General features: G+C 64.1%; 50 protein-coding genes and 1 pseudogene. 22 read left to right on the forward strand and 29 right to left on the reverse strand.

Annotated elements, in window-relative coordinates; genetic code table 11:
* The 6 genes from DXT59_RS02330 to DXT59_RS02355 all read right to left on the reverse strand — a co-directional run.
* On the reverse strand, positions 1-360 hold a 360-nt coding region (locus tag DXT59_RS02330; RefSeq protein WP_116135408.1), incomplete at its 3' end, for a two-partner secretion domain-containing protein.
* Positions 361-741: 381 nt separating this feature from the next.
* Positions 742-1,779, reverse strand: a complete 1,038-nt coding sequence (locus tag DXT59_RS02335; RefSeq protein ID WP_240324367.1) for an extracellular solute-binding protein — start codon at positions 1,777-1,779, stop codon at positions 742-744.
* A 7-nt stretch (positions 1,780-1,786) separates the two neighbouring features.
* Complete coding sequence (locus DXT59_RS02340) at positions 1,787-2,593, reverse strand: ABC transporter permease (protein WP_116135329.1); 807 nt, start codon at positions 2,591-2,593, stop codon at positions 1,787-1,789.
* Entirely contained in the window at positions 2,580-3,479 is a 900-nt protein-coding gene (locus DXT59_RS02345; protein ID WP_116135330.1) for an ABC transporter permease, read from the reverse strand. Before DXT59_RS02345 ends, DXT59_RS02340 begins: the two co-directional genes overlap by 14 nt.
* A 185-nt stretch (positions 3,480-3,664) precedes the next feature.
* Positions 3,665-4,654, reverse strand: a complete 990-nt coding sequence (locus DXT59_RS02350; RefSeq protein ID WP_116135331.1) for an AraC family transcriptional regulator — start codon at positions 4,652-4,654, stop codon at positions 3,665-3,667.
* An 18-nt stretch (positions 4,655-4,672) separates the two neighbouring features.
* Positions 4,673-5,095 carry a GNAT family N-acetyltransferase gene (locus DXT59_RS02355; protein WP_116135410.1) on the reverse strand — a complete coding sequence of 141 codons (423 nt, stop codon included), beginning with the start codon at positions 5,093-5,095 and terminating at the stop codon, positions 4,673-4,675.
* 374 nt (positions 5,096-5,469) lie between these two features.
* Between DXT59_RS02355 and DXT59_RS02360 the strand changes: the two genes are divergently transcribed.
* Both DXT59_RS02360 and DXT59_RS02365 read left to right on the forward strand, forming a co-directional pair.
* Entirely contained in the window at positions 5,470-6,399 is a 930-nt protein-coding gene (locus DXT59_RS02360; RefSeq protein WP_116135332.1) for a LysR family transcriptional regulator, read from the forward strand.
* 444 nt (positions 6,400-6,843) lie between these two features.
* Positions 6,844-7,038: pseudogene (locus DXT59_RS02365) on the forward strand (response regulator transcription factor); the annotation flags it as partial.
* Positions 7,039-7,085: 47 nt separating this feature from the next.
* Here DXT59_RS02365 and DXT59_RS02370 read toward each other — a convergent pair.
* Positions 7,086-7,511, reverse strand: a complete 426-nt coding sequence (locus DXT59_RS02370) for an acyl-CoA thioesterase (protein WP_116135333.1) — start codon at positions 7,509-7,511, stop codon at positions 7,086-7,088.
* Positions 7,512-7,714: 203 nt separating this feature from the next.
* Between DXT59_RS02370 and DXT59_RS02375 the strand changes: the two genes are divergently transcribed.
* Genes DXT59_RS02375 through DXT59_RS02400 form a run of 6 tightly spaced genes read left to right on the forward strand, consistent with a single transcriptional unit; the run spans position 7,715 to position 11,636 of the window.
* Positions 7,715-8,824, forward strand: coding sequence for a 3-deoxy-7-phosphoheptulonate synthase (locus tag DXT59_RS02375; RefSeq protein WP_116135334.1), 1,110 nt, complete (start codon positions 7,715-7,717; stop codon positions 8,822-8,824).
* A 12-nt stretch (positions 8,825-8,836) separates the two neighbouring features.
* Positions 8,837-10,096, forward strand: a complete 1,260-nt coding sequence (locus tag DXT59_RS02380) for an SRPBCC family protein (RefSeq protein ID WP_116135335.1) — start codon at positions 8,837-8,839, stop codon at positions 10,094-10,096.
* Positions 10,097-10,624 carry an aromatic-ring-hydroxylating dioxygenase subunit beta gene (locus tag DXT59_RS02385; RefSeq protein ID WP_116135336.1) on the forward strand — a complete coding sequence of 176 codons (528 nt, stop codon included), beginning with the start codon at positions 10,097-10,099 and terminating at the stop codon, positions 10,622-10,624.
* Between the two features lie 11 nt (positions 10,625-10,635).
* Positions 10,636-10,986, forward strand: coding sequence for a non-heme iron oxygenase ferredoxin subunit (locus DXT59_RS02390; protein ID WP_116135337.1), 351 nt, complete (start codon positions 10,636-10,638; stop codon positions 10,984-10,986).
* Positions 10,983-11,270, forward strand: a complete 288-nt coding sequence (locus DXT59_RS02395) for a DUF1330 domain-containing protein (RefSeq protein ID WP_116135338.1) — start codon at positions 10,983-10,985, stop codon at positions 11,268-11,270. Before DXT59_RS02390 ends, DXT59_RS02395 begins: the two co-directional genes overlap by 4 nt.
* A 36-nt stretch (positions 11,271-11,306) precedes the next feature.
* The gene (locus DXT59_RS02400) at positions 11,307-11,636 is read left to right on the forward strand and encodes a DUF1330 domain-containing protein (protein ID WP_116135339.1); all 330 of its coding nucleotides are present in this window, start codon (positions 11,307-11,309) and stop codon (positions 11,634-11,636) included.
* Positions 11,637-11,760: 124 nt separating this feature from the next.
* On the opposite strand, the gene DXT59_RS02405 is transcribed toward DXT59_RS02400, so the two are convergent.
* The 9 genes from DXT59_RS02405 to DXT59_RS02445 form a co-directional block, all read right to left on the reverse strand.
* Positions 11,761-13,296 (reverse strand): DHA2 family efflux MFS transporter permease subunit, encoded by a 1,536-nt coding sequence (locus tag DXT59_RS02405; protein WP_116135340.1) that lies wholly within the window; start codon positions 13,294-13,296, stop codon positions 11,761-11,763.
* 1 nt (position 13,297) lies between these two features.
* Positions 13,298-14,515: an HlyD/EmrA/EmrK family protein gene (locus tag DXT59_RS02410; RefSeq protein ID WP_116135341.1), complete on the reverse strand. Its 1,218-nt coding sequence runs from the start codon at positions 14,513-14,515 to the stop codon at positions 13,298-13,300.
* On the reverse strand, positions 14,512-15,960 hold the full coding sequence (locus DXT59_RS02415; RefSeq protein WP_162877916.1) for an efflux transporter outer membrane subunit: 1,449 nt from the start codon (positions 15,958-15,960) through the stop codon (positions 14,512-14,514). Before DXT59_RS02415 ends, DXT59_RS02410 begins: the two co-directional genes overlap by 4 nt.
* A gap of 166 nt (positions 15,961-16,126) precedes the next feature.
* The gene (locus tag DXT59_RS02420; protein WP_116135343.1) at positions 16,127-16,858 is read right to left on the reverse strand and encodes a hypothetical protein; all 732 of its coding nucleotides are present in this window, start codon (positions 16,856-16,858) and stop codon (positions 16,127-16,129) included.
* 2 nt (positions 16,859-16,860) lie between these two features.
* A complete protein-coding gene (locus tag DXT59_RS02425) occupies positions 16,861-18,000 on the reverse strand; it encodes a bifunctional chorismate mutase/prephenate dehydratase (protein ID WP_116135344.1) in 1,140 nt (379 codons plus the stop codon).
* A gap of 59 nt (positions 18,001-18,059) precedes the next feature.
* Entirely contained in the window at positions 18,060-19,049 is a 990-nt protein-coding gene (locus DXT59_RS02430) for an NAD(P)H-dependent flavin oxidoreductase (protein WP_116135345.1), read from the reverse strand.
* A gap of 17 nt (positions 19,050-19,066) precedes the next feature.
* Positions 19,067-19,471: a thioesterase family protein gene (locus DXT59_RS02435; protein WP_116135346.1), complete on the reverse strand. Its 405-nt coding sequence runs from the start codon at positions 19,469-19,471 to the stop codon at positions 19,067-19,069.
* A 33-nt stretch (positions 19,472-19,504) separates the two neighbouring features.
* Positions 19,505-20,653, reverse strand: coding sequence for an acyl-CoA dehydrogenase family protein (locus tag DXT59_RS02440; RefSeq protein WP_116135347.1), 1,149 nt, complete (start codon positions 20,651-20,653; stop codon positions 19,505-19,507).
* Between the two features lie 96 nt (positions 20,654-20,749).
* Positions 20,750-21,730 carry an NAD-dependent epimerase/dehydratase family protein gene (locus DXT59_RS02445; protein ID WP_116135348.1) on the reverse strand — a complete coding sequence of 327 codons (981 nt, stop codon included), beginning with the start codon at positions 21,728-21,730 and terminating at the stop codon, positions 20,750-20,752.
* A 100-nt stretch (positions 21,731-21,830) separates the two neighbouring features.
* Here DXT59_RS02445 and DXT59_RS02450 point away from each other — a divergent pair, with 100 nt between their 5' ends.
* Positions 21,831-22,793, forward strand: a complete 963-nt coding sequence (locus DXT59_RS02450) for a LysR family transcriptional regulator (RefSeq protein ID WP_116135349.1) — start codon at positions 21,831-21,833, stop codon at positions 22,791-22,793.
* Here the strand turns inward: DXT59_RS02450 and DXT59_RS02455 are convergent.
* Positions 22,718-23,620 (reverse strand): LysR family transcriptional regulator, encoded by a 903-nt coding sequence (locus DXT59_RS02455; RefSeq protein WP_116135350.1) that lies wholly within the window; start codon positions 23,618-23,620, stop codon positions 22,718-22,720. The genes DXT59_RS02450 and DXT59_RS02455 overlap by 76 nt on opposite strands.
* Positions 23,621-23,791: 171 nt before the next feature.
* Between DXT59_RS02455 and DXT59_RS02460 the strand changes: the two genes are divergently transcribed.
* Positions 23,792-25,360 carry an MFS transporter gene (locus tag DXT59_RS02460; RefSeq protein WP_116135351.1) on the forward strand — a complete coding sequence of 523 codons (1,569 nt, stop codon included), beginning with the start codon at positions 23,792-23,794 and terminating at the stop codon, positions 25,358-25,360.
* Positions 25,361-25,418: 58 nt separating this feature from the next.
* On the opposite strand, the gene flhC is transcribed toward DXT59_RS02460, so the two are convergent.
* Positions 25,419-25,943: a flagellar transcriptional regulator FlhC gene (flhC, locus tag DXT59_RS02465; protein ID WP_116135352.1), complete on the reverse strand. Its 525-nt coding sequence runs from the start codon at positions 25,941-25,943 to the stop codon at positions 25,419-25,421.
* A gap of 13 nt (positions 25,944-25,956) precedes the next feature.
* Positions 25,957-26,274, reverse strand: coding sequence for a flagellar transcriptional regulator FlhD (flhD, locus tag DXT59_RS02470; protein ID WP_116135353.1), 318 nt, complete (start codon positions 26,272-26,274; stop codon positions 25,957-25,959).
* Between the two features lie 397 nt (positions 26,275-26,671).
* Here flhD and DXT59_RS02475 point away from each other — a divergent pair, with 397 nt between their 5' ends.
* The 3 genes from DXT59_RS02475 (at position 26,672) to DXT59_RS02485 (ending at position 31,119) form a co-directional block, all read left to right on the forward strand.
* A complete protein-coding gene (locus tag DXT59_RS02475) occupies positions 26,672-27,076 on the forward strand; it encodes a heme-binding protein (protein WP_116135354.1) in 405 nt (134 codons plus the stop codon).
* 44 nt (positions 27,077-27,120) lie between these two features.
* A complete protein-coding gene (locus tag DXT59_RS02480; RefSeq protein WP_116135412.1) occupies positions 27,121-29,295 on the forward strand; it encodes a malate synthase G in 2,175 nt (724 codons plus the stop codon).
* A 171-nt stretch (positions 29,296-29,466) separates the two neighbouring features.
* Positions 29,467-31,119 (forward strand): L-lactate permease, encoded by a 1,653-nt coding sequence (locus DXT59_RS02485; RefSeq protein WP_116135355.1) that lies wholly within the window; start codon positions 29,467-29,469, stop codon positions 31,117-31,119.
* An 80-nt stretch (positions 31,120-31,199) separates the two neighbouring features.
* Here the strand turns inward: DXT59_RS02485 and DXT59_RS02490 are convergent, their stop codons facing one another.
* From DXT59_RS02490 to DXT59_RS02500, 3 genes are all read right to left on the reverse strand, one after another.
* Entirely contained in the window at positions 31,200-31,757 is a 558-nt protein-coding gene (locus DXT59_RS02490) for an Lcl C-terminal domain-containing protein (protein ID WP_116135356.1), read from the reverse strand.
* Between the two features lie 79 nt (positions 31,758-31,836).
* The gene (locus DXT59_RS02495; RefSeq protein ID WP_116135357.1) at positions 31,837-32,373 is read right to left on the reverse strand and encodes an Lcl C-terminal domain-containing protein; all 537 of its coding nucleotides are present in this window, start codon (positions 32,371-32,373) and stop codon (positions 31,837-31,839) included.
* 87 nt (positions 32,374-32,460) lie between these two features.
* On the reverse strand, positions 32,461-32,967 hold the full coding sequence (locus DXT59_RS02500; RefSeq protein ID WP_116135358.1) for an Lcl C-terminal domain-containing protein: 507 nt from the start codon (positions 32,965-32,967) through the stop codon (positions 32,461-32,463).
* A 363-nt stretch (positions 32,968-33,330) separates the two neighbouring features.
* On the opposite strand from DXT59_RS02500, the gene DXT59_RS02505 reads away from it, so the two are divergent.
* From DXT59_RS02505 to DXT59_RS02515, 3 genes are all read left to right on the forward strand, one after another.
* A complete protein-coding gene (locus tag DXT59_RS02505; protein WP_116135359.1) occupies positions 33,331-35,241 on the forward strand; it encodes a putative bifunctional diguanylate cyclase/phosphodiesterase in 1,911 nt (636 codons plus the stop codon).
* Positions 35,242-35,502: 261 nt separating this feature from the next.
* A complete protein-coding gene (locus tag DXT59_RS02510) occupies positions 35,503-37,416 on the forward strand; it encodes a methyl-accepting chemotaxis protein (protein ID WP_116135360.1) in 1,914 nt (637 codons plus the stop codon).
* A 152-nt stretch (positions 37,417-37,568) separates the two neighbouring features.
* A complete protein-coding gene (locus tag DXT59_RS02515) occupies positions 37,569-38,738 on the forward strand; it encodes a methyltransferase (RefSeq protein ID WP_420823353.1) in 1,170 nt (389 codons plus the stop codon).
* On the opposite strand, the gene DXT59_RS02520 is transcribed toward DXT59_RS02515, so the two are convergent.
* Positions 38,735-39,058, reverse strand: coding sequence for a DNA-binding protein (locus DXT59_RS02520; RefSeq protein ID WP_116135361.1), 324 nt, complete (start codon positions 39,056-39,058; stop codon positions 38,735-38,737). The genes DXT59_RS02515 and DXT59_RS02520 overlap by 4 nt on opposite strands.
* A gap of 336 nt (positions 39,059-39,394) precedes the next feature.
* Between DXT59_RS02520 and DXT59_RS02530 the strand changes: the two genes are divergently transcribed.
* Complete coding sequence (locus DXT59_RS02530) at positions 39,395-40,231, forward strand: class I SAM-dependent methyltransferase (RefSeq protein WP_116135363.1); 837 nt, start codon at positions 39,395-39,397, stop codon at positions 40,229-40,231.
* Here DXT59_RS02530 and DXT59_RS02535 read toward each other — a convergent pair.
* Entirely contained in the window at positions 40,228-40,815 is a 588-nt protein-coding gene (locus tag DXT59_RS02535) for a DUF1415 domain-containing protein (protein WP_116135414.1), read from the reverse strand. The two genes, DXT59_RS02530 and DXT59_RS02535, sit on opposite strands and share 4 nt — an antisense overlap.
* A 41-nt stretch (positions 40,816-40,856) precedes the next feature.
* Positions 40,857-41,519, reverse strand: coding sequence for a TetR/AcrR family transcriptional regulator (locus DXT59_RS02540; protein WP_116135364.1), 663 nt, complete (start codon positions 41,517-41,519; stop codon positions 40,857-40,859).
* Positions 41,520-41,766: 247 nt separating this feature from the next.
* Here DXT59_RS02540 and DXT59_RS02545 point away from each other — a divergent pair, with 247 nt between their 5' ends.
* Entirely contained in the window at positions 41,767-43,062 is a 1,296-nt protein-coding gene (locus DXT59_RS02545) for an MFS transporter (RefSeq protein ID WP_116135365.1), read from the forward strand.
* Between the two features lie 30 nt (positions 43,063-43,092).
* Here the strand turns inward: DXT59_RS02545 and DXT59_RS02550 are convergent, their stop codons facing one another.
* Positions 43,093-44,565: an MFS transporter gene (locus DXT59_RS02550; protein ID WP_116135366.1), complete on the reverse strand. Its 1,473-nt coding sequence runs from the start codon at positions 44,563-44,565 to the stop codon at positions 43,093-43,095.
* A 189-nt stretch (positions 44,566-44,754) separates the two neighbouring features.
* On the opposite strand from DXT59_RS02550, the gene DXT59_RS02555 reads away from it, so the two are divergent.
* Entirely contained in the window at positions 44,755-46,005 is a 1,251-nt protein-coding gene (locus DXT59_RS02555; protein ID WP_116135415.1) for an Hsp70 family protein, read from the forward strand.
* A gap of 129 nt (positions 46,006-46,134) precedes the next feature.
* Here the strand turns inward: DXT59_RS02555 and DXT59_RS02560 are convergent, their stop codons facing one another.
* Complete coding sequence (locus DXT59_RS02560; RefSeq protein ID WP_102645243.1) at positions 46,135-46,338, reverse strand: cold-shock protein; 204 nt, start codon at positions 46,336-46,338, stop codon at positions 46,135-46,137.
* Between the two features lie 447 nt (positions 46,339-46,785).
* On the opposite strand from DXT59_RS02560, the gene DXT59_RS02565 reads away from it, so the two are divergent.
* The 3 genes from DXT59_RS02565 (at position 46,786) to DXT59_RS02575 (ending at position 55,017) form a co-directional block, all read left to right on the forward strand.
* Positions 46,786-48,378, forward strand: a complete 1,593-nt coding sequence (locus DXT59_RS02565; protein WP_116135367.1) for an APC family permease — start codon at positions 46,786-46,788, stop codon at positions 48,376-48,378.
* Between the two features lie 387 nt (positions 48,379-48,765).
* The gene (locus DXT59_RS02570) at positions 48,766-50,010 is read left to right on the forward strand and encodes an autotransporter strand-loop-strand O-heptosyltransferase (RefSeq protein WP_116135416.1); all 1,245 of its coding nucleotides are present in this window, start codon (positions 48,766-48,768) and stop codon (positions 50,008-50,010) included.
* 96 nt (positions 50,011-50,106) lie between these two features.
* On the forward strand, positions 50,107-55,017 hold the full coding sequence (locus tag DXT59_RS02575) for an AIDA repeat-containing protein (protein ID WP_116135368.1): 4,911 nt from the start codon (positions 50,107-50,109) through the stop codon (positions 55,015-55,017).
* Between the two features lie 96 nt (positions 55,018-55,113).
* On the opposite strand, the gene DXT59_RS02580 is transcribed toward DXT59_RS02575, so the two are convergent.
* Positions 55,114-55,800 (reverse strand): hypothetical protein, encoded by a 687-nt coding sequence (locus DXT59_RS02580; protein ID WP_162877918.1) that lies wholly within the window; start codon positions 55,798-55,800, stop codon positions 55,114-55,116.
* Between the two features lie 793 nt (positions 55,801-56,593).
* Entirely contained in the window at positions 56,594-56,782 is a 189-nt protein-coding gene (locus tag DXT59_RS30430; RefSeq protein WP_162877919.1) for a hypothetical protein, read from the reverse strand.
* Positions 56,783-56,869: the final 87 nt, after the last annotated feature.

Here is a 56,869-nt window from a genome sequence, read left to right on the forward strand (position 1 = left end):
GCCAGTCGAGACCACGCCGCTTCGACCGATAACGACGCCTTGCGGATTGATCAAATAGACGCTGCCGGTGGCGGAAAGCGTGCCGAGGATCGAGGACGGCGTAGCACCGGTCACGCGGTTCAGCGTTGCACCGCTCCCGTTGTTGATATTGACGACGTTGCCGCCGCCGATCGAAAAACTATTCCAATCGATGATGCCGCGCGTCGATGCTTGGTTGACCATCAGCGACGTGCCATTGCTGTTGATCGAACCCGACCCCGCGACAAACTGCCCACCGCTCGGCAGCGCTCCGGCCGCGGCGGCCATCCCCGGGATCGAGAGCGAGAGGGCCGCGACGAGTGGTATCGGCGTGGGCAGCATGGCGCGCGGAAAAGGGCGCGCGGGTGTCTTCCTTGTTTTTAGGCGCATGGCGGTAACCCTGATTTTTTGCGCGTGCGAAAACCCCGAGGCGTAAGCCTCGCCCGCCACTCGACGAGTAGCTGGCCTGTAGTCTATTTGTCGTATGAAATTCTTCTACAGCCGCCGCCGCCAAAACCGCAGTCGTTCCCGCCAATTTACGTGTTGCGATGGGAAAGCCAAACGCGATTCCATTGGCGTGCCGGTCGATTAAAAAAAGCCGCACCGTCCAACGAGGGAGGACGGTGCGGCGAAGCCGCCCGCGCGTGGCGTCGAGGGGGCCGGCCGCAGGCGGGGCATGGTCGCGAGGAACCTTGCCGCGAGAGAAGATGCATGCTGGTCAAGCTATCCCTTCAGCTTGACCCATACTTTGTTGCGCAGGTCGAGGGCTTTGGCGGAGCAAGCACGGTAGGGGCGCAAGCGAGTTTTTTGGTCCGCGGGGATATTGACGGCCGGATCGCGGATCAGCGCGGCGTTCATGAACCGCTCGGATCCGGCGATCTCGTTGTTGTAGCGGTAAGCATTCGATACTTGCGCGATGATCTCGGGCCGCATCATCCAATTAACGAACTGATAGGCGGCCGGCAAGTTCTTCGCCTTGGCGGGGATCACGAGATTGTCCTGAAGCATCCGGGCGCCTTCCTTCGGGATCACGAATTTCACCGAGGGCAGTTGCTCGGTGGCGCGCACCGACGCCCCGTTCCAGTTGTGCTGAACGATGACTTGCTTCGAGACGATGCGGTCGATCGGGCCGTCGTCGCTGTACGTCTTCACGAACGGTTTTTGCTGCTCGAGCACGGCCAACACGCGCTTGGCGTCCGCGGGGTTTTCGCTGCACTCGTCTTGGCCGAGATACCAGCTCGCCGCCATATAGAGTTCTTCCTCCGCATCGAGATCGGCGATCTGGCCTCGCACGGCCGCGGCGGGTTCGAAGAACGGTTTCCAGCTATCGTCGATGCGACCGCCCGGCACGCGCGCGCTGTCGTAGCTGTAGCCCGTGATCACGATCATGTAGGGCATCGCATAAGTGCGTTGCGGGTCGAACGACGGATGGCGGTATTCGGGTTTGATGTTCGCCTCGTTCGGAAGCTTGGATTTGTCGAGCTTCGTCAGCAATCCCGCGCGCGCGAGTATCGGCACGTAGTAGTCGCCCGTGACGGCAACGTCGTATCCGCCCGAGCCCGCTTGCAGCTTTTGCATGAGCGCGGCGTCGCTGTCATAGACGTCGAGCACGGTTTTGATACCGGTCTCTTTTTGGAATTGCGCGAGCAGCGCGGGCGGCATGTAGTCGGGCCAGTTGCCGACGTGCAGCTCGCCCGCGGCCGATGCACTCGTGGCAACGATCAAGCCCAGCATGGAGCACAGGGTTTTTTTCTTGGTCATGAAAGCGTTAGGTGTCGAAGGAGGGATGTGGATGTCGATCGGAACGCACGAGCCATACGCCGGCGAGTTGCAGCAGCGCTACGCCGACGATGGCCGTGGATATCGCATTGATCTTCGGCGTCAATCCGAGTTTGAGCGCGCTGAAGATGTACATCGGCAGCGTCGTGAGCCCGGCGCCGGCGAGGAAATAGCTCGTGAGGTAATCGTTCATCGAGGCGACGAAGGCCAGCATCGCACCAGCCACGATGCCCGGCGTCGCGAGCGGCAACGTGATCTGCCGGAAGGCCGACCATGGGGTGGCCGAAAGGTCCGCCGCGGCTTCCAAGAGCTGCCGATCGATGCGCGCCAGCCGCGCGCTGATCGGCAGATAAGCGAACGGCAGACAAAACACCACGTGTGCGAACAGCACCGTCACGAATCCGGGTTCGATCGAGAGTGCCGAAAAAAGCAGCAGCGTGCCCAGTGCAAGCACGATCTCGGGAACGACGAGCGGCACGGCGATCCACGCCGTCAACGCGAATCGCTTGCGCGCCGTGGCATGCCAACTCGCGACGGCCGCCGCTAAGGCCAGCGACGTCGAGAGGATCGTCGATGCGGTGGCCAGCAACAGCGAGGCCACGCTCGCCCGTCGTAGCGTCATGTCACGCGCCGCGTCGATGTAGCCGTGCATGCCCCATCCTTGCCAGGCCAACGCGGAAGGACCGGCGTTGAAACTCATCCAGACGAGCGCGGCGAGCGGCAAGTACAGAAAGAGAAGGACCGCCCAGGCGAGCGGGCCCGCGGGCACGAGCCGCTGACGCTCACGCGAACGCATAGCGTGCTCCCGCGCGGCCACGCACGCTCGCCCGGATACGCCGCGCGAGCAAGCCGAGCAGCACCGCGCCGAGCAGCACGAACGCCATGGCCGCGCCAAGCGGCCAGTTGCGTCCGTCGGCGAACTGAAATGCGACCAGATTGCCGAGCATCATCGCGTGGTTGCCGCCGAGCAAGTCCGACACGACGCAGGTCCCCAGCGCGGGGACGAACACGAGCCCGATGCCCGCGGCGATGCCGGCTCGGCAGCATGGCAGGACGACGTCGCGCAAAGCGACGAAGCCCGTCGCGCCCAGGTCCAAGGCGGCCTCTACAATGCGCCAATCGAGATCCTCGAGTGCGGCATAGACGGGCAAGACCATGAACGGTAAAAAGGTGTAGACGAGACCGAGCAGCGTGGCGCCGTCGGTATAGAGCACGCCCAGCGGGCCGTGCGTCGCCCCCCATTTGTCGAGCAGCCGGTTCAATAACCCATTGTCGGCGAGCAGCGTGATCCAGCCGTACATTTGCACCACCACGCAGGTCCAGAAAGGCACCGTGACGAGCAAGAGCAAGATCGCCTTGCGGCGAGGCGGGCTGCCCATGATATGGAGCGCGGTCGGTAACGCAAGCAGCAGGCAGATCACCGTTGCCGCTCCCGCGAGCGCGACGGAGCGCACGAGCACGCGTAAATAGTCCCATTGCACGAGCGGCGTGCCGTCGAAATCGTGCGTAAAAACAAGTGCCCGATAAGCATCGAGGGAGAAGCTGCCCCATGCGACGCCGCCGAATGGCAGCCGGGCGGAGCACGAGACGACGGCAAGGATGGCGAGCGGCGCCGCAACGCCGGCGAAAAGCACCACCGCGACGGGCAAGACACCGCACTGAAGTTTGGTCAATGCGCTCATTGTTCGTTGGGCGATCGGTGGAATCTCGGGAAAGTTTAATGGCGCATGCCGGTCTCGACGATTGAGATGCGCGTCAATTTATCCGGTTTTCGCGTCAACGATGCTTAATGAATTAGTTTTCTTGGTGGTGCAAATCGGACCGACGCAACTCGCGCAACAATCGGTATCGATTTTTTAAAAGACTGTCAGGAATCGTTGGACAACAATCGATTTAACGATTCCGTGCGCCGGAAGCCGACTTTAGAGGCGAGCTTTTTGGCGCTGTACGTTTTATCGTTGCTGTAACGCACGGCGAGGTCGCGGCGGACGATGGCGCGCATTTCGCTTAGCGAAGTGCCCACCGAGCGCAGCCGTCGTTGCAACGTACTCAACGACAGCCCGAGCTGATCGTAGTCTTGCCGGCCGGGGTTTTCATAGAGCCATGCGAGCAACCGTCCGACGATGTCGCCGGGCATCCAGTGCGCGAGTTCGGCTTCCTTGCGCTCGCATTGCTGGCGGGCGATTTCGAACGCATGCGGATGCGCGAGCGGCAGCGGGCTGCCGAGTTCCGCCGCGGCGAAATAGAGGGCGGTCTCGGCCGCGTCGAATTGAATAGGGCAACCGAATAGCTTCTCGTACCGGGCCGCGTGGGCCGGGGCGGGAAACGCTAACGTCACGCGCCTCAGCGTAATTTCCCTGCCGAGCGCGCCGAAGATCTCGCGCCGGATCGCGGCGAGGCAGACATCGCTGTTCAGCACGAGCAGATCCGGCCGGTAGACGTAGTTGCCGATGACCACCCGCGCTTCGTCTCGGCAGGCGTGCAGCGCAACGTCGAAATAACAAATCGCCAGCAAAGGGCAGGAAAACGCGAGCCGCAACGCCACTTCGAGCGTGGGACTCGTCAGCATGGCGATGCCTCGATAGCCATAAGCCGTGACGGGAATCGCGTCGCCGATCGCCAGGCCGATGCCCGAATCGCCGGACGCCGACAATGCGTTGGCGAATACGATGATTTCTTGCGCTTGGCTGATGACCGTATCGGGCTGCGCCAAATCCGCCGGTACGATGCCGGTTCCGCGCAATAGCGCCTCGAGCGGCACGCCGTGCCGCGTAACGATTTGCACCGCGACGATGACCGTATGAAGCGTCGCGGGCCGCCGCGTGCTGAGCCGGTCGGGGGCCGGATGGCTCGACATGGGCAACGCTCCCGTGGCTTAGCCGCGCGTAAGGTCCAGCGTGAAGATCACCTGGCATCCGTATTCGTCGAGACCGTGCCGCTGCCAGCCGAGATGCTGATAAAAGCCGTCGGCGCGCGAACCCGGATCGGTGATCAATTGCACCGAGCGGGCGCCTTGTTCGCGTAGCCAGCGTATCGAGCGGGCCAGCAATTCGCGGCCGATACCTTGGGCATGACACGTCGGCCGGACGAAGAGCGCGGAGATAAACGGCTTTTCCGTGAGCACCGGCAAGCAGATTCCCACCGCTTCCGCGCCGCGTTCGCAGATCCATCCGCCGCCTTGGCGGATCTGCTCGACCAGCTTGTCGCGATCGAGCAAGTTGACTTGATGCGGATGGATCCGATTTTCTTTGACCGAAAAGCGCACGTCGTAAAACGCACCCGTATCGTTCGTGGTCATCGGTCTATATGCAAAATTGATGGCGTCCGCGGTCAACTTCATTCTCCCTCGCTTTATTAGATCGATCGTATCCTATCACCGTATCGGAGGATTATTGGAAGGTGCGGATCGACAATAAGGATGTTCTGCCTTATCTAAAAAAATGGACAAAACAGTCTATCCATTGATGATGGCGGTGGCCTCGGTTTTCTTGTTTTAAAGAGCCTAATAAGCAACGCTTGCGCAATCAACCGCCGAAAGTTAGTGTTTCGAAAGACTGCCGCTGTCCCGCGGCAAACCGTGCGGATCAATGCACCGAGCGCGTTCCGATGCAAAGCGCAACGCGAGCCGGCTCGAGATGAGATGCATGGCCATTCGAAACCAATGGCACAACGATGGTGAGCCCCGATTTCAATCTGTTAGTCGTCCTCGACGCGTTATTGTCCGAAAACAGCGTGCTGCGCGCCGCTGACACGTTGGGACTGAGCCCGTCGGCGTTGAGCCGCTCGTTGGCGCGGCTGCGTCTCATGACCGGCGATCTCCTACTGGTTCGGGCAGGGCGCGATCTCGTGCCCACGCCGCGCGCGATCGAGTTGCGCGCCAGAGTGAGAGCCGTCGTCGAGGAAGCGCAAGCCGTCTTGTGTCCCGGCGAGCACGTTGATTTGCGCACGCTCAAGCGAACGTTCTCGATTCGCGCGAACGACGGCTTCGTCGAAACGTTCGCCGCACCGTTGCTCGCGCAACTATCTTCCACGGCACCGCAGGTACGGTTGCGATTCGCACCGAAGCACGACAAGCATGTCGATGCCTTGAGAAGCGGCGAGCTCGATCTGGAGGTGGGCGTGATCGGTCACTCCGGACCCGAGCTGCGCGTGCAAGCGCTGTTTCGCGATCGATTCATTTGCGTCGTGCGCGCGGGCCATCCGTTGTGCCACGGTGAGATCACAGCAGAGCGCTACGCTTCATTCGGCCATATCAGCGTCTCGCGGCGCGGCCTTGCGAACGGCGCGATCGACGAACAACTCGCCGTGCTCGGGCTCGAGCGTGCCGTCATGACCGTCGTTTCCAGTTTTCCCGCGGCGCTCTCGCTCGCGCGCGATTCCGATCTGATCGCCAACGTCCCCGAACGGCAGACCGAAAAGTCGCGCGGCGGCATGTTCAGTTTTCCGCTACCGGTGATGACCGATTGCTTGACCGTCTCGCAGATCTGGCATCCGCGCTTCGATCGGGATCCCGCGCATCGATGGCTGCGCGATTGTATGCGCGGGGTCTGCGCGCCGCGCGAGGGACACGCGATGGAGCCTGAGGTTTGCGACGCATCTTGATGATGAACGCCTATGAACGCGCCCCGCTCGCGACTGGGTGCGGCGGCGCGATTCGGCTGAAATTGCGTCGTAGTCAAGGATAAATTGCGTTTCACGCTCTTCCGAAGGAAATACCGGTTCTGTATGCTGGACGCGTGAGGTTGCAGTGCGGCATGGTAATCGGTGGATAACGCCGGGCAACGCCTCGGTTATCTCCGAGGTTCGCGCAATACTCACATTCCTGCTTGTCTATCCAATCGTTGAACGACCGCTCCCATTCGCATGGGCTGCGTTCTCTTCTAGTTGCCGTTAAAAATAATCTTTATTATTAGCATTCGAGGGCCTCATGAAACCATGGTTTGCGATCCGATGCCTATATATTTTGGTAGTTTCTCTGAGCGAAAGTGATGGGAGGCGGGGATGATGTCGAATGCGCTAGAAGTGGCTTTCGTGCAAAAGGCGGTATTGAGCAATCGCGAATGCGAGGTTCTGCGCTGGGCGGCGGAAGGAAAGACGTCGTACGAGATCGGTTTGATTCTGGGATTGACGGAGCGCACGATTAATTTTCATATTGCCCGTTCCATCGTGAAGCTCGGCGCGTCGAACAAGACCAACGCCGTGGTCAAGGCGATGCAAAGGGGATTGATCGAGTTCGCCTAGCGGGTGCTCGGAGGCGGGGCGCTGGCCGGCACCCCGCCGAGGCTCGCTCAAATCGCGCCTTGAAAGGACAGCACACGCGACTTGAATTCCTCGGGAACGGCTTGCGTCGAGTGGTTTTCGTAGTCGTACATGACGTGAGTCGAGTAGGCCCGCGCGACGATTGCGTCATCGTCTTGCCGCGCACCGTCGCGAACCATCAAATGCTCCAACTCGAAGCTTTTGGAGCCGAAACGGGTCACGCTGCTACGCACCGTAATCGTGTCGCCGTATTGCGCGGGCTTCAAATACTCGCATGACGTCTTAACCATGATATGCGGCAGCTTCGCCGAATATGGCAACTCCAGCAGATCGTGCATGAAAGTCAAGTAGGCGTGCTGTAGATAATCGTAATAAACGGGGCTGCTGACATGGCCCGTCGCATCCGTCTCCCGATACTTCACCGCGATATTCGTCTCGTAACATTTTTTCGTCATGGTTCGCTCCCGTGGTAGTCAGGTCAAGTCGACCCTCGGTGCATGGGAATTTAATATCAATTTTTCAACCGCGAAACTGTTGGAAATGGCAGATGCCGAGCGAATGTCAGGTGTCTGATATAAATGACAGTATCAAATTGACGTTTATCAAGTTCTAATTGCCGCCGTAAATCGGATATGCGAAACGAGAGCGGAGCGTCAACATGGATAGATCGGTGCAAGCATCCTCGGCAGCCGGATCGGCTGTGGTCAGCGCAGGTCGGTTACGGAGCGAACTGTCGCGCGATGCGCTGTCGGCGCGGCTCGTCGACGATACGCGGCATGCGCTCGCGCGCATTCTGGCGGGCGAGGACGATCGGTTGGCCTTGATCGTCGGGCCTTGCTCGATTCACGATCCCGAGGCCGCGTTCGAGTTCGCGCGGCGGCTCGCCCCGCTGCGCGCCCGGCATGCCGATACCCTCGAGATCGTCATGCGCGTCTATTTTGAAAAGCCGCGCACGAGGGGGGGATGGAAGGGTTTGATCAACGATCCGTGCCTCGACGACAGCTTTCGGATCGAACAAGGGCTGCGCATGGCGCGCGGCATTTTGCTCGGCGTCAACGCGCGCGGCGTGCCGGCGGCGACCGAATTTCTCGATCCGATCGTCACGCCCTACCTCGAGGATCTCGTGTCGTGGGGCGCTATCGGCGCACGGACGACCGAGTCGCAAATCCATCGGCAAACGGCCTCGGGCGTGGGGGCGCCGATCGGCTTCAAAAACGGCTCGGACGGCAACATCAAGGTCGCGATCGACGGCGCGCTTGCCTCGCGCGCGGGACACCGCTATTTGCGGCCGGCCGAGCGCGGCGGCATCGAGGTCGTCGCGACGACGGGCAATCCTCATACGCACGTCGTATTGCGCGGCGGCAAGAGCCCGAACTACGACGCGCAAAGCGTCGCGAGCGCTTGCTCGGCCCTCAGCGAGGCGCGTCTGCCGCCTTTCGTCGTCGTGGACGCCAGTCACGGCAATAGCGGCAAACAAACGCGGGCGCAACTCGATGTCTGCGACAACCTGGCGATGCAACTCGAACAAGGTCAACGAGCGATCGCGGGCGTGATGCTCGAATCGTTCCTCGTGGAAGGGCGGCAAGACATCGCGGCGGGCCGCCCGCTCGTGTTCGGCCAAAGCGTGACCGATGCCTGTCTCGGCTGGAGCGATACGGCGCAAGTCATCGAGCAGCTTTCCAACGCGATCGCGGCACGCCGGCGGTATCACACCGGCTTTGTCGCGCGGCGTATCCCCGGCATCGAAATCGACGCTGTGTCTTACTAAAAAGGAGTCCTCTTGAACGCACCGAACGATATCGCGCACACCCTGGACTGGAAGGGGGAAGGCGCCAGCAGAACGCCGTATGCGGCCTATACGAGCGAGGAGCTTTATCAACGAGAGCTGGAGCGGCTGTTTTACGGCAAGCACTGGTGCTATATCGGCCTCGAAGCCGAAGTGCCGACGCCCGGCGATTTCCAACGCACGGAAGTGGGCGAGCGTTCGGTCATCATGACGCGAACCGAGGACGGCGAAGTCGTCGTTTTCGAAAACGCCTGCGCGCATCGCGGCATGCAGTTTTGCCGGGAGCGAGCCGGCAAGGCGAAGGATTTCCACTGTCCGTATCACCAGTGGAACTACGATTTGAAGGGCAATCTGATCGGGGTGCCGTTCCGGCGCGGCGTGCGGCAAGCGGGCAAGATCAACGGCGGCATGCCGCCCGAGTTCGATCCGAGTCAGCACTCGCTGCGCCGCCTGCGCGTATCGACGCGCGGAGGGGCGGTATTCGCATCGTTCGACCAAGACGTCGAATCGTTCGAGGATTTCCTCGGTCCGAAGATCCTGCATTACTACGACCGCCTGTTCCACGGTCCGAAGCTCACGTTGCTCGGTTACACGCGCCAGCGCGTACCGAGCAACTGGAAGCTGATGGTCGAGAACATCAAGGATCCGTATCACGCGGGCTTGCTGCATACGTGGTTCGTCAACTTCGGCCTATGGCGCGCGGATAACCCGGCCGAGCTCGTGACCGATGCGCATCATCGGCACGGCGCGATGATTTCGATTCGCAGCGGCGGCGGTGGCGGCGAGGTAACGCACAACGTGACGAGCTTCAAGGAGCGCATGACGCTGCACGACGACCGCTTCCTCGACGTGGTTCACGAGCCGTGGTGGGGCGATCCGACCGTCGTCATGCTGACGCTGATGCCGAGCGTGATCATCCAGCAGCAGGTCAACGCGCTCTCGACGCGGCGCATCCGTCCGGTGAGTCCGGGCGTCTTCGACTACGTCTGGACGCACTTCGGATTCGAGACCGACGACGAGGAAATGACGCGCCGGCGTTTGCGTCAAGCGAATCTGTTCGGCCCGGCCGGCTTCGTCTCGGCCGACGACGGCGAAGTGATCGAATGCGTGCAGCAAAACTTCGACACGATCCCCGAGGGCAACGTCTACAACGAGCTCGGCGGCCGCGGGGTCGACGATCACACCGATCACATGGTCAGCGAGACCCTCGTGCGCGGCATGTATGAATACTGGCGCAAAGTGATGGAGGCCTGAATGACGACGATCGCCACCTTGACTCAGGCTCAGGCTCAGGCGCCGCGGGCAATGGACGTGACCTTCGCCGACTATTACGCGCTCGTCGAGATGAACGCGCGCTATGCGTCGGCGCTCGATTCCGGCGATTGGGACGCTTGGCCCGAGTTTTTCGAGGACGTGTGCCGCTACGAACTCGTGCCGCGCGAGAACCATGAGCGCCGCCTGCCGCTTGCGCTGCTCGCGTTCGAAAGCAAGGGCATGCTGAAGGACCGCGTCTACGGAATCAAGGAAACGCTTTTCTACGATCCGTACTATCAGCGGCACATCATCGGCACGCCGCTCATTACCTATATCGACGGATCGGTCATCGAGGCGCGCACGAACTATGCGGTGCTGCGCACCAAGTCGGAACAAGCGACGGACGTCTACAACGCAGGCTTTTATATCGACCGCATTCGCCGCACCGGCGAGGGGCTGCGGTTCGAATCGCGGATTTGCGTCTACGACAGCGAAATGGTTCCGAACTCGATCATCTATCCGATCTGAAGGAGCGTGCTATGAGCAACGAGTGGATCGATACCGTCGATCCCGACGTCGTGCGTGCCGATGGCCTGGCAGGCGTGTACGTCGCAGGGCGGGACATTGCGTTGTTTGCGGTCGGCGACGAAATTTTCGCCACCGACAATCAGTGCACCCACGGCGAGGCACGTTTGTCCGATGGCTTCTTGCTCGACGACGAGATCGAGTGTCCGCTGCACCAGGGACGCTTCAGCGTGCGGACGGGCCAGGCGATGTGCGCACCGGTCACGGGCTGCATCCGCACCTATCCGGTCAAGATCGAGAACGGCAGGATTTTTCTGCAGCTCGAGACCGACGACGTGTCCGCTCAGCCGGGAGAACAAGCATGAGTGCGTATGTCTTGGTAGACGTCGACGTGCTCGATCCGGACGGTCTTGCCGCCTATCGCAAAGCGGGCGTGCCGACGATTGCCGCGCACGGCGGCCGCGTGCTCGCACGCAGCGACGACGTCGTGGTGCTGGAGGGCGAGTGGAGGCCGCGGCGCATGGTCGTCCTCGAGTTCGCCGATATCGAGGCGGCGCAGCGCTGGCACGCCTCGCCCGAGTATCAGCAGGCGCGGCAGTTGCGGCTGGAGGCGGCGCGGACTCAGTCGATCGCGGTGTCGGGCGTCTGACGCCTTGCCTGTGCATCCCACTTCATAGGAGAGAACATGTCCGCATTCGTGATTTTCGACATCGACGTGCACGATCCGCAGGCCTATGAGGCTTACCGCCGGATCGGCGCCCCGACCGTCGCGGCATTCGGCGGGCGCTTCTTGGTGCGCGGCGGCGAGACCGAAACGCTCGAAGGCGATTGGTCGCCTAAGCGTGTCGTCGTGCTCGAGTTCGAATCGGCCGAGCGCGCCCGCGCTTGGTATCACTCGACGTCGTATCAAGAGGCCAAGCGTCTGCGCGAGGGCGCCGCGCAGACGATCGGTATCCTGGCCGACGGCTATGCGCCGGCGCCCGCCCCGGTCGATGCGCCGGCGGCAGCGTCGTAACGATCGGAGCGCAATGGGCTGAGCGCGCCCGTACGAGGGTCCTTGCCTGAGTAGCGGTTCTTGCGGCGGCGTCGCGATATGCGGCGCCGCCGTTTTCGTTTCGGCGGCGGAAGGGCAACGACGCTCAAGCGCGGCGATAGCGGATCGACCACACGAGCGCCAGCGTCGCGGCGAACAGCAGGACCGAACCGAACGAAAAGTCGATCAAGGCCAGCATGTGCGCTTGGAGCTCGATCGAGTGAGCGACCGACGCCAATGCGCCGGCCGGCGACATGCCGCTGTGTTCGAGTTTCGCGAGCCAGTCGCTCGTGCCCGGGTCGAACGGCGTGATGCGATCGACGAGATAAGTGCGATGCACGCGGGCCCGCCGTTCAAAGTAAGTGGGTGCGATCGACGTTGCCATACTCGTGCCGAGCCGGCGCAGGGCATTTTGCAAGCCGGAGGCCGCCGCTAGCCGCTCGCGGGGCAGACTCGCGAGTGACAGCGACACGAGCGGCGTGATGAAGAAGGCGGTGGCCGCGCCCATCAGCAGGGAGTTGGCCGCGATGTCGCCGATCGTCACATCGGTGTTGAATCGCATTCGCCAAAACGAGGCGGCGCCCCAGCCGATCAGCGCGATCGTCGCCAGGCGCCGCGGATCCGAGTGCCCTTGAAAGCGGCCGATGAGCGGCGCGATGACGATGCCTGCGATCCCGAGCGGCGCCGTGGCGACGCCCGCCCACGTGGCGGTGTAATTCTGCTGCGTCTGCAGCCACAGCGGCACGAGGACCAGCGCACCGTAATAGACGGCGAACCCCACCATGACCGATAGCGTCCCCGCAGTGAACTCGCGATTGGCGAACAGGCGCAGATCGACGATCGGATGGGTCTCCGTCAATTCCCACAGAATGAGCGCGCAAAAGGAGACGACGCATACGACGGCGAGCGCGCGGATTTCGATCGACGCGAACCAGTCGAGGTTTTCGCCGCGATCGAGCAGCAACTGCAGCGACCCGAAGCTCGCCGCAAGTAGCGCGAGGCCGACGAGATCGACGGGCAAGCGGCGCGTGGGATTGTCGCGCCCTTTCAAGAAGCGCATCAGCACGAGCAGGACGGCCGCGCCGGTCGGGACGTTGACGTAGAAGATGTATGGCCACGTGATGTTGTCGGTGATCCAGCCGCCGATGATTGGGCCGAGCACGGGGGCCACGAATGTGGTCGTTTGCCAGAGCGCCAGCGCGATACCGCGGCGCGCCGCAGGAAACACGGCCATCATGAGCGCTTGCGACAATGCCGTGATGGGTCCGGACGCCGCGCCTTGCAACGCGCGAAAAATCAGCAGCGATTCGAAGTTCGGGGCGAGACCGCAGAGAATCGACGTTGCCACGAATAGGATCAGCGAGACGCGAAAGAGCAGCACCTGCCCGAACCGCTGGGCGAGCCATCCCGTGAGCGGCAGCGTGATCGCCAGCGGCGTGGCGAACGAGGTCAGCATCCACGTGCCCATATCGGGGGCGACGCCGAGGTCCCCGGCAATCGTCGGCACGGCGACGTTCGCGATCGTCAGATCGAGCGTTTGCATGAAGTTGGCCACGCTGATGGCGAGGGCGACGAAGACGAGCGTGGTGCCCGTCATCGGTTCGAGCGGCTGTTTGGGGACCGCGGTCGATCGGGTCGTCATCTCATGCCCCCGGCTTATGTGCGCCGGCGCTACCGCTATTGGCGCGGATCGTTTCGGCCACGAGCGCCTCGCCCGCGTCTTCGTCGCGGCGATAGACGTTGGTTTCGTCGATTGCGGCGGACGCACCGGCAAGCGCCGGCAGCGTCGCTGCCGATGCCGTGCCCGCCGGATACCCAAGCGGCACCGAGGCGGTCATCGATAAGCCGATGCGCAAGGGGTGCGCGCGCAACTCGCTCGGGTCGAGTGCGATGCGCACGGGCACGCGCTGCACGACCTTGATCCAGTTGCCCGTTGCGTTCTGCGCGGGCACCGACGCGAACGCCGCGCCGGTGCCGGCTTCGATCCCGTCGATGCGGCCGTGAAAGACGACATCGGGGCCGTATAGATCGGAGCGCAACTCGACGGTCTCCCCCGGATGCATCTCGCGCAGTTGCGATTCCTTGAAGTTCGCCTCGACCCATACGCGATCGAGTGGTACCAGCGCCATGGCGATCGTTCCGGGCGCGACGTGCTGGCCGACCTGGACGACGCGGTGGGTGACGAGTCCGCCGATCGGCGCCCGCGTTTCGCCGCGACGCAGCGCCAGCGCGGCGCTGCGCACCCGCGCGGCCGCCGCGCGTACGAGCGGGTTCGATTCGATCGAGGTGCTGTCGGTTTTCGCGAGCGCCGCCTCATAGGCCGCTTGCTGGGCGCTCAGCGATGCCGCTGCGCTGGTCATCGCATCGTGCGCGTGGCGAATGTCTTCGCTAGACACCCCTCCGTCCTGCGCGAGGCTTTCGCGTCGCCGCAGATCGTCGCTGGCCTTCGCGAGCGCGGATCGCTGCAACAGGACCTGGGCATCCTCGCGCGATACGTCGGCACGCGCCGTCCGGTAGGCGCGCACGGCATGCGCGAGTTCCGCGACGGCGGCATCGAGCGCGAGGCGCGCGTCGGCGCTGTCGATTCGAAAGAGCGGTTCGCCCGCATGCACCCATTGTGCGTTTTCGACCATGACGGCATCGACGGTGCCGTTCACCAGCGAGGAGACCTGCACGACGTCGCCGGCCACGTAGGCGTCGTCGGTCGTTTCGGTGCCGCGCGAGGCCGACCAATAGGCGAGGGCTGCGCCGGCCGTCACGGTCAGCGCGATAAAAAATAAACCGAAGCGGCGGACGCGGGCGGCGCGCATCCGCGCGGCCAGCAGGTCTTGCTCGGCCGCGGAGGTTTCGGCAACAGTCATGGCTGGGCTCCAACGGGAGTGGCGGCGCCGCCGAGCGCGGCGATCAGCCGGACGTGCTCGATGGCGAAAGAGGCGTCCGCTTGCGCAACGGACGAACGGTCTTCGAGCAAGCGGCTTTGCGCGAGCAAGACGTCGAGATAGCCCGTCATGCCTTTGGCGTACCGGCGCGTCTCGACGTCGTAGGTTTGCTGCGCCCGCTCGAGTGCTTGCCGCTGCGAGTCGCGCTCGCGCGCGAGGGCGTCGATTTGCGTGAGCGCATCGCTGACTTCGGCGAGCGCGCCCACGACCGTATCGTCGTAAGCCGCGACGGCCGCGTTGTAGGCCGCGGTCTGCGCGCGTAACGCCGCTTGCAAGCGCCCGCCCTCGAAGATCGGCAGGGTTAGCGCGGGACCGGCGCCGAGCGTGCCGCTGCCGCCGTGCAGGAGTGCGCGAAAGCCGAGGCTCTGCACGCCGGCGAAGGCGAGCAGATCGATGTCGGGATAGAACGCCGCGCGCGCCGCATCGATGCCGGCCGACTGCGCTTGCACGTCGTAGCGCGCCGCGAGGACATCGGGGCGGCGGCCGACCAGCGAAGCGGGCAAGACCGGCGGGAGCGCCATGCGCGTGGTGAGGACGGCGGCCGGTGCGATGAGCGCATCGGTGTAGCCGGGGCCGCGGCCGGCAAGCGCCGCGAGCCGATGCCTCAATTGGGCGACGGCGGCCTCATGCCGAGCGATACCGGCCCGCGCGAGCGGCACCGGCTCGCCCGCGCGCAGGGCGGCTGCCTGCATATCGATACCGGCATCCACGCGTGCCGTCGTGAGCCGCAATAAATGCTCGTGCTGCGCGAGCGTATCTTGCGCGATAGCGAGCAACTGCTGCTCGAGTGCCAGTTGCAAATAGGTTTCGACGATGGCGGCCGCGAGCGACACCGTAGCGGCGCTTTCTAGCGCTTGCCGTTGATCGGCGCGCGCGCGAGCCGCGCGGCTCGTTGCGCGTAGCCGTCCCGCCAAGTCGAGATCGAACGACGCCGCGAGCAGTGCCTGCGCATCGACTTGCCAATGGCCGGCCGCGGGCGGCGGCGTGCGATAGCTCCGCGGCAAGCGTTGCGGAACGGCGCCGGCTTTGGCATCGACCATCGGCAACGTCGCCGCGCGTTCGACGTCCGCTTCGGCGAGCGCTTGTTCGACGCGTTCGCGCTGGATACGCAGCGACGGCGCCTGAGCCAAGGCATCGTCCATGATCCGATCGAGCTGCGCATCGCCGAATACGCGCCACCATCGCGGGGCGATGGACTCGCCCCTCTGAGCCGCGTCGATCGCGGCGCCGGCCTCGAACCGTTCGACGGGTGTCATCGCGGCCATGGGCGGCTGCTGCCCGAAGGGCGCGCAGCCGCCCAGCGCCCAGCCCGATAAGGCGGCAAGCAGCGCGCTTCGCCGTCGCGCTTTCAATGTTGTTTTGATCATGATTCGTTCAGGCCGCATCCCCATTGGGTGATTGTCTTAAAATATATCTTTAGACAATCTCGGCGTCGCGGCAACTGCTAGAAATGTCAGTCGCGTCCGCTGCCGGTGGGGCAAGGGTGTGCGCCGCCTAAGGGGCCCGGCGCCGCGCGGTCGCGCGAGGCTGCGCCTAGAGCCTCGTGCGTAGCGATGGCGCTCGGCGCGTGAACGACGCGATGCGCCGCGCACGCACGCCGTTGGCCAACCGGTCGAGCGCATTGGCGAGGTCGGTGTGCGACGGGGCCGCCGCACCGCCGAGCATCGCATCGAACGCGATGCCGGCGATGTCGATCTCGCCGCCGACGAACGCTTCGGCAAGGGGGGCGATCGACGCCCCGACATGCGCATAGGGACCGCTCACTTCGAGCACGGTCTCGCGGTCCAGGCAATCGGAGCCGGCCGGAACGACGCCGGCGGCGGGCCAGCGCATGAGCAGGCCGCTTGCGTTGGGCCGCAGCGCGTCGGGCGCGCTGTGTTCGCTGTCGTGCTCGCACAGCGTCCAGCGATCCATGGCGAGCGGGGCCAACTGCGCGCGCCAACGCCCATAGGCGGTGGCCGACGATTCGACGATGACCGCCGGCGGCATCCTGAGCCGCACCAAGCGACGCAGCATCGCATCGATCGCGGTGTCGGCGGGCAGTGGGCCGGTGCCGTTCTCGCCGCGCGTGCCGTGCAAGAACGGCACCAACTCCAGTTCGTCTTCGTATTCGCTGCGAAGCGCGCGCAGCCACGTGCCCGCCGCGAGCGGCAAAGCCCACGGCGCCGCGATGCCGCACAGCACGAGCAGCCGATCGTCGCGCCCTTCGCGGATCGCGCACACGCGCCGCGCGACCATCGAGACATCGGAGATGAGCGTGCGCATGATCAATGTCCCGGCGGCGACGTGCGCGCGGCGCCGTTCAGCCGCCCGCGCGGATAGGCGCCCAACACGCGCAGACCCGAGAGGCCCGCGCCGAGATCGTCGAGCGCCTCGCGCACGCGTGCATCGCGGGCGTGCCCGCTCAAATCGGCGAAATAGCGATACGGTAGGCCCGGTGTTCGGCCCGGGCGTACCGCGAGCCAGAGCATATCGATTCCTCGCCGGGCCAGCACCGCGAAAAGGCGGGCAAGCTCGTCGGTGCCGTCGCTCGGCGCGAAGGAAAGGCTCGTCCGATCGTCTCCGGTCGGGTCGGGCGACGGCCCGCCGAGCACGAGGAATCGGGTGCGATTGTTCGGGTCGTCTTGTATCGCGCGGGCGAGCACGCGCAATCCGTAGCGCCGCGCGGCGGGTTCGCCCGCAATGGCCGCGCAATGCGCATGTTCGGCCGCTTCGCGCGCCGCCGCTCCGTTGCTCGACACGGCGATGCGCCGCAACCGAGGCGCGTGGGTGTCGAGCCAAGCGCGGCATTGCGCCAGTGCCTGCTCATGGCCCAGGACACACTCGACGCCTTCGAGCGAGGCGTTCGCGCCGAGCAGGCAATGGACCACCGCCTGCTCGATCTCGCCCGTGATCGGCGGCGTGTATTGCGCGAGCAAATCGACGGTGCGGGTGATGGTGCCTTCCGTCGAATTTTCGATCGGCACCACGGCGAATTCGGTGTCGCCTTCGCTGAGCGCGGCGAAGACGTCCTCGAGCGTTTCCTGCGCGTCGATTCTGACCGCATCGCCGAAGTGCTGCCGTGCCGCGGCTTCCGTATAGGTGCCCGCGGGACCGAGAAAGGCGACCGAAGGCGCGCCTTGCACTTCGCGGCTGGCGCTGAACAGGGCGCCCCAAATGGAGGCCACGTGATCGTCGCGCAGCGCCCCGTGCGAGCGCGCGCATAGATTCGCGACGATCGCGCTTTCGCGCCCGGGATGGTAGACCGGCAAGCCGCCGCGCCGCTTCAGGCGGCCGATCTCGGCCGCGCATTCGACGCGTTGCACGATCAGGGCGAGCAGATCGGCGTCGATCGAGTCGATGCGGGTGCGGCAAGCGGCGATGGCATCGTCGACCGTGGGCGGCGGCGCGAGTTCGAGAGGCGTCATGGCAATGCGATCCCTACTGAGCAGTGCGGAAAGTGCGATCGGTGCTGCGGCGAGTACGCTCAATGCGGCGCTGCGCTCGGCGCGAAATGGCTTAATGGACCGATTCGAGCAAGCGCCGCGCGGTACTCCGCATCGAGGTGTTCGACGATGTCGGCCACGCTCATCACGGCATCCATCGAGCCGACGCCTTGCCCCGCTCCCCAGATATCGCGCCATTGTTTGGCACCCGATTCGGGCGAGAAGTCCAAGCGCGCTCCCTCGACGCGGGTCAGCGTGCGCAAGTCGATACCGGCCGCCTCGATGCTTTGACGCAGATAGTTGCCGTGGACGCCGGTGAATGCATCGGTATAGACGATGTCGGCGGCGGTCGCCTCGACGATGGTGTTTTTGTAGCTGGGTACGACGTTCGCTTCGCGCGATGCGATGAAGCGCGTACCGATATAGGCGCAATCGGCGCCGAGCGCGCGCGCGGCGGCGATGGCATCGCCCGTCGCGATCGAGCCCGCGAGCGCCACGAAGCCCGAGTAAAAGCGCCGCACCTCGGGCACGAGCGCGAACGGCGAGAGCGTGCCGGCATGACCGCCGGCGCCGGCCGCGACGAGGATCAATCCGTCGACGCCGGCCTCGAGCGCTTTCTCGGCGTGGCGGATTGTCGTGACATCGTGCAGCAAGATGCCGCCGTACGCGTGCACTTCATCGACGACCTCGCGCGCGGGCGCACGCAAGCTCGTGATCATGACAGGCACGCGCCGATCGATGGCGATGCGCAGATCGGCTTCGAGACGCGTGTTCGACGGGTGGCAGATATGGTTCAGCGCATACGGTCCCACGCCGGCTTCCGGGAAGGCCGTGCGATGCGCTCGCAGTTCGGCATCGATCATGCCGAGCCAATCGTCGAGTTGCGCGCTCGAGCGCGCGTTCAGCGCGGGGAACGAGCCGACGATGCCGCTCTTGCATTGAGCCAGCACCATCTCGGGATAACTCGCGATCAGCATCGGCGACGCGATCACCGGTAGCCGCAGCGATTGAAGAAGAGCGGGCGTCGCCATCGATGCCTCCGGTCTTGTCAGTTTGCAAGCGCGGCACTGTCGCGCCGCTCGTCGAGCCGTTTATGAAAGCCGCCGCGGCTGACCGCGCAACGCGTATGGATTCCTTCGCCGACCACGCCGACGGCATCGCGCACCGAGACGCGATAGGTCATCATCCGGCCGTCGACTTCGATCAGTTCGGCATCCACGGTGACTTCCCACTCGGGCGGCGTCGGCGCGAGATGCTTGATTTCGAAGTTGTAGCCGACCGTCATTTGATCCTCGGGCAGCAGATGATCGGTGGCTTTCATGCACGTCTGCTCGATGAAAATGATCATGATCGGGCTGGCAAGCGCATGCGCTTCTCCCCCCCATTGATCGGCAAGGGAAATCGTATCGACGCGATGCGTCGCTTGGGCGCGCAGCCCTGGCTGGATAGTCAACTTGGACTCCTTGATCGGATGGAAAAACGAGGGTCAACGCATGCCGGCGGCGGTCGTGGCGGCACGCTGCATCTGGCTGAAGATGTTCCGGCTGTGCATTTCTTCCGTTCCGCCCGCCGATCCCATGGCGAGCGCGTCGGCGACGAACGTGGCGAGCGCCCCTCGGCGATAGCCGTCGCTGCCGTGGATCGCGAGCAGATGCAGCGCCGCCTGGGCGAGATCTCGGGCGCCGCCGAGCTTCGCGATCGAACAGTTGGCCAATGCGGCGGGATGTTGCGACAGCAATTGATCGAGCGCCGCGAGCGCCATCGAACGCGTGCGCTGCACGCCGATTTCGATTTCGACGAGCCGGCGCTGCACATGCTGGTGTTGGTCGAGCGTCGTGCCGAGCGTCGCACGCGAGGCCGCGTAGGCGAGCGCATCGGTGAGAAACGGCTTTACCACGTCGGCGCATAGCAGACCGAAGAGCGCGCGGTTCATCGATGCGATGTCCATGAGCAAGCGCAAGCCCGCGGCCGGCTCGCCGAGCAATTCGTGCTTGCCGATCGCGACGTTCTTGAACGTCATGTCGCCGATCGGCAGATCCGCGACTCCGAAGGTCTCCTGCGGCGGCGTGCGGCTGACGCCTTCACGCGCCGGATCGAGGAGCACGAGTGCTGTCGCGCGCTTATCGCCGTTCGTGTAGGAAGCGACGACCAGCACCCACTGCGCGTCGGGCGCATGACTGATGTTGTACTTGTGCCCGTCGAGCCGGTACCCGTCAGCGTCCGCAGTCAGGCGCGTTTCGAGCGCGCGCACCTCCGTGCCCGTGCCCTTCTCGGATATGGCCGTTGCACCGGCGGCGCCGCTCATGAGCCGCGGTAGAAGGCGGTCGCATTGCGCGGGGGATCCGTGCGTGAGAAGGGCGCGGATCAACGTCGCTTGATTGGCGAGCGCCATGGCGAAGCCGACCGAGCGCAACGTCGAGACGATGGCCTCGAAGGCCTCGACGAACTGCGTCCACGTACCGCCGGCACCGCCTTGTTTTTCAGGTACGGGCAGCCGCCATAAACCCGCATCGGACAATGCCCGCCACGCGTCCCACGCGAAACCGCCGGTAGGCGTTCGATGACGAAACGATTCGGCGATGCCGCGAAATCGAGCCGCGGCATCCGCGGAGGAAACGTTGGCTGCTAAGTTCATGGTCGTCGCGCGTCACGTTTGGATGTGGCGCTAATCTAAACAAATCAGCGTATTGGAGAAACTGTCATTTCTCTCATACGCGCGACGCCGGACGTGCTACGACGGCAGACATCCGATGCCGCGAAGCGTGGCTTCGACGGCGACTTCCAACGGCGTATGCGGCTCTTGGCCCAAGATCGCGCTAAGCCGGTCATTGGTCATTTTGACGGGCATTTCCCAGAGGTATCGCATCTCGAGCAATTCGCGCAGCGTCGTGACGAACGGCGCGGCGATAGTAACGAGCCACCATGCAAAGCTCCGCACTTGCGGACGCATGCCGTGACGCCGCGCCACGGTACCGATGGCTTGCGCCATCCGCGTTCCGTCCTCGTCCCAATGGCCGGCCATGTGAAACGTGGCGAACGCGTCGAGCGTGCTTCTGCGTTCGATGAGCAAGCGCATCGTGCGCGCGACGTCGGGCACGTACGACCATAAGTGACCCACGCCCGGGCGCCCCGGCAGACGTACGACGCGAATGGGACTCGCCGCCTTGACGAGCCCTTGCGAAAACCAACTGTTGCCGACCTGCGGGCCGAAGAAGTCGCCGGCTCGAACGACGATCGTGCGCACGCCGTGCTCGGTGGCCGCGCGCAACCTGCGCTCCAGTTCGACGCGAATCGCGCCTTTGCGCGTCGCCGGGTGCTGCGGCGAATCCTCGTTCAACAGCGGCAATGCGTCGGGGCCGTAGTTGTAGACGGTGCCGGGCAGCACGATGGTCGCGCCCGCGGCACGGGCCGCTGCGATCGTGTTATCGATCATCGGCAAGACGAGTTCCGACCAGCGGCGATATCCCGGCGGGTTGACGGCATGCACGACGACACCGCAGCCTTGCGCCGCCGCTATCACGGCTTGGCGATCCATCGCGTCGCCCGCGACCCAATCGACTCCGTCGCGCTCGCCCTTCATATCGAGCCGCCGCGTGAGCGCTTTCACCTCCCAGCCGGCATCGCGCAATTGGCGTGCGAGTTCGCCGCCGATTCCACCGGTGGCGCCAAGCACCAGTACGCGTCGATTCTGCGTCGGCTCAATCGTTTCCATCGCTGTTCTCCCTGATATGACCGTTTCGATGACCGCATTTTCGCGGGCGGGGCGATATAAAGGAATTGGCGAAAGCGATCCATCCGCTATACATTTATGTATGGCAGAAAATCTTAGCTGGGAACTGTATCGAACCTTTCTCGCGGTCTTGACCGAGGGCTCGCTATCGGGCGCCGCGCGTGCGCTCGGTATCACCCAACCGACGGCCGGGCGCCATATCATGGCGCTCGAGGCCGCGTTCGGATTGACGTTGTTCACGCGGTCCCAATCGGGGCTGTTGCCGACGCAGGAGGCATTGGCACTACGCGGCTACGCCGCCGCGCTGCGCAGCACGGCCGCCGCGCTGGAGCGGGCTGCGGCGAGCCATGGGCCCGGGGTGACAGGCGTGGTGCGCGTTTCGGCGAGCGACGTCATCGGCGTCGAGGTGCTGCCGCCCATCATTGCCGGCTTGCGGCGGGCTCACCCGGGGCTCGTCGTCGAATTGGTGACGACCAATCGCGTTCAGGACGTTCTGCAGCGCGAGGTCGATATCGCCGTTCGGATGGCGCAGCCGTCTCAGGATGCGCTCGTGGCGCGCCGGATCGGCGACGTGGAGCTGGGACTCTACGCGCAAGCCGGCTATGTCGAGCGCCACGGCGTGCCCGCGACGCTGCCCGAGCTTGCGCGGCACACGCTGATCGGCTTCGATCAATTGACGCCGTTCTTGCGCGAAGCGGGCAAGGCGCTACCCGTATGGAAGCGCGAAGCGTTTGCGTTGAGAGCCGACAGCGATCTCGCGCAACTGGCGTTGCTGCGCGCCGGCTGCGGGATCGGCTTTTGCCAAACGGCGATCGCGCGGCGCGATGCGCTCGTGCGCATCTTGCCGAAGGCCGTTTCGGTCAAGTTTGCAACGTGGGTCGTCATGCATGAGGATCTTCGCGGCAGCTTGCGCTGCACGGCGACGTTCGACGCGCTGGCCCAAGGTCTTCGATCCTATATCGCAGACGCTCAAGCGGTGCGCGCCTCGCCGCCCAAGCGCTCGGCCAGGAAGTCGACGAACACGCGCAGCCGCGGCAGCATGTGACGATTCGTCGGCCACAGCGCGCGAAGCACTCCTTCCAAGGTGACCGCGCGCTCGAGCACGATCTTCAGCCGTCCCGCGGCAATCGCTTCGCGCGCCAGGAAATCGGGCAGATAGGCGAGACCGAGCCCTTCGATTGCGGCGCCCAAAATCGCTTCGGCGTTATTGAATACGAGCGGTGCGCCCGCCGCCGTAGCGGGCAGCGCCGATACGCCGTCGATCAGCCACGCTTGCAACTTCCCGCTCGATGCGTACTTGAAACGCAGACAAGTGTGATCGGCCAACTCGCTCGCCGCGTGCGGTGCGCCATGGCGCGCGAGATAGGCGGGCGATGCGCAGATCACGAACCGGTAAGGCGCGACGGGCCGCGCCTTCAGCGTCGAATCGACAGGCTCGCCGCCGCGTATGACCACGTCGAAGCTCTCTTCGACCACGTCGACATGCCGGTCGCTGAAATCGAGATCGAGTTCGATCTCCGGATAGCGCGCGCGGAACTCGGCGATGACGGGCAGCACGAGGCGATAACCGATCGTCGGCATGCTAATGCGTAAGCGTCCGCGCGGTGCGTCGGCGACCTGCGATAGCTGCGTTTGGGCATCCCGAATCTCTTGAAGGGCATGGCGGCAGCGCTCGAAGAAAATGGCCCCTTCGTCGGTGAGCGTGATGCGCCGAGTGGTGCGGTGAAAAAGCCGCACGCCGAGGCTTTCCTCGAGCTTCGCCACGCTTTTTCCGACCGCCGACGCGGAAAGGCCGAGCGCACGGCCCGCCATGACGAAGCTGCCCGTTTCCGCGGCGCGGACAAAGACGGCGAGGCCGCTAAGCGTATCCATCGATGAGCGATTGACGAAAAATTGTCCTGATAGTCCGGAAAGCGGGCCCATTTAAACACGATTGCGCGGCCTCTACCATTTCGCCCGGTGCCGATCGAACCAAGGGGGCGCATCTTCGACCCCATCGGTGACGCATCGGCGATGAGAACCACTACGTCGTCCGAGGGAGCCATGGGTACGAACTTGTGCGAGACAGAAGTCGCGCCGCCGCGCACGCTGGAAAAGCGGCTGATCTTAGGCGCCGTTTGCTTGGCCGCGCTGTCGATGCCGTTGAGCTTCACCGGACCGGCATTGGCACTGCCCGCGATCGCGGGCCGGCTTGGCGGTTCGCCGCTGGCGCTCGCTTGGGTGACCAATGCCTTCATGCTGGCGTTCGGCAGTTGCCTGCTCGTGGCGGGGACGCTCGCCGATCGCTACGGGCGCAAACGCGTGTTTCTATTCGGCACGCTCGGTTTCGCACTGGCCTCGATACTCGCCGCGCTCGCGCCGAGCTTGCTCGCCTTGGATCTCGCGCGTGCATTGCAAGGGATGGCTGGGGCGGCCGCGCTTTCGGCCGGCGCCGCGGCGCTCGCGCAGGAGTTCGAGGGCCATGCGCGCACGCGCTCGTTCAGTTTGCTCGGTACGACGTTCGGTGTTGGGCTGGCGTTCGGACCCGTGCTCGCCGGTGCGTTGGTCGAGCATTCCGGTTGGCGCGCGGTCTTCGCGATCGTCACCGCGGTGAGCGCGATGGCGTCGGTACTTGGCGCTGTCTGTATGCGCGAGACGCGCGATCCGCTGGCGGCCAGTGTGGATTGGCCCGGGGCCGCCGCCTTCACCTGTGCCCTGGCGCTCCTCACCTATGCGGTGTTGCGAGTACCGGACGGCGGCTGGACGGGGGGGGCGGTGCTGGGGCTCGTCGCGGCGTCCGCTGTGGCGGCAACGGCGTTCGTCTTGATCGAGTTGCGCTCCGCGCGTCCGATGCTCGAACTCGCGCTGTTGCGCTATCCGCGCTTTGCCGGCGTGCAGTTTCTGGCCGCCGCGCCGGCCTACTCGTATGTCGTGCTGCTCGTGCTGTTGCCGATCCGCCTCATCGGTATCGAGGGCTTCGATAGCGTGGCCGCGGGCCGGATGATGTTCGCGTTGTCGGCACCGATGCTCGTGGTCCCGACGATCGCGGCATGGCTCGCGCGGACGATCGCGCCGGGCATCGTCGCCGGGGTGGGCTTGTTGCTTTGCGCCTGCGGGCATGTCTGGCTCGCCCAGTGCGCACCGGGGCAGAGCGTGGGCAATCTGCTCATGGCGATGTCGCTCATCGGCACGGGCGTGGGCTTGCCGTGGGGACTCATGGATGCGCTCGCGGTGAGCGTCGTGCCGAAGGAGCGGGCGGGCATGGCGGCCGGCATCTTCAACACGACGCGCGTGGCCGGCGAGGGGATCGCGTTAGCCGTTGTCGCGGCGCTCTTCGCGGGATTGATCGAGTCTGGGTTGCATGGAGTCTCGCAGCAAGGCGCAAGCGAAGCCGCGCTCGAACATGCCGCCAACCGGCTGTCGATGGGCGACGTGCCGGCGGCGTCGGCCTGGATCCGCGGGATCGGTAGCCGCGAATTGATCCATGTCTACGGCGTTGCTTTTCACTCGCTGCTTGATGTGCTGGCCGCGATCACGGTGTTCTCCGCGTTGCTGGTGTTCGGTTTCCTCGGCCGCGGGCACGCGCACGAGGATCCGCAGCGGACGAAGTCCCGGATGCCCGCGTGCAATTGATCGAAGTTTCGCGCACGGATGGGCCGGGACAACGCGTCGATGCGCGTCTGCGTCCCGATTAATTGAGCGTCTTCGCTTTCTTGCCGGCGCGCGAGGGCGGCTGGCACATGACGCACGCCTTGGCGCGGGGCAGGTCGTGCTTATAGGAAACGAACTTGCCTTTGCAGCGGCAGCACTGGTGCATTTCGAGGATGCCGCCGTTGAAGAAGCGCACGAGGGTCCAGGCGCGCGTCAAATCGAGGTGGGCTTCCAGGCCGGTGTTCGCGCAATGCTCGCGATATAGCCGGTAACCCTTGGTCAGCGCATCGACGTGCGAGCAGCGCGCTTCCTGCTTGAGGAACGAATACGTGTGATAGAACAGCGAGGCGTGGATGTTGGCTTGCCACGTCATGTACCAGTCCGCCGAGGAGGGCAGCATGCCCTTCGGGGGCGACTCCGACTTCACTTCGCGGTACAGGCGAATGAGCCGCTCGCGCGAGAGCGAGAGCTCCGATTCGAGTACCTGCATACGGGCACCCAGCTCGATGAGCGCGACGGCGCGCGACACTTCGTTGGCTTCTTCGATCAGGCTCGTTTTCGGCATGGCTGGCTCCCTCTTAAGCGAATTGGCGTGCGGGCTGCGCGGCAAGCAAGATCGCCGCGTGCGTGGCAGTGGCGTCGAGGCCCTTGTCGAGGGTGGTCAGTGCCGTGAGCATCGCGGCATCGTCGAAACGGAAGTCGCAGACGATGTTCTCCGATTGAGCCAGCTTGATGGTTTGCGCGGGCGTGAGCATGTCGATGAGTTCGGCCATTTGCGCCGACAACCCGAGCTTGAACATTCCCTCGGCGTAGTCCTCACCCAGCATGTGTTGCGCAAGCATCAAATACGACAGGTTGATTTCGCGTATCGATTCGAGCACTTCACGATTGTCCAAGGTACGTCTCCGCAGGGGATTGTGGTGGTATGCCGCGCCCGTCGAACCGCCTATCGCGCTGCGTGGCGTGGTGCATGCGTCTGACGTAAGTATTGTTCATATGGTCGTTTGTACCAATCAGCCGCGGCGGAACATGGTGTCGTCCGCGCCGCTGCGCTTGTCAGCCTTTTCCTACGTGAGCGGGCATACGTTTTGAGCAGCGCCGCCGGGCGCGTTGCGCAGCCAATGTCCGTGTGCGGTGCAGCACGCTGCCTCGCGCGGCGGCGCGGCCCGATCGCTGATGCCGCACATGCGATTTCGCTTAACTGCCGCCTCCGGTCGGCACCTATGCTGTGGTGCGGCGGGGACGTATCCTTGACGCCGTCAACCATCTTCTCTGACCTTGGGAGCATTCACAATGCAAACGAAACCGGTACTCGGGCTGGCCGAAATCGACGCCATCATGGCTGCGGCACGCACGGAAGCGCATAAGCACGGCTGGCCGGTCGCGATCGCGCTCGTCGACGACGGTGGTCATCCGCTCGCACTCTTGCGGCTGGACGGCGCCTCGCCCGCGAGTGCGGCCATCGCGATGGAAAAAGCGCGCACGTCGGCGCTGGGCCGGCGCGAGTCGAAGGCATACGAGGATATGATTAACGGCGGCCGTACCGCTTTTCTCAGCGCGCCGTTGGCCGGCACGCTCGAAGGCGGCGTGCCCGTCCTCGTCGACGGCCAAGTCGTCGGCGCGGTGGGCGTGTCCGGCGTTAAGTCGGAGCAGGACGCACAAGTCGCCAAAGCAGGGATCCAGAGCATCGCAACCTGAGCTGGCGGGCCGATTTCCCACGCAACGATACTCGCACTATGAACATGACCGACCACCACGGGCTGCGCGTCGACGCGGCGCTTAGCCAATTCATCGAGCGCGAGGCGCTGCCGGGCACCGGCATCGACCCTCGAGCATTCTGGGAGGGCTTTGCCGCCCTCGTGCACGAGCTCGCCCCACGCAATCGTGCACTCGTCGCCGAACGAGACCGGCTGCAAACCGCGCTCGACGAATGGCACCGGGCCCATCCGGGTCCGGTGCGCGATGTGCGCGCCTACCGTGCGTTTCTGGAGCAAATCGGTTATCTGGCCGCGGCGACCGGCGCGGTGAAAGTCGGGACAGAGCAGGTCGATAGCGAGATCTCGGAGCAGGCGGGCCCGCAGCTCGTCGTGCCTTTGTCGAACGCGCGCTATGCGCTCAATGCGGCAAATGCCCGCTGGGGCAGTTTGTACGACGCGCTGTATGGCACCGACGCGCTCGCCGAGGACGGCGGCGCGACGCGCGCAGGCGGTTATAACCCCGTGCGCGGTGCGCGCGTCATCGAATACGCGCGCGCGTTTCTCGACCGCGCGGTGCCGCTCGCGGGGGCGTCGCACCGCGATGCAACGGGTTATGCCGTGCGTGATGGACAACTCGTCGTGCGCACCTCCGCGGGCGAGGCGAGTCTGGCGTCGGCTACCCAGTTCGCGGGCTATCAAGGCGCGCCCGAATCGCCTTCGGCCGTGCTGCTCAAGCACAACGGCCTGCACATCGAAATCCGGATCGACGCCGGCGCGCCGATCGGCAAGACCGACGCCGCGCACGTGAACGACGTCGTGCTCGAAGCCGCGGTCACGACGATCATCGACTGCGAGGATTCGGTCGCGGCCGTCGATGCCGAGGACAAAGTCGCGCTGTATCGCAACTGGCTCGGCCTCATGCAGGGGACGCTGACCGAGGAGGTTTCGAAAGGCGGCAAGACATTCGTGCGCCGCTTGAACGAGGACCGCACGTACCAGGCGAGCGCGGGCGGCACGCTGACGCTGCACGGCCGTTCGCTGCTGTTCGTGCGCAACGTCGGGCATTTGATGACGACGCCGGCCGTGCTGGACGCCGACGGCCGTGAAATCCCGGAGGGCATCCTCGACGCCGTCGTGACGACCCTATGCGCCTTACACGACCGTCAAAACCGCCGCAATTCGCGCACCGGGGCGATCTATATCGTCAAGCCGAAGATGCACGGCCCGGCCGAAGCGGCGTTTGCCGACGAACTGTTTGCGCGCGTGGAAGCGCTCTACGGATTGCCCGCGAACACGATCAAGATCGGCATCATGGACGAGGAGCGCCGCACGAGCGTCAACCTGGCCGCCTCGATCGCCGCGGCGCGCAACCGCGTCGCCTTCATCAACACCGGTTTTCTCGATCGCACTGGCGACGAGATGCACTCGGCGATGGAAGCGGGACCCATGCTGCGCAAGGGCGATATGAAAAGCTCGGCCTGGATTGCGGCCTACGAACGCAACAACGTCCTCGTCGGCCTCTCGTGTGGGCTGCGCGGGCGAGCGCAGATCGGCAAGGGCATGTGGGCGATGCCCGACTTGATGCACGCGATGCTCGAACAAAAAGGGGCCCAACTGCGCGCGGGCGCCAATACCGCCTGGGTCCCGTCGCCGACGGCGGCCACGTTGCACGCGCTCCACTATCACGAAGTGGACGTTCAAGCCGTGCAGCGCTCGCTCGAGCAAATCGACTATGCCGCCGAGCGCGATACGCTGCTCGACGGCTTGCTGACCATACCCGTCGTCGAACGCGCGCAATGGACGGACGACGAGATCCGCAGCGAAGTCGAGAACAACGCCCAAGGCATTCTCGGTTACGTCGTCCGTTGGATCGATCAGGGCGTCGGTTGCTCGAAGGTGCCCGACATCCATAACGTCGGCTTGATGGAAGATCGCGCGACGCTGCGCATTTCGAGCCAGCACATTGCCAATTGGCTGCGCCACGGGGTCGTGACGCCCGAGTACGTGCAACAGACGTTCGAGCGCATGGCGATCGTCGTCGACAAGCAAAACGCCGGCGATCCCAACTACCAGCCCATGGCGCCGAACTATGCGGCATCGCTTGCCTTCAAGGCGGCTTGCGCGCTCGCGTTCGAAGGCCGGACGCAGCCGAGCGGCTACACCGAGCCATTGCTGCATCGATTCCGGCTCGAGAAGAAGCGCGAGTCGCGCGGCGGCTGAGAGCAGGCGTAGAGCCAAGGCGCCGTCCCCGGGGTGGGCGGCGCCCGCGTGGTTTCCCTGCTTTCAATTCATCAATGGTCCTACCTATCCTTTAGTGGAGGGCGCAAGGCCCGACGCATCGTGCGGCGGGCCCGACGTGCCGCTCGGCTTACCACTACGATAGGAGACGCGATGAATCCAACTGCGGCGCTTCCGCCCGGAACGGTGTATGCGCAACCACTTACACCGGTCGGGCATTCTCTGTTGCTCTCGTTCATCGTCGCGGCGTTGCCGATCGCGGCCGCGCTCGTCATGCTCGGCGTGTTGCGCCGGCCCGCCTGGCAAGCATCGTTGGCGGGCCTGATCACGGGCCTCGTCATCGCCGTCGGGGTCTGGGGCATGCCGGCCGGGCTCGCCTTGGATGCCGTCGGCGCCGGCATGGCGCTCGCGCTCGTCCCCGTCATGTGGATCGTCTTCAACGCCCTCTTGCTCTACAACATTGCGGTGAAGACCGGGCGGTTCGACCAGTTCCGCCAATGGATGCTCGATAACCTGCCCGACGACCGGCGTCTCGTCTTGCTCGTCGTGGCCTTTTCGTTCGGCTGCTTGCTGGAAGGCATCTCGGGCTTCGGCACGCCCGTCGCGATCACGAGCGCGCTGTTGATCGCGCTGGGTTTTCCCGCGCTGGACGCGATTACGTTCGCCCTCATCTTCAATACCGCACCCGTGGCGTTCGGCGCGCTGGGGGTCCCGATCACGGTGTTGGGCGCGGTCACGTCGCTGCATCCGGTCACGCTCGGGGCGATGGTCGGCCGTCAATTGCCGTTTTTCGCGCTGTTGCTGCCGTTTTACGTCGTGGGCGTGTACGGCGGTTGGCGATCGATCGGCAAGCTTTGGCCCGCGCTGCTCGTGTCGGGCGGTAGCTTCGCGCTCGCGCAGTTCGTCACGTCGAATTACCTCAGCTATCAATTGACCGATGTCCTGTCGTCGCTGAGCTCGCTGATCGTTACCATAGGATTCTTGAAGGTATGGCGGCCCGAGCCCGATGCCCGATTCGCGGTCGCGCGAGGCGGCGATACGCTCGTCGGCGTGGGCGCGGCGCAAACGCACGGAGGGTGGGGCGGATGGCTGCCGTGGATCGTCGTATCGGTTGTCGTGATTGTCTGGGTGCACGCTAACATCGCGATGATCGGCGACGTGAAAATCACATGGCCCGGCTTGCACAACGCGGTGTTCGTCTCGCTCTACGACAAACCGTATGCGGCCGTCTGGGACTTCCAGCCGCTCGGAACCGGCACGGCCATTTTGCTCGCCGCGATCATTACGGCGGCGATCTCGCGGATGCGGCCGGCCGAGTTTTTCTCATGCATCGGCGCGACGTGGCGGCAGACGCGCATCGCAATCGTCACGGTCATGATGATCGTGGGCCTGGCCTACCTGCTGAACTACTCGGGCATGAGCTACACGCTGGGCACGGGCGTCGCCTCCACCGGCGCGCTGTTCCCGCTCGTATCCGCTTCGCTGGGTTGGATTGCCGTGTTCTTGTCGGGCAGCGACACGTCGGGCAATGCGCTCTTCGGCAACTTGCAGGTGGTGGCGGCGCGGCAATTGGGTCTGGACCCGGTGCTGATGGCGGCCACGAATTCGTCAGGCGGGGTGATGGGCAAAATGATCTCGCCGCAAAACATCGCGACGGGTGTCTCGACCACCGACCTCAAGGGCCAAGAAGGCGTCGTCTTCGCGCGCACGTTCTGGCACAGCGTTTTTTTGACGCTGCTGCTCGGCGTACTCGTGTTCCTGCAACAGCATCTGCTCACGTGGATGATTCCCGCGTTGCCGCGGTAGAGGACCGGGTCGGCGTCGCACCGATGTTCCCGCCGGCGCGCGAGCGCGACGCCGGCGTCTCGCGCCGACTCGCCCGTACGCTAGCTGTTCTTAGTGCAGGGCGGTTCGTTCGCCGGCGGCCCATTCTCGATGATGGGTATCGATCGCACCGCCAGCGCGCGTGCCGGGAGGTCCTTCAGATTGCTTTCGACACGCGCGCCGCCGAAATTGCGGCCCCACGCGAGCAAGTTCGTCTGTTCCGTGCTGGACCAATACCATGCCGTGGGCTCGAACGTATCGCGAATCGTTTCATAGACGACGTCCAACTCGCGTCTCGACGGCAAGTGGAAATCCTTGTGGCCGTCCTTCTCGTAGCCGGCCGCGAACCTAGCGGCATCGTGGGCATGGGCCAGGTGGCGGCAATCGACGAGATCCCGCGTATTCGTTCGGCCGTCGGTTTTATCGTGCGCGCCGTTTTCGGCATCCCCTGCGCCGCCCCAGGCGACATTGAGGGCTTCGTGCTCTCCGACGATCAGCGCTCGAGGTTCATGACCTTCGTAGTCGGGCATCACACCAGCGTAGAGTCCGCCCTGGCCTTGCCAGTATTCGCCGAGCGGCGGCGCATCGGCGAGCCGCACGCCGTTGGTGGTTTCTGTCACAGTCGCTCCCTTCGATGACTTCGAATGAATCAACCGCCCTCGGTTTTCCGCGGGCGGGTTACCACGCGATGAGCGCGATTCAGCTACCGGCCGGCTCGGCGGCGGCTACCGGAAACGAACGGACGGGCCGGGCTCGGCCGTCGATGTACTTGAGCATGGTGGTCAAATCGACGTCGCCGAAGTTGCGTCCGTACGCGAGTATTTTCGATTTTTCGGTACTGGACCAGTACCAGTCGGTCGCGTCGAACGTGTCGCGAATCGTTTCATAGGCAACATCCAGTTCGCGCTTGGAGGGCAAGTAGAAGTCGTCGTGTCCATCCTTCTCGTAGGTCGCCGCGAAACGCGCGGCTTCGTGCGTATGCATCCGTTGGCGGCATTCGGCCAACTGCTGCGTGTTCGCCCAGCCGTGATCGGTGTTGCCCGCTCTCTCTTCGAGGCCGCCGAGACCGCCCCACCGCACGCCGCCGGCCTCGTCGGCGGCGAAGATCAGAAAGCGGGGCTCGGTGCCTTCGTAGTCGGGCATGATGCCGGCGTAGATGCCGCCTTGTCCTTCCCAGTACTGGCCAATCGCCGGTGCGTCGGCCAGCGTCAACCGTTGAGTCGTCGTTTCCGTCATGGTGATTCCTCCAGGTGAACCCGCGCCGGAACGCGGGTGGGTAATCGGGCGCTCGCGAATCTCGATGCGGGGCCCGTTTTTCGGCTTTCAATGGTCCGAGACGAATATCTGCCGCACCGCGCGAGCACGGCCGGCGAACGACTTGAATAGCGGCCCGAGTTCCACGCCGTTGAAATTGGCGCCTTGCGCGTTTTGCGCGGAGTCCTCCGTGCTCGACCAATACCAATCAGAACGAGAAAACTGGTCGGGCAACGAAGCGGCGGCCATTTGTAGTTCGCGCTGCGCGGGCAAATAGAAATCGGTGCGACCATCCTTCTGGTACGCGGCCGCCCAACGCGCCGCTTCATGGCGATGCTCGCAGCGTGTCAGCGCGGCGGTGTTCGCCCATCCGTCATGCGGGCTTCTCGCCTTGTCTTCCGCTATGCCATAGGGGCCCCATTTCACATCGACGGCTTCATGCGTCGACAGCACGAGGTGATAGGGGGACGACCCTTCGTAGTCGGGCATGATGCCTGCGTAGATCCCGCCTTGTCCCTCCCAGTATTCGCCGACGGCCGGCGTACCGGCGATCGGATGCCTGACGAACTCGGTCATGATTCGCACTCCTTACTTTTTACGGTTTGAACAGAGCGTCGACTGACCGAGTAGGAAATTCCTTCCGATGACGAGGAGCACGAGGGTGAACCCTGGCGTATTTCCGCGAGAGAACGCGGCCTCCTTTCGGGTCGCTGCGAGACGTCGATGGTGGACATGCACCTTCGTTCGCCGACGGTGCGCCGTGTACGGGGGCTCGCTGCGACGAACGCCCGCTACGTGGTGCGCCGCGCATCATGCGCTCTTAGGCGACCGCCCGATCTTTTGTCTAAACTTTTAGGACGGATGACCGTTAGTACAAAGAGCACCTTGCTCCAATGTGCCCGCGCTTAAAAGGGCGCTACCGCGCCGTACTATTTCGACATGCAATTTGAGTCGCCCCGCTCGACCGCAACCTCCGGCGCCTTAGGCGCGGATACCGTGCGCGCGGGCGCCGGATTCGTGCGCCGCATCTACGTGCTGCGCCTCTTCGGATTTGGGGTCGGTTTCTTTCCGCTGATGATTTTGCTGCACTCGCAGCGCGCGCCCGTGTGGGTCGCCGCGGCGATCGCGGCCGTGTGCTTCGCATGGCCCCATCTAGCCTATCTGCGGGTCCGCAACGCGCGCGAGCCGCTCGTGCGCGAGCGCTGGAATTTCATGGTCGATTCGTTCAGCGGTGGGTGGTTCGTCGCTGCCGTGCACTTCGCACCGATCGCGAGCGCGGTCGTGTTTCTGATGTTCGCGATCGACAACATGGCGGCCGGCGGATGGCGGCTCTTCGGTTGCGGTCTAGCGGCCATGGCCCTTGGGGCCGGAGCCGGGGTGCTGCTATTCGGCGCGCAGATTCAACATGTCATGGATCTGCACGCGGCATTGGCATGGCTGCCGGTCCTTATTGGCTATCCGCTCGTGCTGGCTAAAACGACATACGACGTCTACATCAAGCTCAGCGACCGCTCGCACCGCCTGCGTCAGCTCAGCGAGCGCGACGGCCTGACCGGACTCGTCAACCGGATGACGATCACCGCCAAGCTGCAGGCGATGATTACCGGCGCCGCGCGGGTCCACGTTTTGTTCATCGATCTCGACGCATTCAAGACCGTCAACGATGCGCTCGGGCACAACGTCGGCGATCGATTGCTCGTCGCGGTTGCCGAGCGGCTCGCGGCCTGTACCGGAGACGACGATCTCGTGGCGCGCTACGGCGGCGACGAATTCGTCATCGTGAGCCGGTCGCACGAGGACGAGGCGCTGGCGAGCGCGGTGCTGCGCTCGCTCGCTCAGCCGCTGATGGTCGCGGGACATGAATTGGTGGTGGGTGCCAGTATCGGCATCAGTACCTTTCCTGAGGACGGCGCCGATGCCGAATCGTTGATACGCGCGGCCGACATGGCGATGTATGTGGCCAAGGGACGCGGCCGCAATTGCTTCGAGTTCTATCGGCATAGCATGCGCAGCGAGGCCGATGCGCGCCTGAAATTGTCGGGGCGTCTGAGGAAAGCGATCGAGGGCGGAAAGCTGCATTTGAACTACCAGCCGCAGGTGGACATGCGCACGGGCGAGGTACGCGGACTCGAAGCGCTCGTTCGTTGGCGCGACGACGAGCAAGGCATCGTGAGTCCGGTCGACTTCATCGCGGTAGCCGAGGCCTCGGGGCTCGTGGCCGCGCTCGGCGAGTGGGTATTGCGCGCAGCGTGCGAACAAGTCGCGATGTGGCGCGAGCTTCAACTGGAGCCGGTGCCGGTCTCCATCAACGTCTCGCCTCTGCAATTGCAGCGGGCGGACATCGTCGCGACGTTTCAGCGCGTATTGCTCGAGACCGGTACCGATCCCGCGCTGCTCGAGCTCGAAGTGACGGAAACCGCGCTGATGAAAAATCCCGAGGCGTCGGCGCGGCACCTCGCTCAATTCCGCCGCCTCGGCATGCGGGTGGCGATCGACGACTTCGGCATGGGTTATTCGAGCCTGGGTCAACTGCGCGCTTTGCCGGTGGACCGTATCAAGATCGACCGCGCTTTCGTGCGCGGGATCGGCGCCGGGGACTCGGGCGCGATCGCCACCGCCGTCGTCACGCTGGCGAACGCCTTCGGGTTATCGGTCATTGCGGAAGGTGTCGAGACGCAGGCGCAACGCGCGTTTTTGATCGGCCTTGGTTGCGTGCAGGCGCAGGGATTCCTCTTCAGCAAGCCGCTCGACGCCGACGCGGCCACGCGACTCCTCCTGCAAGGCGCTGTGCTTCCCGTCGCGGCGAGCGGCGAGCGCAGCGGTCACTATCGCGGCCTCGCGGCCATTTGAAATGAAGCGCGTCGTACGTACGCTTTGCCTATTTGTGCGCTGCGTGCGGCGGGTCGCCGGCGCCGAGCGCCGTGTCCACGGCTGCGTGCGGGCTATTGCGCTGCAGCAGTAAGCGATCGGCATCGCATTGCAGCAACCGGCTCGAGCCCCATTCCTCGAATGCTGGTTCTACTGCCCCTCGATATTTATCTTCAGGACGGGCAATCATCTGCCGTTAGACAGTCTGAGTTCTTTCGATTACCCCTTTCCGACAACAATTAGATGAAAGCCCCCGCGTCCACTCAGACCCGCTTTACCATCGTCGCCTGCGTCGCGTTCGCCGCTTTGCTGATTGCGACTTTCGCCGTCGTCCGGCTGTTCGTGACCCCCAAGCTCGCGACGCTCGAAGGCAAGGTGATCGCCTCCAACGTCGACCAAATCTCCGTGCGCATCAGCGAGCAGTTGCGGCAAGTGGAAGCGCAGCAGCGCAGCATCACGCAGACGGTCGCGCAACTCGAGAGCGATCAGATCGACAAACTGCTGCCGGCGCTCGTCGATCAGTACGGCGATCAAAACGTCTTCGGCGGCGGCATCTGGCCGTTGCCCAACAAGCGCGAGGCCGGCCGCGACAAATTCAGCACGTTCTACGCGCGCGACGCCCAATCGGGCCAGCTCGCGGTCAACACGCATTGGAACTCGCCCGAGTCGCTCAAGTATTGGGAGCAACCCTGGTACGAGAACGGCAAGACGGCGCCCAAGGGCCACTGCAAGTGGGCGAAGGCGTACCAAGACGACGCGAGTCCGCAGCCGCGCACGAACTGCGCGATGGCGATCTACAAGGGCGATGAGCTTTACGGCGTCGCGACGATCGACGTGACGCTCGGCTTCTTCAACCGTCTCGTGGCCGATATGGAGGAGAAGATCCACGGCCAGATCCTGATCGTCGAAGCCGACGGCAAGATCGTCAGCAATAGCACGAAGATTCAAGGCAACATCGTGTTGAAGAACGTGTCCGACATCGCGCAAAGCTCACCGATGGCGGCCGAGATCCAGAAGCTGCTGCCCGAGGTGCAATCGGGCGGCGAGGCGAGCGGCCGGTTCGATACGTCCGACGGCGAGCAGACGATGTTCCTCGCGCCGATCCCGGGCAGCCCGTGGTTCATCGCGACGAGCGTTCCTTCCTCGATGCTGATGGCCAACAGCAACCGTATCCTGGCAGGACTGGCCGCGGTGCAGGTGCCGATGGCGATCTTGCTGTTGATCGTGATGATCGCCGGTATCCGCGCGTTCATGAGCCGGCTGGCCTCGCTCAAGCGCAACATCGACGAACTGTCCGCCGGCGAAGCCGACCTCACGCGCCGCGTGCCCGAGACGGGCGGCCAGGAGTTCGGCGCCGTGGCGCGCAGCCTGAATCGCTTCGTCGCACGTTTGCAAGGGGTGGTGCAGGAAGTCGTGAGCGGCGCGGCGTCGCTCTCGTCGGCCTCGCGTGAAATCTCCAGCGGCAACCAAGACCTCTCGGCGCGCACGGAAGCCCAAGCCGCTTCGTTGCAGGAGACGGCGGCTTCGATGGAAGAGATCACGGGCACCGTCAAGCAGAACGCCGAAAACGCGAGCGAAGCCAATACGCTCGCGACCGCGGCGTCCAGCGCGGCGGCACGCGGCGGCGAGGTGATCGACGAATTCGTGAAGACGATGAACTCGATCAACGAGTCGTCGCAAAAGGTCGTGGCGATCATCGGCGTGATCGACAGCATCGCGTTCCAGACGAACATCCTCGCGTTGAACGCCGCCGTCGAAGCGGCGCGCGCGGGCGAGCAAGGGCGCGGGTTCGCGGTCGTCGCAAGCGAAGTGCGTAATCTGGCTCAACGCGCGGCGGCTTCGGCCAAGGACATCAAGGCCTTGATAGCCGATTCGGCCGATAAGATCGAATCGGGTAGCGCGCTGGTGGGACAGGCGGGCCAGACGATGAACGACATCATCACGGCCACGACGAACGTCGCCTCGATCATGGGTGAGATCATGACGGCAAGCGGCGAACAAAGCCGCGGCATCGAGCAGGTCAATCAAGCGATCGCGCAACTTGACACGACGACGCAGCAAAACGCGGCGCTCGTCGAGCAAGTGGCCGCCTCGGCCCGGTCGATGCAAGACCAGACGGGGGCGTTGTCGGGTGTCGTCGGCGCGTTCAAGGTCTGACCGCGGCGTATAGCGTCATGGGTATCGATGCCGTCCGAGCCGGGCGGCATCGGACGCATCTACGCCAGCAGAGGCCTATCGGATCGCGGTGCGGGCAATCGTCAGCACCGCGCGCAGGGCGGCGACGCAAAAGCGCGGTATCGTGTCGGCTTGTGACCTTTCCCAGCTTTTGCTTAGTGACCACCGATCCGACCTTTCCCGTCATCCAATGGACCGACGGCAACCAAACTCACAGTGCGCGCTGGCGTTCGGAAGCCGGCGTCGCGCCGCCCCGGCGCGTCGTGCTCGCGGACGACCGCATGAGCGCCGATGCAGCCTATCGTCAGGCGAGCGAAGGCATTGCGCTGCTCTGGCATGGCGACTTCCATAACGCCCGGCAATTGCTGCAAGCCATGGCCCGCCGCATCGACCGTAAGCCGCGCAAGCCGGCCGCGACGCCGCTCGACGCGTTCAACGCCCATCGGCAGATGCAGGCGCAACGAGCCCGCACGCTCGGCATGGTGTTGATTCCCCTCGACGCCGGTTATTCGATCCCGCTGCGGCGCGCGCCCGACGTCACGCAGGCCTGCCTCGAAGCCTATGGCGAACCGAGCGAGGGGGACGGTGCGCCGTCGGTCGTCTCGCTGCGCGAGGTGCTCGGGCTGGTCGGCGCGCATGAATGGCGCAAGAAGGGCGTGGAAATCGCGGCGCTCGGCGCGCGCATTCATCCGTACTACGGCGTGTTCTCACCGGTGCGCGGCGAATACGTCGATCTCGTGGCGCGCGCGCCGCTGCCTTCGAAGGCGCTTGCATTCGACATCGGCACGGGCACGGGCGTACTCGCCGCGCTGCTCGCCAAGCGCGGTGTCGAACGGATCGTCGCGACCGACGCCGACGCCCGCGCCCTCGCTTGCGCGCGCGAAAACATCGAGCGCCTCGGCTTCGCGCGGCAAGTTCAGGTGTGCGAGGCGGATCTATTCCCCGAGGGGCGCGCGCCGCTGATCGTCTGCAACCCGCCGTGGCTGCCCGCGCGGCCGAGCGCTCCGATCGAGCGGGCCGTCTACGACCCCGACAACCGTATGCTGCGCGGATTTTTGGACGGCCTGGGGGCGCACCTCGAGCCCGGCGGGGAAGGGTGGCTGATTCTGTCCGATTTTGCCGAGCATTTAGGGCTGCGCACACGTGAGGCACTGCTCGGCATGATCGAGTCGGCGGGTTTGCGCGTGATCGGCCGTGACGATATTCGGCCGGTCCACCCCAAGGCGGCGGATCCTTCCGATCCCCTTCATCGCGCCCGAGCGGCCGAGGTCACGTCTCTGTGGCGGCTCGGCACCACGCCTTAGCCCGGATAGGCTTCGTCCACTTTCAATCCGGCGAGCTTGAAGATGACGCGCAGCGTTTGCGGGCGGATATCGCGTCGCGACGCGAGCGTCGTCAAAATGAAGTCGACGACCTTCGCGTATTTGAGCAGCGTGAGCAGGGCCTCGAGCCCGGGATCGGAATCGCGCATCGACTCGGCGAGCCGAAGCATTTCCACCGAAATGTCCCGCGCCATCTCCAGTTCCAACTGCTGTTTTTCGGACCAGCCCGAGGGCGGCGTAAGGAGATTGGCGAGCATCGCTTGAAACTTCTGCTCCGCATCTCCGTTGGGTATCGTAGCCATAGCTGTCATCCTTTGTTCAACGTGACCTGCTCGCCGGGGCGATCGACACCGCCGCGCTCGGCGTCGACTTGCGACGTAACCGTTACGTAACGCTTGCGCGGATTCGTCTTCGCGCTAAAGGCGCCGCGGGCTCCGCGGCCCTTGCCGTGCCGTGCGGTCGCGAGGTTTCGCCTCGCGTTGCCGGAACGGAGAAAAATGCGTCTGCGCGTCCACGCATGAATCGTTCCAGCCGGCTTTTGAGCGTCTTGCGCGCTTTTCGGTAAACTGACGCGATTGTTTTTGCGCTTCTGTAGGCTGTCGCACGCTGGCGGCGACTTGCGCGAGCGCGGTGCCACTATGTCGACCAAAACCTACGAAATTCGCCCCGGCCAATCCGTCGAACTGCTCAAGGAGCTCCATATCCTGACGCGCGACGGCAAGATGAACCAAGACAGCCGGCGCAAGCTCAAGCAGGTGTACCACCTGTTCCAATTCATCGAGCCGTTGCTCGCGCGCGCCGTGCAAACGCGCGGCGCGGTCACGCTCGTCGATCACGGCGCGGGCAAGTCCTACCTTGGTTTTATTCTCTACGATCTTTTTTTCAAGTCCCTACCGCCGGGGACGGGATCGCGCATCTATGGGATCGAAACGCGCGCCGAACTCGTCGACAAATCGACTGAGTTGGCCGAGCGGCTGGGATTCGAGGGGATGTCCTTCTTGAACGTCTCGGTGGCCGATTCGATCGCCTCGTCGGGGCTGCCGGAGACGATCGACGTCGTCACGGCCTTGCACGCCTGCGATACCGCGACCGACGATGCGATTCGCTTCGCGCTGGAAAAGCATGCCAGCGATATCGTGCTCGTGCCGTGCTGCCAAGCCGAGGTAGCCGGCGTGCTTCGGCGCAACAAAAGCAAGTCGCTAGGCAGCGCGCTCGCCGAGATCTACCGGCATCCGCTGCATACGCGCGAGTTCGGCAGCCAAATCACGAATGTACTGCGCTGCCTGCAACTCGAAGCGCATGGCTATCAAGTGTCGGTGACGGAACTCGTCGGCTGGGAGCATTCGATGAAGAACGAACTCATCGTCGCTCAGTTCAAGGACTTGCCGCGGCGGCGGCCCTCCGAGCGCCTGGCCGAAGTGCTCGATACGTTCGGCCTCGATTCGCTGCGCGAGCGGTTTTTTACGCCGGCCTAATCGGACGAGCGCGGGGGTGCGTCCGTCGCGATGCTCATCCAATCGCGCCAGCCATGGTGGCCGAGGCGGCGCATCGTCTCCTGATTGCGCTCGTAGATGTCGGCGGCGTCGGGAAACGCAAGCGTCGCCCGTTCGACGCTTGCCTCGCGCAGCAAATGCAGAATCGGGTAGGGCGCCCGGTTCGTGTAGTTTTCGATGTCCTCCGGCGCGGTGCCCTCGAACTGGTAGCGCGGATGGAAGCTTGCGATTTGCAACTCACCGTCGAGGCGCAAGTGTCCGAGCAGCCGATCGGCGAAAAAGAGCGCGTCGTTGAACTCCAGGAAGTCGGTGAACGCCTGCGGAAAAATCAGCAGCGTCGTATCGATGCTTTCGGGATCGGCTTCGTCGAGCGCCTTCAGCTCCGCTTCCAACACCGACAGCATGCCTTCGAGGTCCCGCGCCTCGCTCACCACGTAGCGAATTTGTCCTTTCGTGTGGACGGCCTTCGCGAATGGGCACAGATTCAACCCGATCACCGCGCGCACGAGCCAATGCCGCGTGGCGGCGATCACTTCGTCATCGGCGGGCGGGTGGCCGGTAAGCATCGACATGGTGTTTTCCGTGCTGCTTTGCAAAAGGCGGCATTTTACGCCGCGGCGCCTTGCCGGCAGGCCGCCGCCACGAGCTGAGCCGCCACGCGCGGTGCCGAGGCGATCGGCCCGCATCCGGGCCCGAATGTCTGGCTCGACGCATAGACGCCCTCGATGAGCAGCGCCAGAGCGTCGGCCAAGCCGGCCGGATCGTCGGCGCCCGCGGCGCTCGTCAGCTCGGTGAGCCGCTCGATGAGTTGCGCCTTGTTGCGCGCAACGATTTGGCGCGCAGGGTGGGCGGGATCGGGAAATTCGGCGGCGACATTGACGAACGGACAACCGCGATAGCCTTCGCGCGAGGCGCGCCAGGTCAAATCCTCGAAATACTGAGCGATCTGCCGCACGGGCTCGCCCGGGTGCATCGCGATGCTTTTGTCGAAATGCCCGAAAAAGCAGTCGTTCGCCTCTTCGAGGTAGGCCGCAACCAAATCGTCTTTCGAAGCGAATTGCCGATACAGGCTCATCTTGTTGACGCCCGCGCGCTCGACGACGGCATCGACGCCTACCGCGCGAACCCCTTCTTGATAGAAGAGTTCGCTAGCCGCGCGCAGCAGCAGTTGCTGCGCCGTTGCGCCGGCGGTATGGGGGCGCGTGCGCCCGGCAGCCGTTTTGGCGACCGATGCGCGCGGGCGAGAGGCCTCGGCATGTCTGTCTTTCATCGGGATTCGTCCAGTGGGAGCGGTGGCGATTCTCGCGCTTGCCGCTCGATCGTGCATGACTACGAACTTGACCTGCTTGACATGTTACCGATCGGTAACTACGATGGCAACTCGCAGTTGTGACAGGTTAGTAACAAATGAGCGAATGTCTCTCGGATAGGGCGATCGGGGGATCTTCGAACGCAGCATGCCAACCACGCGCATCAGATCGCCCACCGGGGCGCCGCGCGCATCGACGGGAGTGCCGATGAACTGGATCGCAACAAGAATGAACGGGCGCGCGCATTACGGCTGGGTTGTCGCGGCCGTCGTGTTCCTAGTGCTGCTCGCCGCCGCCGGCACCCGCGCGACGCCGAGCGTGATGATGGTGCCGCTCGAACATCAATTCGGCTGGAGCCGCGCGACGATTTCGCTCGCGATCTCGGTCAACATCGCACTATACGGCCTCACCGGTCCATTTGCCGCCGCTTCGATGCAGCGCTTCGGCGTGCGGCCGACCTTGATGACGGCGCTCGTGGTGATGGCGGGCGGCGTTGCGTTGTCGTCGTTGATGACGGCGCCTTGGGAGATGGTGCTGATCTGGGGCGTCATGGTCGGCGGCGCAACGGGCGTCGCGGCGTTGACGCTCTCGGCGACCGTCGTCAACCGCTGGTTCGTCCAGCGGCGCGGGCTCGTGATGGGCGTGCTGACGGCCAGCTCCGCCACGGGCCAGCTCGTCTTTTTGCCGATGCTCGCGGCCGTGGCCGAGCATCACGGCTGGCGGCCCGTCGTCTTGATCGTGGCCGGCGTCGCCGCGCTGGTGTTGCCGCTCGTCGTGTTCTTGCTGCCCGAGCGCCCGGCGAGCGTCGGCCTGCGCCCCTATGGCGAGCCGCACGATGCGCCGCGCACCGGCGCTCAATCCGCGCAAAATCCGCTCGCGATCGCCTTCGGCACGTTGGCCTCCGCCAGCAAGTCGCGCGACTTTTGGCTGCTCTTTTTCAGCTTCTTTATCTGTGGGGCGAGCACGAACGGCTACGTCGGCACGCACCTGATCGCCATGTGCGGGGACTATGGGCTCACCGAAGTGCAGGGCGCGTCGCTGCTGGCCGCCATGGGTATCTTCGATCTGTTCGGCACGACGCTGTCGGGCTGGCTCTCGGACCGCTTCAATAGCCGCGTGCTGCTGTTTTGGTACTACGGCTTGCGCGGGCTCTCGTTGATTTATCTGCCCCACGCGTTCGGCATCGACTTTTTCGGTTTGCCGGTGTTCGCGGTTTTCTATGGTCTCGATTGGATCGCGACGGTGCCGCCGACGGTGCGCCTGACCACCGACGTCTTCGGCAAGGAGTCGGCGCCGGTCGTGTTCGGCTGGGTCGTCGCGGGGCATCAGCTCGGTGCGGCGTTTGCCGCCTATGGCGCGGGGCTGCTGCGTTCGAGCCTCGGCACCTATACGGTGGCGTCGATGATCTCGGGCGGACTTTGTTTGGTCGCGTCGCTCTTGGTGCTGCGCATTCACCGTCACGGCGCCGCGCGTCCCGTTTCGGCCGCGGCGACAACCGCGTAACGGCGCCATGCGCCGCGGCTCGACGTGCTGCTAAGGTGCGTCGCGCAACGCCGATAGCGGCGTCGCGACGTGCTCGAGCGGTTTGCGCTCCGCATCGACGCCCCACACGGCGGCGATGATCGCGGCGGCCAGCATCAACGCCGATCCCACGGCATATCCCTCGAACACGGCTGCGCGTTCGCGCGTATCGATGAGTGTGCCGAAGAAGGCCGGACCCGCGATGCCGCCGAGCGCGGTGCCGAAGGCATAAAACACGGCGATGGCGAGTGCGCGGATTTCCAGTGGGAACGATTCGCTGACGGTGAGGTAGGCCGAACTCGCGGCCGCCGAGGCAAAAAAGAAAATCACCATCCACCCGATCGTCTGCTCCCTGACGGTGAGCAAGCCGCGCGCGAACAAATAGCCGCTGCCGATCAGCAAGAGGCCCGACAGCGCATAGGTGAGCGCGATCATGACACGCCGCCCGATCGCATCGAACGCATGGCCCAGGACGATGGGACCGAGGAAATTGCCGAGCGCGAACGGCAGCAGATACCAGCCGACTTCACCGCCGGGTATGCCGTAAAAATCGGTGAGGACGAGCGCATAAGTGAAGAAGATGGCGTTGTAGAAGAACGCTTGCGCCGTCATGAGCGCCAGTGCCACGAGCGAGCGCCGCCGATGCGTGACGAAGAGCGCTTCGAAGACCTCGGCGAACGGCGTGTTTTCGCGCCGGGCGAAGCGCAGCGTGCACAGCTCGTCCGTGAGCGGACGGCGGCCGAGACGGCGAAAGCGCGTCTCGATCTGCTCGACGATTCGCTTCGCCTCCCCCGGCTGATTGTGCGTGAGGAGCCAACGAGGGCTTTCAGGCACCCACACGCGCATGAAAACGATGACCAGCGCGAGCGCCGCCCCGATAAAAAAGCACGCCCGCCAGCCCCAGTCGCCCGGTATGAGGCGCGGATCGAGCAATACGAGCGAGCCGCCGGCCCCGAGTGCCGCGCCTACCCAAAACGTCCCGTTGATGCCCAGGTCGGTCCATCCGCGTACGCGGGCGGGCGTGAATTCTTGGATCGTCGAATTGATCGCGGCGTATTCGCCGCCGATACCCGCGCCCGTCAAAAAACGCAGCGCCGCGAAGCTCGCGAAGTTCCAGGATAGCGCCGTGGCGGCCGTCGCGGCCAGGTACAGGCCGAGCGTCGCGAAGAACAGCTTGCGCCGGCCTAGGCGGTCGGTGAGCCAGCCGAAGCCCAGCGCGCCGAGCACGGCCCCGGCGATATAGCTGCTGCCGGCCAGGCCGATATCGGCATCGGTCAGATGTAGCGACGGACTCGCTTTGAGCGCCCCGGCGACGGCGCCCGCCAACGTGACCTCGAGCCCGTCGAGTAACCAGGTGACGCCGAGCGCGACGACGATTAACGTGTGAAAGCGCCCCCAGGGCAGGCGATCGAGCCGCGAAGGCAGGTCGGTCTCGATCACGTCGGTGCGCGAGGCGGGAATGGGCGCCGCGGTCTCCAGGCTCATCTGGGCTTTCTCCTGACGGATGCGGTGACGGCCGGCCGTACGGGCGACGGCAAGCCGCCCGCCTGCGCCGCACGTCGCGTGCCTGGCATGCGAGAAGCCGGTTGGAGTGGCGCACGGATTGCTCGCCTGGGCAGTTCGTGATAAAAAGCGCTCCCTTCTGTTCGCATAAAGCGAGTTGCGATGCAAGCGATGCCCTATTGTGCGATCGACTTCGGCACGTCCAACTCCGCCGTGGCCTTGCCGCGCGGCGAGACGATGATGCTCGCGCCCGTCGAGGGCGCGCATACGACGTTGCCGACAGCCGTCTTTTTCAATACCGACGAGCACCGGCGCGCCTATGGCCGGGCTGCGCTGGCCGAGTACATCGATGGTTTCGACGGGCGCCTGATGCGTTCGCTCAAGAGCATCCTCGGTTCGTCGCTCGCGGAAACGGCGACCGACCTGGGCGACGGCAGCGCCATCAAGTACACCGAGATCATTGCGATCTTCGTCGCGTTTTTGAAGCGGCAGGCCGAAGCGTGCGCGGGCGCGACGATCGAGCGCGCCGTTCTGGGGCGCCCCGTGTTTTTCGTCGATGACGATCCGCGCGCCGATCAACTGGCCCAGCAGCAGCTCGAGACAGCCGCGCGTTCTGCGGGCTTGAAGGAGATTCACTTCCAGTACGAGCCGATCGCCGCGGCGTTCGATTATGAATCGCGTTTGCAGCACGAAGCGCTGGTACTCGTGGCCGATATCGGCGGCGGTACCTCGGACTTCTCGCTCGTGCGCGTGGGTCCGCAACGGGTGGGGCGGATCGATCGCAAGGACGACGTGCTTGCTCATCATGGCGTACACGTAGCCGGGACCGATTTCGACCGGCGCGTCGAACTCGCGACCATTCTTCCGGAACTCGGCTACCGGGCGCTGGATCCCGAGGGCCGCGAGGTGCCGAACCGAATCTATTTCGATCTCGCCACCTGGCATCTGATCAATACGATTTATTCGGGCAAGCGGATCGGCGAGCTCGCGTTGATGCGGCACCTGTATCGCGACGTGCGGCATCACGAACGGCTCATGCGCGTGGTGGAGCGCCGTCTCGGGCATTCGCTCGCGGCCCGCGCGGAAGAGGCGAAGATCGGCGTGGCGGCCGGTGGCGAAACGTCGATCGACCTCGACGACCTCGAGGCCGATCTGCGCATCGCCTTCGACGAGGCTCAATTGATCGCGGCGGGCGCGGACGAGGCGCGGCGCATCGCGCACGCGGCGCGCGAGACGGCGAACGCCGCGGGCGTGGCGCTCGGCGACGTTGAGGCGCTCTACTTCACGGGCGGCACGACGGGCCTGCGTTTCCTGACGAACGCGCTATGCGAGGCGTTTCCCGACGCCAAACCGGTTTTCGGCGACCGGCTCGCGAGCGTGGCGGCGGGCCTGGGAATTCATGCTCAACGCATCTTTGCTTAGCGCATCGAGCCGACTGGTAAAAAAACAAAAACCCCGCGATAAGCGGGGTTTTTTATTCGCGAAGCCCGAGGTGCTTCGCGGCATGTCACGGCGCTAAAGCGTTAAACGCTTTTAGCGCAGCCAAGCGCCTTACAGCGGCTTGATGTTCGCGGCTTGCTTGCCCTTGGGGCCCGTCTTCACTTCGAACGACACTTTTTGGTTTTCTTGGAGCGTCTTGAAGCCGTCGACGCGGATTTCCGAGAAGTGCGCGAAGAGGTCTTCGCCGCCGCCATCGGGAGTGATGAAGCCAAAGCCCTTAGCGTCGTTGAACCACTTGACGGTACCGGTTTCCATATTACGTATTCCTAAATTGGGTAAAAAAGGCCGAAGCCTGGGAGCGCACGAAAATCAAGGAAGGGGGTAATAGGACAACCGGAGTACCTGATGGGGGCGACCTACGAAAGACCAATCAACACACTCGCCACTTGAAATCCTGCACGCTCTTTATACGGCGAAACCGCGCCAAGGTCAACACAATTTCGCGCCGCAGCATGGGTATTCGTCTACGCACGCTGAAATCCTCTTACAAAGCTTTCGTCTCATGATCTTTTTTTTGCTGGTGCCGGATCATTTTGCACCAATTAAGTGATTGCACCCGGTAAACTACGCGCCGCGCGATGTGGTTGCGCCGGGTTGCGGTTTCCCCCTCGCCGCACGGCCCGCATCGGTTGCACGTTTCTTGCAGAATCAGCGCGTGTCCCCCACCCGCGCGCCATTCGTATATCCCCCCAAGGAGAGGTTGTGAAAAGTTCTATTCAACGGAACATCGGGCCATTTGCGCTGATGCTCACGGGCTTGGGCTCGATCATCGGGTCCGGCTGGCTGTTCGGTGCGTGGAAGGCGGCAAAGATCGCGGGGCCGGCGGCTTTGTGCGCATGGATCATCGGCGCCGTCGTCATCCTCGCCATCGCGTTGACGTATGCCGAGCTCGGGGCCATGTTCCCGGAATCAGGCGGCATGGTGCGCTATGCGCGCTATTCGCACGGTGCGCTCGTGGGCTTCATCAGCGCATGGGCGAACTGGATCGCCATCGTCTCGGTCATTCCGATCGAGGCCGAGGCGTCGATCCAGTACATGAGCACGTGGCCCTACGAGTGGGCGCACAACTTGTTCTTGAACGGATCGCTCACGCCACCGGGCTTGTTCTTGTCGGCGCTGCTCGTGATCGTCTACTTCATGCTGAACTACTGGGGCGTGAAAGTATTTGCTCGCGCAAACACGGCCATCACCGTGTTCAAGTTCATCATTCCCGGTCTCACGATCCTCGGCCTGCTGCTCTCGGGCTTTCATAGCGAGAACTTCGGCACCTCCAGCTCGTTCGCGCCGTACGGCTGGTCGGCTGTGTTTACGGCCGTGGCCACGAGCGGCATCGTATTCAGCTTCAACGGCTTCCAAAGCCCGGTGAACCTGGCGGGCGAAGCGCGCAATCCGTCCAAGAGCGTGCCGTTCGCCGTGATCGGTTCGATCCTGCTCGCGCTCGTGATTTACGTTCTATTGCAGGTCGCCTATATCGGCGCGGTCAATCCGGCCGACGTCGTGAAGGGCTGGAGCCACTTCAATTTCGCCTCGCCGTTCGCGGAACTCGCCCTCGCGCTGAACTTGAACTGGCTCGCGATCCTGCTCTATGTCGATGCGTTCGTGAGTCCGAGCGGCACCGGCACGACCTACATGGCGACGACGACCCGCATGATCTACGCGATGGAGCGCAACAACACGCTGCCGAAGATGTTCGGCAACGTGCACCCGTTCTATGGCGTGCCGCGTAACGCGATGTGGTTCAACCTCGCTGTTTCGTTCGTCTTCATGTTCTTCTTCCGCGGCTGGAGTTCGCTGGCCGCCGTGATCTCGGTCGCCACGGTGATCTCGTATCTGACGGGTCCGATCAGCTTGATGGCGCTGCGCCGCACGGCCGTCGACGTCGAGCGTCCGCTGAAGCTGCCACTGATGAACCTGATCGCGCCGTTCGCCTTCGTCTGCGCCTCGCTGGTCCTTTACTGGGCGAAGTGGCCGCTGACGGGCGAAATCATCTTGTTGATGGTCGTCGCGCTGCCCGTCTATTTCTACTATCAAGGCAAGTCGGGCTTTAGTGGCTGGGGTGCCGATCTGAAGGCGGCTTGGTGGCTCGTCGCGTATCTGCCGACGATGGCGGTACTGTCGGTTATCGGCAGCAAGCAGTTCGGCGGGATGAACGTTTTGCCGTACGGCTGGGACATGCTCGTCGTCGCTGTGATCTCGCTCGGCTTCTACGTCTGGGGCGTGAACACGGGATACCGCACGCGCTATCTCGACGAGCGCGAATCGGAGGAAGACATTCTCGAAGGCGTCGGCGTTTAGGCGATCGCTCCGCGCGCCTAGTGCGCGAGGCGTCCAGGCCACGAATAGACAGCCCGATCGGCATATGCCGATCGGGCTGTCTGCTTTTTGGCGGCTCGTCATGAAGCGGCGATTCATCATTAAAGAGTTCATTGCCTCTCGCCGATAACACGGTCGAAGCGTCGGAAAAGCCTAACGTTCCGAGGTAGGGGCTAATCGTCCCGCCTTCGCCGCTGCGCAACGCGTCGGCGAGCGCCAGTCATGGATTGCTTTCTATTTACTTGCGAATCGGGGCCGCTTTCAGGCTGGTGAATGTATTTGAAAGCTCGGCAGGCGCGAACCGTCGTTTCGCTCCGATATCCCTGCGGGTCCCGGCTTGTCTCGAAACGATTGGACTGGATCGAGAAAATGCAATTGCTAGAGGAAGACAAGGTGCCGGTCAGTGCGGCTCCCGCGGAGTCTGCTTGCGCGAGTCCATTTCCGCCGCCGGCCGCGGTCCCCACCCAAGAAGGACCGGCCGGCATCCGCTTCGATTTCAACCAGGGCTGCCGAGTGACGCTGCCGCCGGGCAACTGGCAGGTTCGCTTGAGGGATCATCAGACCGGTAACGTGCTGTTCGACACCGCGATCGCAAACGGCTATGTGGCCAGCACGAAACGGTACTTCGTACGGTTCGAGATTCTCGTCTGGTCGAGAGTCGCGCTGGCGAGAGATAGCGGCGCGGCCCCGCTTTTCCGGCATGTCTACGATGCCACGGGCAAGGACGTGCTCGTGCAACTGCCGGTGGGCACGCTGGGCGACACCATCGCATGGATGCCCTATGTCGCGGAGTTTCAACGCCAGCACAAGTGCCGCCTAACCTGTGCGATGTCGGCCAAGCTGATTGCGCTCTTCGCCGACGCTTATCCCGAGATCGAGTTCGTCACTCACGAGCAGGTGAAGCCGAATCGCTACTACGCGACCTACAACCTCGGCTTGTTCTTCGACGACGAGGAACGCGTGCACCAGCCGTGCGATTTTCGCCTCGTCGGTTTGCATCGCACGGCGGGCTACATTCTGGGTCTCGATCCGCGCGAAGAGCCGCCCCGCATCGCGTTGCCCGACGATTCGCGCCCGATCGACGAACCGTACGTGTGCATTGCCGTGCAAAGCTCGACGCAATGTAAATACTGGAACAACCCCGCCGGATGGCACGACGTGATCGCTTTCTGCAAGGCGGCGGGCTACCGCGTCGTGTGCATCGATCAAAAGCGCGTGCACGGTGCCGGCATGACCTGGAATCACATCCCCCACGGCGTCCAAGACGAGACCGGCGACAGGCCCATCGTCGAGCGCGCACGTTGGCTCAAGCACGCGGCTTTCTTTATCGGCTTGTCGAGCGGCCTGTCGTGGCTCGCGTGGGCCATGCGGACTCCGGTCGTGATGATCAGCGGCTTTTCCCATCCCGACAACGAGTTCCATACGCCTTACCGTGTCATCAACTATCACGTCTGCAACAGTTGCTGGAACGATGTCCGCGTGCGCTTCGATCACCACGATTTCTTCTGGTGTCCGAAGCACAAAGGCACGCCTCGGCAATTCGAATGCACGCGTCTGATCGAATCGAAACAGGTGATCGACGCGATCCGCGCCATTGCCGGCGCGGCACGCTGATACAGATCTAGGGCGCGGAAGGCCCTGTCTCGCACCGTCCGTGCGAGACCGCCGTCGAATGCGCGATACGAACGAAACATCGTTAGAGGCTCAGTAATGCGGGGCAAGGGCACTCGAGACTATAGCTGGCACGCAGGCGGCGTGGGCATCGACCCGTGGAAGCCGGAACCCGCGCGCGCGGCGCGACTTGCCAAGCTGTTGGCGAGCCCGGCGCTCTATACCACGTTGATATCGCCGGCCGCCGTGCACGGCCAGACGACGCTCACCGTCAGCGCGGGCGATACCGAGAGCGGCGTTGCCGTCGGCGCGAACGCCGTCGCCAACGTTTTCGGCACGGCCGATACGTTCACCATCGATGGCCTGGGGGCGCTCGCCGTCTCGGCGGGCGGCGTCACGAGCGCGTCGTTCGTCGATCCAGGCGGCACCGAGACCGTCTTTTCAGGCGGTACGGCATTCGCGTCGGTCGTCAGCGGCACGCAGGTCGTGAGTAGTGGCGGCACTGCCAGCGCAACGTTCCTTCCGAGCGGTGGCCAGCAATACGTGATGTCCGGCGGCGTCGCGACCGGCACGCAAGCGAGCCAGGGGGAGAACGTCGTCTGGGGCGGTACGGCCGTCGCCACACGGCTGAGCGCGGGCGGACTCGAAACGGTGCTTTCGGGCGGCGTAACGAGCGGCACGACGGCCGGCAATGGCGGTGCGCAACGGATTCTCGCCGGTGGCACGGCAAGCGGAACGACCGTCGCGAGCGGCGGCCTGCAAACGGTCTTCGCGGGCGGCGTCGCGATTTCCTCGACGGTGACGAGCGGGGGGCAACTGGCCGTCAGCAGCGGGGGGAGCGCCCTCGCGGTGAACCAGCAAAGCGGGGCGATTTTCCTGGCCGATACGACGGCGGGCAGCGTCTCGGGCACCCATACGAGCGGCACGTTCAAGATCGCGGGCGGCGTGGCGTCGGGCCTGCTGCTCGAGAACGGCAGCTTGTTCACCGTGCTTGCGGGCGGGACCGCGAGCGGCACCATTATCCAAACCTTCGGCACGCAAGTCGTATCCTCCGGGGGGCTTGCGATCGATACGCAGGACCTATTTACCCAGATCGTCTCGAGCGGGGGCGTCGCAAGCCGTTCGCATGTTTCCGACTTCGCTCAGCAATCGATCGTGGCGGGTGGCCTTGCCATCGGCAGCATCGTCGATACGAACGCGCGCGAGATCGTTTCGTCGGGAGGCGTGGCGAGCGGCGCGACGTTGAGCACGGGCGGCGTTCAAAGCGTGTTCTCCGGCGGGTTGGCCGCGGGGACGATCGCCTCGAGCGGAGGGACACAACTCGTTTCCTCGGGCGGAACCGCAACGGGGACCATCGTGTTCGATCACGGCGTATTCGGCGTCACGTCGGGCGGCACGGCAACCGGCCTCGTCCTGAACGCCGGTGCGGTGTTCAACGCCACGACGGACGATGTGTTCGTGAGTGGTTCCAATGCACTCGGCGCGTTCAGCATTTCGAGCGGCGTGGCGTCGAACGTATTGCTCCAAAACGGCGCCTTGCTGACCATCGAGGCGGGCGGCATCGCGCGCGACACCACCATCGACCAGTGGGGCAACGCGGTCGTCATCTCGGGTGGCACGGCAATCGACACGATCGATTTATACACGCTGGCCGTTTCCTCGGGAGGCGTGACGAGCGGTACGGTCGTCTCTAGCTTTGCCCAAGAATCGGTCGGAGCGGGCGGCCAGGCGAACGGCTCGATCGTGTCGGATTTTGCCCAGCAAACCGTGTCGTCGGGCGGCGTCGCCAACGCGACGTCGGTCGGCGCCGCGGGAACGATGATGCTGACAGGCGGTTTGGCGGTTGGGGCGACGATCGGCAGCGGCGGCACGCAGATCGTCTCGGCGGGCGGCGTGGCCAGCGGTACGACGGTCACGAGCGGCGGCTTACAGAATATTTCGGCGGGCGGCGCGGCCAGCGGCACGACCGTCACGGGCGGCGGCACGCAGAATGTTTTGGCGGGCGGTTTGGCAAGCGGCACGACGGTCACGAGCGGCGGCGCCCAGAACGTTTCGTCGGGAGGCGCGGCGAGTGGGACCACGGTGTCGGCCGGCGGCAGCCAGACAATCTCCAGCGGCGGTATCGCAATCGCCACGGCGGTCGCGAGCGGCGGCGCGCAGATCGTGCTGGCGGGGGCCACCGCCAGCCGGACGACCGTCTCGGGCGGGGGAGCGCAGATCGTCTCCTCGGGGGGCCTTGCCATCGGCACCGAGGTGACGAGCGGCGGCATACAACACGTGCTCTCGGGCGGGCTTGCGAGCGGCGCGGTGGTCAGCGCGGGGGGCAGCCAGACAGTCTCGCTCGGTGGGGAGGCGGACGGCACGGTCGTTATGAACGGCGCGCGGCAAACCGTCTCTTCTGGCGGTATCGCAAGCGGCACGCTCGTCAACGATGGCGGCACGCAGCTCCTGTACCAAGGCGCCGTCGTCTCGGGCACGATCGTCGGCAGCGGCGGCACACAAGTCGTCTCGTCAGGATCCGTCGCGAGCGGCGCCAACCTTGCGGGAGGTGTTCAATACGTGTCGTCGGGTGCGGTCGCAACCGGAACCTCCATTAGCGCGGGGGGCATCCAGGATGTCGTGTCAGGCGGGGTCGCCAGCGCCGCGGTAGTGGGCAGCGGCGGGTTGCAATCAATCACCGCGGGCGGCGAAGCCGACGGTTCGGTGGTCGGCGCGGGCGGCACCCAGGATGTCGCCAGCGCCGGCATGGCGAGCGGCGCGCTCGTGACGAGCGGCGGAACCCAGACGGTCGAGGGCGGGGGAGTCGTCAGCGCCGCCAGCATTACGTCGGGCGGCATGCAGATGGTCTTGTCCGGCGCTGTCGCCAGCGGCGTGATGCTGAGCGGCGGCGGCCAGTCCGTGGCATCGGGCGGCATGGCGAGCGCCACGAGCATCGGGGCCGGCGGCGTGCAGTCCGTCTTGGCCGGCGGCGTTGCCGTCTCGGCATCGGTGTCGAGCGGCGGCACACAAACGATCTCGGCCGGCGGCGCGGGCAGTGCCACGCAGGTCCTCGCAGGCGCACGGCAGGACGTGTTCGGCACCGTCGATCGCGATGCGGTTCAGGGCGTGCAGACCATCCATGGCGGCGGCGTCGCCAGCCGGACGGCCATCGACGGCGGCTCGCAGGTCGTGCTCTCGGGTGGTGTCGCCAGTCTGGCCACCTTGACGGGCGGCGCGCAGACGATTTCTTCGGGCGGCATCGCGAATGCAACGACGGTCAGCAGCGGCGGCCAATTGATCGTGGCTGGCGGCGGCACCGTCAATGGCGCGGCGGTCGGCTCGGGCGGGACCGTGCAAACGTTCGGCGCGGTCAGCGGCGTGGCGATCAGCGCGGGGGGCACGGTGCAAATCGGCGGCGGCACCGTGTCAGGCAACATCGTGAACAACGGTGCGCTCGTCTTCAATCGCGCGGACGACACGGTTTATGCCGACTCGCTGCTGGGCTCCGGTCAAACGGTCCAGGCTGGCGCCGGCAAGCTGACCCTGAACGGCGATAGCAGCGCATTCGCCGGCACGACGGTCGTAAGCGCGGGGCGGCTTGCGATAGGCGACGCGGTGCACCCCGATGCGAAGCTCGGGGGCGATGTTCAGGTCCAAGCCGCGGGTACGCTGCTCGGCCACGGCACGGTCGTGGGCTCGATCGATAATGCCGGCGCGGTCCAGCCAGGCGGCTCGATCGGCACGTTGAGCGTGGCGGGCAACTACGTGCAGCATGCGGCTGGCTCGCTCTCGATCGAAGTCAGTCCGACGGCGGCATCGAAGCTCGTGGTCGGCGCAACCGCGACGTTGAACGGCGCATTGCATGTGATCTACGATCCGGGCACGTACGGCGCGAGCAAGACGTATGAGATCGTGTCGGCCAATGCCGTCCTCGGGCGGTTCGCCAGCGTCACCTCCGGCGGGACCGCGGCCGCGCAAGTGACGCAAAGCCTGACCTATGGACAGACCGCGGTCGATCTCGTGGTCAACGCCGTGGCGGGGGACAGCGCGCAGCCATTGCCGGCGACTGTCGTGGCGCCGGCAGACACGAGCCTCTTTACGGCGCCGGCGACGACGGCGCTCCTGGCAGGCGAGGCGATGGGAGCCCGGTTGTTGGAACACGCGTCGCAGCTTGCGAATCCAGGGGGAGTGGCCTTGCCGTCGACTTCGGCGAACGGCGCGATCTGGATCGCGAGTTCCACCGACCGCCTTTCGCTCGACGGCGGTTCGCTCGGCGCGCCGGGGTTTGGGGGCACTCGATATCGATTCACGGCCGGCGCCGATTGGCGAGTGGGGCGCTACGTCGCGGGGGGCGCGCTAAGCTATGGACACAGCGATCTCGCGGAGCAAACTACCGGCGACCATGGCCGCGACGACACGTTGCGGCTCTCGCTATACGGAGCGCGCGACGTTGGACCGGTGACGCTTGCCGCAGCCGCTTCCTATGCCTACCACGATGTGCATCTGTACCGCCCGCTCGGCAGCCCCGGCACGGCCGAGGGCGGCACGGCGGGCAACGAGGTGGTGCTGGGCACCCAAGCCGGCCTACCGCTCACGGCAGGGGTAGTGAACTTCACGCCGCACCTTGGCTGGCTCGTTGCCTATTACCGCGGCAATGGCTTTGCCGAAAGCGGTGCGGGAGGACAAAACCTCGGCGTCGGCGCGGACAACGCCCGAAGCGTGCAACCGTACGCGGGCGTCAGCGTAGACACGTCGTTCGGCAACGGCGCTCATCCAATGACGCTGCGGCTTAACGTCGATTACGGGCTGGAGTTGGCTCGGAACTCGCGCGCGGTCACGGTGTTCAGCGCGGACGGCACGGCATTCGACGCGCCGGGCGTTTCGTTGCCGCGCGGCAGGCTCGTGGCGAGCGTACGCGCCGCCGGCGCATTGACCAAGCATGTGGAACTTGGCGTCGGATTCAGCAGTTGGCTCAACACGGGGCGAGGTTCGCAACTCGGAGGCGATGTCGCGATTCGCTATCGGTTCTGATGGTCGAGCCCGCGCCGCGGGACGAGCCGCGCGGCGCGAGCTGGGGATCGGGCTTTATTAGCGGCTGGGGTACCGATCTGAAGGCTGCCCGGTGGCTCATTGGGTCAGCTTTTCTGCGAACGCGCGGATCGACTCCGGGTTCCAATCATGTGCCCCGGTTGTGTCTTTCGTGTCCTCTAGGTACAGGGAATAGTATTCCGTGTCGGTGTTCCATCCCAGGGTCCAAAGACGCCTTGGGTCCGTCGGATTCTCGGACAGAGATAGCGATGCCGGCTTTTTCGCAACGTTGAACGTTAGCGCTTCTTGCATTGCATACATCTTGCCTTGATCGGCTTTGTAATCCCAAACGGCGAGCATGCCCAGCCTTCCTGTCGGCAACCTAAACAGGACCGATTCGCGTCTGCCCGCGTCAGGCAGCAAGCCTATGACCGACGCTCCGATGGACTGTAGCTCAGACGTGCGCGTCATGATCCTTCGCAGTTCCACCGAGCCGAGGGATTGGTGATTTGACGCAGTTGGAATGAGAGACTCGATCTCTCGCAGAAGGTTAAGCTCGTCGGGCGAGGCAGATAGCACCAAATAAGTCGAACTTTGTTTGATCAGATTTTTTTCGAAGAGCGCCCGCTGCGCGGGCGATCTTGCCGGCTCAACGATCACTAATGAGCTAGCGGCATCCATCGCCACTGCCATTTCGTTTAAAGCGCGGTCTTGCGCATTGCGTTGGTCGCCTGAGTTGCATCCGGCAACGCATGCCAGTAAGCAGAGTGAAATGGCGCGTCTCATGGTCTGGGCCATCCTTCGCTGAGATTGCAATCTTCCGCCACAGATCTGTCAATACGAAATTCCTGCGAGTCCTGGGGTCGTAATAGTAGTGGTGGCCCACGACTCGCCATCGGTTGAAGAATGGATTGGCGCCGGCTATGTTGTCAGTGCGCTCGACGATCTCCGCTGACCCTGCGCGAGCACTACACAGTAGCCCTCTGTTTTTTGTGAAAATTCTAAATTTATCGTCGGTGAGTACGGATGGATCCAGTTGATCCCTAGCTAAGCCTGAATCCCTGGTTAGCTTTGAGAGCCAGCCGGCATAATTTCCTTGATGCCATTGGTACACCGTATGGCGGGCCCCAAGATAATACTGAGTGCTGGTATAGTCAGTCGTAATAGATTCCAATATCCAGTACCTGTCTTTTTGCTGATGGTTAGGCAAATCACGAACCCATGATGGTGCGCCGAGCAACGTAAAGAACGTCGCTGCGATTGTCTGGAGACCATTGGGAATCTGATCGAACCTGCACGCTCGACTGAAGGTGCCTAGCGCTTGTGCTTCAGAAAGAAATAGAAGGCAGGTGGAAAAAACGACAATTCTCGCTCGTTTGGATGGTCGTGCGTAGTTGGGCGCCACGCGTAATACATCGGGCGATGGTCTTCGAGTAAGCACTGTTTCTAGAGTGATCACGGAGAGACTCCCTTTTTAACCGAGTCTCTAAACTAACGCCGAGCGAGCGTGATGTTGTGTGAAGGGTGAAAAATCAGACTGATTCGGGCGGGATATTTATGCTGATCACGATCGGAGAAGTTATTTATCTTTCCTTGATTTCCATGAGTAATTGAAAAATATTTCACCAAGGGCAACGCCAAATGCGCCTGCTATAAAATCAATAGACGACGGCGAAAGTGGTAATTTTGCTCTGTGCAAAAGAGTTTCGATCGCTATTACGAACAACGTCATCATGGCTATTTTTGCAATTATATCGCTAGCGCTCACCTAGCTTCTCCTTTTGTCGCTTGGTCTCGTAATGCTCGCTGAGATTGTTGATTTAATTCCGGAGGGCATCAAGTTTACGACATTCGG

It is taken from the genome of Trinickia diaoshuihuensis, from assembly GCF_003390925.1.
GTDB lineage: Bacteria > Pseudomonadota > Gammaproteobacteria > Burkholderiales > Burkholderiaceae > Trinickia > Trinickia diaoshuihuensis.

Bases quoted from the DNA above. Each gene is read 5' to 3' on its own strand.
- DXT59_RS02335 (WP_240324367.1), bottom strand. From the start codon at position 1,779: ATGACCAAGAAAAAAACCCTGTGCTCCATGCTGGGCTTGATCGTTGCC.
- DXT59_RS02340 (WP_116135329.1), bottom strand. From the start codon at position 2,593: ATGCGTTCGCGTGAGCGTCAGCGGCTCGTGCCCGCGGGCCCGCTCGCC.
- DXT59_RS02345 (WP_116135330.1), bottom strand. From the start codon at position 3,479: ATGAGCGCATTGACCAAACTTCAGTGCGGTGTCTTGCCCGTCGCGGTG.
- DXT59_RS02350 (WP_116135331.1), bottom strand. From the start codon at position 4,654: ATGTCGAGCCATCCGGCCCCCGACCGGCTCAGCACGCGGCGGCCCGCG.
- DXT59_RS02355 (WP_116135410.1), bottom strand. From the start codon at position 5,095: ATGACCACGAACGATACGGGTGCGTTTTACGACGTGCGCTTTTCGGTC.
- DXT59_RS02360 (WP_116135332.1), top strand. From the start codon at position 5,470: ATGGTGAGCCCCGATTTCAATCTGTTAGTCGTCCTCGACGCGTTATTG.
- DXT59_RS02370 (WP_116135333.1), bottom strand. From the start codon at position 7,511: ATGACGAAAAAATGTTACGAGACGAATATCGCGGTGAAGTATCGGGAG.
- DXT59_RS02375 (WP_116135334.1), top strand. From the start codon at position 7,715: ATGGATAGATCGGTGCAAGCATCCTCGGCAGCCGGATCGGCTGTGGTC.
- DXT59_RS02385 (WP_116135336.1), top strand. From the start codon at position 10,097: ATGACGACGATCGCCACCTTGACTCAGGCTCAGGCTCAGGCGCCGCGG.
- DXT59_RS02390 (WP_116135337.1), top strand. From the start codon at position 10,636: ATGAGCAACGAGTGGATCGATACCGTCGATCCCGACGTCGTGCGTGCC.
- DXT59_RS02395 (WP_116135338.1), top strand. From the start codon at position 10,983: ATGAGTGCGTATGTCTTGGTAGACGTCGACGTGCTCGATCCGGACGGT.
- DXT59_RS02400 (WP_116135339.1), top strand. From the start codon at position 11,307: ATGTCCGCATTCGTGATTTTCGACATCGACGTGCACGATCCGCAGGCC.
- DXT59_RS02405 (WP_116135340.1), bottom strand. From the start codon at position 13,296: ATGACGACCCGATCGACCGCGGTCCCCAAACAGCCGCTCGAACCGATG.
- DXT59_RS02410 (WP_116135341.1), bottom strand. From the start codon at position 14,515: ATGACTGTTGCCGAAACCTCCGCGGCCGAGCAAGACCTGCTGGCCGCG.
- DXT59_RS02415 (WP_162877916.1), bottom strand. From the start codon at position 15,960: ATGATCAAAACAACATTGAAAGCGCGACGGCGAAGCGCGCTGCTTGCC.
- DXT59_RS02420 (WP_116135343.1), bottom strand. From the start codon at position 16,858: ATGCGCACGCTCATCTCCGATGTCTCGATGGTCGCGCGGCGCGTGTGC.
- DXT59_RS02425 (WP_116135344.1), bottom strand. From the start codon at position 18,000: ATGACGCCTCTCGAACTCGCGCCGCCGCCCACGGTCGACGATGCCATC.
- DXT59_RS02430 (WP_116135345.1), bottom strand. From the start codon at position 19,049: ATGGCGACGCCCGCTCTTCTTCAATCGCTGCGGCTACCGGTGATCGCG.
- DXT59_RS02440 (WP_116135347.1), bottom strand. From the start codon at position 20,653: ATGAACTTAGCAGCCAACGTTTCCTCCGCGGATGCCGCGGCTCGATTT.
- DXT59_RS02445 (WP_116135348.1), bottom strand. From the start codon at position 21,730: ATGGAAACGATTGAGCCGACGCAGAATCGACGCGTACTGGTGCTTGGC.
- DXT59_RS02450 (WP_116135349.1), top strand. From the start codon at position 21,831: ATGGCAGAAAATCTTAGCTGGGAACTGTATCGAACCTTTCTCGCGGTC.
- DXT59_RS02455 (WP_116135350.1), bottom strand. From the start codon at position 23,620: ATGGATACGCTTAGCGGCCTCGCCGTCTTTGTCCGCGCCGCGGAAACG.
- DXT59_RS02460 (WP_116135351.1), top strand. From the start codon at position 23,792: ATGGGTACGAACTTGTGCGAGACAGAAGTCGCGCCGCCGCGCACGCTG.
- flhC (WP_116135352.1), bottom strand. From the start codon at position 25,943: ATGCCGAAAACGAGCCTGATCGAAGAAGCCAACGAAGTGTCGCGCGCC.
- DXT59_RS02475 (WP_116135354.1), top strand. From the start codon at position 26,672: ATGCAAACGAAACCGGTACTCGGGCTGGCCGAAATCGACGCCATCATG.
- DXT59_RS02480 (WP_116135412.1), top strand. From the start codon at position 27,121: ATGACCGACCACCACGGGCTGCGCGTCGACGCGGCGCTTAGCCAATTC.
- DXT59_RS02485 (WP_116135355.1), top strand. From the start codon at position 29,467: ATGAATCCAACTGCGGCGCTTCCGCCCGGAACGGTGTATGCGCAACCA.
- DXT59_RS02495 (WP_116135357.1), bottom strand. From the start codon at position 32,373: ATGACGGAAACGACGACTCAACGGTTGACGCTGGCCGACGCACCGGCG.
- DXT59_RS02500 (WP_116135358.1), bottom strand. From the start codon at position 32,967: ATGACCGAGTTCGTCAGGCATCCGATCGCCGGTACGCCGGCCGTCGGC.
- DXT59_RS02505 (WP_116135359.1), top strand. From the start codon at position 33,331: ATGCAATTTGAGTCGCCCCGCTCGACCGCAACCTCCGGCGCCTTAGGC.
- DXT59_RS02510 (WP_116135360.1), top strand. From the start codon at position 35,503: ATGAAAGCCCCCGCGTCCACTCAGACCCGCTTTACCATCGTCGCCTGC.
- DXT59_RS02520 (WP_116135361.1), bottom strand. From the start codon at position 39,058: ATGGCTACGATACCCAACGGAGATGCGGAGCAGAAGTTTCAAGCGATG.
- DXT59_RS02530 (WP_116135363.1), top strand. From the start codon at position 39,395: ATGTCGACCAAAACCTACGAAATTCGCCCCGGCCAATCCGTCGAACTG.
- DXT59_RS02535 (WP_116135414.1), bottom strand. From the start codon at position 40,815: ATGCTTACCGGCCACCCGCCCGCCGATGACGAAGTGATCGCCGCCACG.
- DXT59_RS02540 (WP_116135364.1), bottom strand. From the start codon at position 41,519: ATGAAAGACAGACATGCCGAGGCCTCTCGCCCGCGCGCATCGGTCGCC.
- DXT59_RS02545 (WP_116135365.1), top strand. From the start codon at position 41,767: ATGAACTGGATCGCAACAAGAATGAACGGGCGCGCGCATTACGGCTGG.
- DXT59_RS02550 (WP_116135366.1), bottom strand. From the start codon at position 44,565: ATGAGCCTGGAGACCGCGGCGCCCATTCCCGCCTCGCGCACCGACGTG.
- DXT59_RS02555 (WP_116135415.1), top strand. From the start codon at position 44,755: ATGCCCTATTGTGCGATCGACTTCGGCACGTCCAACTCCGCCGTGGCC.
- DXT59_RS02560 (WP_102645243.1), bottom strand. From the start codon at position 46,338: ATGGAAACCGGTACCGTCAAGTGGTTCAACGACGCTAAGGGCTTTGGC.
- DXT59_RS02570 (WP_116135416.1), top strand. From the start codon at position 48,766: ATGCAATTGCTAGAGGAAGACAAGGTGCCGGTCAGTGCGGCTCCCGCG.
- DXT59_RS02575 (WP_116135368.1), top strand. From the start codon at position 50,107: ATGCGGGGCAAGGGCACTCGAGACTATAGCTGGCACGCAGGCGGCGTG.
- DXT59_RS02580 (WP_162877918.1), bottom strand. From the start codon at position 55,800: ATGAGACGCGCCATTTCACTCTGCTTACTGGCATGCGTTGCCGGATGC.